Source organism: Azospirillum sp. P4_B5, from assembly GCF_056402275.1.
Map to the genome: position 1 here is coordinate 1 of NZ_JBFUHT010000002.1, position 54802 is coordinate 54802.

At 67.0% G+C, this 54802-nt stretch carries 60 protein-coding genes and 3 tRNA genes (1 of these 63 cut by a window edge); 50 read left to right on the forward strand and 13 right to left on the reverse strand.

Annotated elements, in window-relative coordinates; all coding sequences use genetic code 11:
- From AC1DVI_RS01545 to AC1DVI_RS01730, 38 genes are all read left to right on the forward strand, one after another.
- Positions 1-148 (forward strand): EF-Tu C-terminal domain-related protein (locus AC1DVI_RS01545; protein WP_476956651.1); only part of this gene is annotated, 148 nt, incomplete at its 5' end.
- Positions 149-301: 153 nt separating this feature from the next.
- Positions 302-377: transfer RNA gene (locus AC1DVI_RS01550), tRNA-Trp, on the forward strand.
- A gap of 69 nt (positions 378-446) precedes the next feature.
- The gene (gene secE, locus AC1DVI_RS01555) at positions 447-644 is read left to right on the forward strand and encodes a preprotein translocase subunit SecE (RefSeq protein WP_035675069.1); all 198 of its coding nucleotides are present in this window, start codon (positions 447-449) and stop codon (positions 642-644) included.
- Positions 645-649: 5 nt separating this feature from the next.
- Complete coding sequence (gene nusG / locus AC1DVI_RS01560; protein ID WP_014241052.1) at positions 650-1180, forward strand: transcription termination/antitermination protein NusG; 531 nt, start codon at positions 650-652, stop codon at positions 1178-1180.
- Positions 1181-1314: 134 nt separating this feature from the next.
- Positions 1315-1749 carry a 50S ribosomal protein L11 gene (gene rplK / locus AC1DVI_RS01565; RefSeq protein WP_014241051.1) on the forward strand — a complete coding sequence of 145 codons (435 nt, stop codon included), beginning with the start codon at positions 1315-1317 and terminating at the stop codon, positions 1747-1749.
- A 4-nt stretch (positions 1750-1753) separates the two neighbouring features.
- Positions 1754-2455 (forward strand): 50S ribosomal protein L1, encoded by a 702-nt coding sequence (rplA, locus tag AC1DVI_RS01570; protein ID WP_035675066.1) that lies wholly within the window; start codon positions 1754-1756, stop codon positions 2453-2455.
- A 267-nt stretch (positions 2456-2722) separates the two neighbouring features.
- Positions 2723-3241: a 50S ribosomal protein L10 gene (rplJ, locus tag AC1DVI_RS01575; RefSeq protein WP_109469261.1), complete on the forward strand. Its 519-nt coding sequence runs from the start codon at positions 2723-2725 to the stop codon at positions 3239-3241.
- A gap of 57 nt (positions 3242-3298) precedes the next feature.
- A complete protein-coding gene (gene rplL, locus AC1DVI_RS01580) occupies positions 3299-3673 on the forward strand; it encodes a 50S ribosomal protein L7/L12 (protein ID WP_035675064.1) in 375 nt (124 codons plus the stop codon).
- 233 nt (positions 3674-3906) lie between these two features.
- A complete protein-coding gene (gene rpoB, locus AC1DVI_RS01585; RefSeq protein ID WP_476956510.1) occupies positions 3907-8100 on the forward strand; it encodes a DNA-directed RNA polymerase subunit beta in 4194 nt (1397 codons plus the stop codon).
- A gap of 100 nt (positions 8101-8200) precedes the next feature.
- Positions 8201-12370, forward strand: a complete 4170-nt coding sequence (gene rpoC / locus AC1DVI_RS01590) for a DNA-directed RNA polymerase subunit beta' (RefSeq protein ID WP_476956511.1) — start codon at positions 8201-8203, stop codon at positions 12368-12370.
- Between the two features lie 126 nt (positions 12371-12496).
- A complete protein-coding gene (locus tag AC1DVI_RS01595; protein WP_476956512.1) occupies positions 12497-13210 on the forward strand; it encodes a DJ-1/PfpI family protein in 714 nt (237 codons plus the stop codon).
- A 319-nt stretch (positions 13211-13529) separates the two neighbouring features.
- A complete protein-coding gene (rpsL, locus tag AC1DVI_RS01600; protein ID WP_012973201.1) occupies positions 13530-13901 on the forward strand; it encodes a 30S ribosomal protein S12 in 372 nt (123 codons plus the stop codon).
- Between the two features lie 12 nt (positions 13902-13913).
- Positions 13914-14384, forward strand: a complete 471-nt coding sequence (rpsG, locus tag AC1DVI_RS01605; RefSeq protein ID WP_014241043.1) for a 30S ribosomal protein S7 — start codon at positions 13914-13916, stop codon at positions 14382-14384.
- A 26-nt stretch (positions 14385-14410) separates the two neighbouring features.
- Positions 14411-16489: an elongation factor G gene (gene fusA, locus AC1DVI_RS01610; protein ID WP_476956513.1), complete on the forward strand. Its 2079-nt coding sequence runs from the start codon at positions 14411-14413 to the stop codon at positions 16487-16489.
- Between the two features lie 37 nt (positions 16490-16526).
- Entirely contained in the window at positions 16527-17717 is a 1191-nt protein-coding gene (gene tuf / locus AC1DVI_RS01615; RefSeq protein ID WP_035675071.1) for an elongation factor Tu, read from the forward strand.
- Between the two features lie 304 nt (positions 17718-18021).
- Complete coding sequence (rpsJ, locus tag AC1DVI_RS01620; RefSeq protein ID WP_014241039.1) at positions 18022-18330, forward strand: 30S ribosomal protein S10; 309 nt, start codon at positions 18022-18024, stop codon at positions 18328-18330.
- Positions 18331-18390: 60 nt separating this feature from the next.
- On the forward strand, positions 18391-19101 hold the full coding sequence (gene rplC / locus AC1DVI_RS01625; RefSeq protein WP_145626347.1) for a 50S ribosomal protein L3: 711 nt from the start codon (positions 18391-18393) through the stop codon (positions 19099-19101).
- Between the two features lie 5 nt (positions 19102-19106).
- Positions 19107-19727, forward strand: coding sequence for a 50S ribosomal protein L4 (gene rplD / locus AC1DVI_RS01630; protein ID WP_149163194.1), 621 nt, complete (start codon positions 19107-19109; stop codon positions 19725-19727).
- Positions 19724-20041 carry a 50S ribosomal protein L23 gene (locus tag AC1DVI_RS01635; RefSeq protein ID WP_035675048.1) on the forward strand — a complete coding sequence of 106 codons (318 nt, stop codon included), beginning with the start codon at positions 19724-19726 and terminating at the stop codon, positions 20039-20041. Before rplD ends, AC1DVI_RS01635 begins: the two co-directional genes overlap by 4 nt.
- A gap of 16 nt (positions 20042-20057) precedes the next feature.
- Positions 20058-20885, forward strand: coding sequence for a 50S ribosomal protein L2 (rplB, locus tag AC1DVI_RS01640; RefSeq protein WP_145626349.1), 828 nt, complete (start codon positions 20058-20060; stop codon positions 20883-20885).
- A gap of 12 nt (positions 20886-20897) precedes the next feature.
- The gene (gene rpsS, locus AC1DVI_RS01645; protein WP_014241034.1) at positions 20898-21176 is read left to right on the forward strand and encodes a 30S ribosomal protein S19; all 279 of its coding nucleotides are present in this window, start codon (positions 20898-20900) and stop codon (positions 21174-21176) included.
- Between the two features lie 3 nt (positions 21177-21179).
- Positions 21180-21575, forward strand: a complete 396-nt coding sequence (rplV, locus tag AC1DVI_RS01650) for a 50S ribosomal protein L22 (protein WP_014241033.1) — start codon at positions 21180-21182, stop codon at positions 21573-21575.
- A 1-nt stretch (position 21576) separates the two neighbouring features.
- Complete coding sequence (rpsC, locus tag AC1DVI_RS01655; RefSeq protein WP_014241032.1) at positions 21577-22353, forward strand: 30S ribosomal protein S3; 777 nt, start codon at positions 21577-21579, stop codon at positions 22351-22353.
- A 15-nt stretch (positions 22354-22368) separates the two neighbouring features.
- Positions 22369-22800 carry a 50S ribosomal protein L16 gene (gene rplP, locus AC1DVI_RS01660; RefSeq protein WP_014241031.1) on the forward strand — a complete coding sequence of 144 codons (432 nt, stop codon included), beginning with the start codon at positions 22369-22371 and terminating at the stop codon, positions 22798-22800.
- Complete coding sequence (rpmC, locus tag AC1DVI_RS01665; protein ID WP_476956514.1) at positions 22797-23003, forward strand: 50S ribosomal protein L29; 207 nt, start codon at positions 22797-22799, stop codon at positions 23001-23003. The genes rplP and rpmC overlap by 4 nt, the downstream gene beginning before the upstream one ends.
- 12 nt (positions 23004-23015) lie before the next feature.
- Complete coding sequence (rpsQ, locus tag AC1DVI_RS01670) at positions 23016-23270, forward strand: 30S ribosomal protein S17 (RefSeq protein ID WP_014241029.1); 255 nt, start codon at positions 23016-23018, stop codon at positions 23268-23270.
- 17 nt (positions 23271-23287) lie between these two features.
- A complete protein-coding gene (rplN, locus tag AC1DVI_RS01675; protein ID WP_012973215.1) occupies positions 23288-23656 on the forward strand; it encodes a 50S ribosomal protein L14 in 369 nt (122 codons plus the stop codon).
- The gene (gene rplX, locus AC1DVI_RS01680; protein WP_109070628.1) at positions 23653-23973 is read left to right on the forward strand and encodes a 50S ribosomal protein L24; all 321 of its coding nucleotides are present in this window, start codon (positions 23653-23655) and stop codon (positions 23971-23973) included. The genes rplN and rplX overlap by 4 nt, the downstream gene beginning before the upstream one ends.
- Before the next feature lie 11 nt (positions 23974-23984).
- Positions 23985-24527, forward strand: a complete 543-nt coding sequence (gene rplE / locus AC1DVI_RS01685; RefSeq protein WP_035675042.1) for a 50S ribosomal protein L5 — start codon at positions 23985-23987, stop codon at positions 24525-24527.
- 19 nt (positions 24528-24546) lie between these two features.
- Complete coding sequence (gene rpsN / locus AC1DVI_RS01690; RefSeq protein WP_476956515.1) at positions 24547-24852, forward strand: 30S ribosomal protein S14; 306 nt, start codon at positions 24547-24549, stop codon at positions 24850-24852.
- Positions 24853-24865: 13 nt separating this feature from the next.
- On the forward strand, positions 24866-25264 hold the full coding sequence (rpsH, locus tag AC1DVI_RS01695) for a 30S ribosomal protein S8 (protein WP_035675041.1): 399 nt from the start codon (positions 24866-24868) through the stop codon (positions 25262-25264).
- 13 nt (positions 25265-25277) lie between these two features.
- Complete coding sequence (rplF, locus tag AC1DVI_RS01700; protein ID WP_014241025.1) at positions 25278-25811, forward strand: 50S ribosomal protein L6; 534 nt, start codon at positions 25278-25280, stop codon at positions 25809-25811.
- Between the two features lie 8 nt (positions 25812-25819).
- Entirely contained in the window at positions 25820-26182 is a 363-nt protein-coding gene (gene rplR / locus AC1DVI_RS01705) for a 50S ribosomal protein L18 (RefSeq protein WP_014241024.1), read from the forward strand.
- A 12-nt stretch (positions 26183-26194) separates the two neighbouring features.
- Complete coding sequence (gene rpsE, locus AC1DVI_RS01710; protein WP_035675037.1) at positions 26195-26776, forward strand: 30S ribosomal protein S5; 582 nt, start codon at positions 26195-26197, stop codon at positions 26774-26776.
- 2 nt (positions 26777-26778) lie between these two features.
- Positions 26779-26970: a 50S ribosomal protein L30 gene (gene rpmD, locus AC1DVI_RS01715; RefSeq protein WP_014241022.1), complete on the forward strand. Its 192-nt coding sequence runs from the start codon at positions 26779-26781 to the stop codon at positions 26968-26970.
- A 4-nt stretch (positions 26971-26974) separates the two neighbouring features.
- Complete coding sequence (gene rplO, locus AC1DVI_RS01720; RefSeq protein ID WP_149467682.1) at positions 26975-27460, forward strand: 50S ribosomal protein L15; 486 nt, start codon at positions 26975-26977, stop codon at positions 27458-27460.
- Positions 27461-27578: 118 nt separating this feature from the next.
- Entirely contained in the window at positions 27579-28919 is a 1341-nt protein-coding gene (secY, locus tag AC1DVI_RS01725) for a preprotein translocase subunit SecY (protein ID WP_014241020.1), read from the forward strand.
- The gene (locus AC1DVI_RS01730; RefSeq protein ID WP_014241019.1) at positions 28919-29566 is read left to right on the forward strand and encodes an adenylate kinase; all 648 of its coding nucleotides are present in this window, start codon (positions 28919-28921) and stop codon (positions 29564-29566) included. The genes secY and AC1DVI_RS01730 overlap by 1 nt, the downstream gene beginning before the upstream one ends.
- Positions 29567-29687: 121 nt before the next feature.
- Here AC1DVI_RS01730 and AC1DVI_RS01735 read toward each other — a convergent pair whose 3' ends face one another.
- Together AC1DVI_RS01735 and AC1DVI_RS01740 are read right to left on the reverse strand one after the other, a co-directional pair.
- Positions 29688-30446, reverse strand: coding sequence for a FadR/GntR family transcriptional regulator (locus tag AC1DVI_RS01735; protein WP_103041394.1), 759 nt, complete (start codon positions 30444-30446; stop codon positions 29688-29690).
- A 109-nt stretch (positions 30447-30555) separates the two neighbouring features.
- Positions 30556-31470 carry a DMT family transporter gene (locus AC1DVI_RS01740; RefSeq protein WP_476956516.1) on the reverse strand — a complete coding sequence of 305 codons (915 nt, stop codon included), beginning with the start codon at positions 31468-31470 and terminating at the stop codon, positions 30556-30558.
- A 186-nt stretch (positions 31471-31656) separates the two neighbouring features.
- Here AC1DVI_RS01740 and AC1DVI_RS01745 point away from each other — a divergent pair, with 186 nt between their 5' ends.
- The 5 genes from AC1DVI_RS01745 (at position 31657) to AC1DVI_RS01765 (ending at position 37949) form a co-directional block, all read left to right on the forward strand.
- Positions 31657-32529, forward strand: coding sequence for an N-formylglutamate amidohydrolase (locus tag AC1DVI_RS01745; RefSeq protein WP_476956517.1), 873 nt, complete (start codon positions 31657-31659; stop codon positions 32527-32529).
- A 6-nt stretch (positions 32530-32535) separates the two neighbouring features.
- Positions 32536-33666: a carboxylate-amine ligase gene (locus tag AC1DVI_RS01750; RefSeq protein ID WP_476956518.1), complete on the forward strand. Its 1131-nt coding sequence runs from the start codon at positions 32536-32538 to the stop codon at positions 33664-33666.
- A gap of 173 nt (positions 33667-33839) precedes the next feature.
- A complete protein-coding gene (locus tag AC1DVI_RS01755; RefSeq protein WP_476956519.1) occupies positions 33840-35150 on the forward strand; it encodes an O-acetylhomoserine aminocarboxypropyltransferase in 1311 nt (436 codons plus the stop codon).
- 10 nt (positions 35151-35160) lie between these two features.
- On the forward strand, positions 35161-35958 hold the full coding sequence (locus AC1DVI_RS01760) for an alpha/beta fold hydrolase (RefSeq protein WP_476956520.1): 798 nt from the start codon (positions 35161-35163) through the stop codon (positions 35956-35958).
- A gap of 98 nt (positions 35959-36056) precedes the next feature.
- Complete coding sequence (locus AC1DVI_RS01765; RefSeq protein WP_476956521.1) at positions 36057-37949, forward strand: sensor histidine kinase; 1893 nt, start codon at positions 36057-36059, stop codon at positions 37947-37949.
- 83 nt (positions 37950-38032) lie between these two features.
- Here the strand turns inward: AC1DVI_RS01765 and AC1DVI_RS01770 are convergent, their stop codons facing one another.
- Entirely contained in the window at positions 38033-38494 is a 462-nt protein-coding gene (locus AC1DVI_RS01770; protein ID WP_038526830.1) for an Hsp20 family protein, read from the reverse strand.
- Positions 38495-38773: 279 nt separating this feature from the next.
- Here AC1DVI_RS01770 and AC1DVI_RS01775 point away from each other — a divergent pair, with 279 nt between their 5' ends.
- Positions 38774-39181 (forward strand): DUF1465 family protein, encoded by a 408-nt coding sequence (locus AC1DVI_RS01775; RefSeq protein ID WP_145626361.1) that lies wholly within the window; start codon positions 38774-38776, stop codon positions 39179-39181.
- A gap of 96 nt (positions 39182-39277) precedes the next feature.
- Here AC1DVI_RS01775 and rpmE read toward each other — a convergent pair whose 3' ends face one another.
- Entirely contained in the window at positions 39278-39502 is a 225-nt protein-coding gene (rpmE, locus tag AC1DVI_RS01780) for a 50S ribosomal protein L31 (RefSeq protein WP_014241009.1), read from the reverse strand.
- A gap of 265 nt (positions 39503-39767) precedes the next feature.
- Between rpmE and AC1DVI_RS01785 the strand changes: the two genes are divergently transcribed.
- Complete coding sequence (locus AC1DVI_RS01785) at positions 39768-41657, forward strand: ABC transporter transmembrane domain-containing protein (RefSeq protein ID WP_476956522.1); 1890 nt, start codon at positions 39768-39770, stop codon at positions 41655-41657.
- A 64-nt stretch (positions 41658-41721) separates the two neighbouring features.
- Positions 41722-42519: a DUF2243 domain-containing protein gene (locus tag AC1DVI_RS01790; protein ID WP_476956523.1), complete on the forward strand. Its 798-nt coding sequence runs from the start codon at positions 41722-41724 to the stop codon at positions 42517-42519.
- Positions 42520-42534: 15 nt separating this feature from the next.
- Here the strand turns inward: AC1DVI_RS01790 and AC1DVI_RS01795 are convergent, their stop codons facing one another.
- Entirely contained in the window at positions 42535-44061 is a 1527-nt protein-coding gene (locus AC1DVI_RS01795) for a class I SAM-dependent methyltransferase (RefSeq protein WP_476956524.1), read from the reverse strand.
- A 293-nt stretch (positions 44062-44354) separates the two neighbouring features.
- On the opposite strand from AC1DVI_RS01795, the gene AC1DVI_RS01800 reads away from it, so the two are divergent.
- A tRNA-Lys gene (locus tag AC1DVI_RS01800) sits at positions 44355-44430 on the forward strand.
- Positions 44431-44503: 73 nt separating this feature from the next.
- Positions 44504-44579: transfer RNA gene (locus AC1DVI_RS01805), tRNA-Lys, on the forward strand.
- Between the two features lie 85 nt (positions 44580-44664).
- Here the strand turns inward: AC1DVI_RS01805 and AC1DVI_RS01810 are convergent.
- The 7 genes from AC1DVI_RS01810 to AC1DVI_RS01840 all read right to left on the reverse strand — a co-directional run bounded on the left by AC1DVI_RS01810 (position 44665) and on the right by AC1DVI_RS01840 (position 50945).
- Entirely contained in the window at positions 44665-45120 is a 456-nt protein-coding gene (locus AC1DVI_RS01810) for a MaoC family dehydratase (RefSeq protein ID WP_476956525.1), read from the reverse strand.
- 175 nt (positions 45121-45295) lie between these two features.
- Positions 45296-45658 carry a CtrA inhibitor SciP gene (gene sciP / locus AC1DVI_RS01815; protein ID WP_425599232.1) on the reverse strand — a complete coding sequence of 121 codons (363 nt, stop codon included), beginning with the start codon at positions 45656-45658 and terminating at the stop codon, positions 45296-45298.
- Between the two features lie 199 nt (positions 45659-45857).
- The gene (locus tag AC1DVI_RS01820) at positions 45858-46586 is read right to left on the reverse strand and encodes a flagellar hook assembly protein FlgD (RefSeq protein ID WP_476956526.1); all 729 of its coding nucleotides are present in this window, start codon (positions 46584-46586) and stop codon (positions 45858-45860) included.
- 40 nt (positions 46587-46626) lie between these two features.
- Positions 46627-48645, reverse strand: coding sequence for a flagellar hook-length control protein FliK (locus tag AC1DVI_RS01825; protein WP_476956527.1), 2019 nt, complete (start codon positions 48643-48645; stop codon positions 46627-46629).
- A gap of 224 nt (positions 48646-48869) precedes the next feature.
- The gene (locus tag AC1DVI_RS01830; RefSeq protein ID WP_149163212.1) at positions 48870-49385 is read right to left on the reverse strand and encodes a flagellar basal-body protein; all 516 of its coding nucleotides are present in this window, start codon (positions 49383-49385) and stop codon (positions 48870-48872) included.
- Positions 49378-49773, reverse strand: coding sequence for a rod-binding protein (locus AC1DVI_RS01835; protein WP_476956528.1), 396 nt, complete (start codon positions 49771-49773; stop codon positions 49378-49380). Before AC1DVI_RS01835 ends, AC1DVI_RS01830 begins: the two co-directional genes overlap by 8 nt.
- Complete coding sequence (locus tag AC1DVI_RS01840) at positions 49773-50945, reverse strand: flagellar basal body P-ring protein FlgI (RefSeq protein WP_476956529.1); 1173 nt, start codon at positions 50943-50945, stop codon at positions 49773-49775. The genes AC1DVI_RS01835 and AC1DVI_RS01840 overlap by 1 nt, the downstream gene beginning before the upstream one ends.
- A gap of 252 nt (positions 50946-51197) precedes the next feature.
- On the opposite strand from AC1DVI_RS01840, the gene AC1DVI_RS01845 reads away from it, so the two are divergent.
- Both AC1DVI_RS01845 and dksA read left to right on the forward strand, forming a co-directional pair.
- Positions 51198-51614, forward strand: a complete 417-nt coding sequence (locus tag AC1DVI_RS01845) for a flagellar assembly protein FliX (protein ID WP_014240995.1) — start codon at positions 51198-51200, stop codon at positions 51612-51614.
- Positions 51615-51803: 189 nt separating this feature from the next.
- A complete protein-coding gene (dksA, locus tag AC1DVI_RS01850) occupies positions 51804-52223 on the forward strand; it encodes an RNA polymerase-binding protein DksA (protein WP_035675009.1) in 420 nt (139 codons plus the stop codon).
- 72 nt (positions 52224-52295) lie between these two features.
- On the opposite strand, the gene AC1DVI_RS01855 is transcribed toward dksA, so the two are convergent.
- On the reverse strand, positions 52296-54802 hold the 3' portion of the coding sequence (locus AC1DVI_RS01855; protein WP_476956530.1) for a tetratricopeptide repeat protein. Its footprint extends 124 nt past the window's final position; only the last 2507 of its 2631 coding nucleotides appear in the window; its start codon lies beyond the right edge, outside the window; the stop codon is at positions 52296-52298.

A 54802-nucleotide genomic window follows, 5' to 3' on the forward strand; every position in this document is an offset into this window, starting at 1 on the left:
AGGCACCGAGATGGTGATGCCGGGCGACAACATCTCCATGGAAGTCGAGCTGATCGCTCCGATCGCCATGGACGAGGGTCTGCGCTTCGCCATCCGCGAGGGTGGCCGCACCGTCGGCGCCGGCGTCGTCGCCTCGATCATCAAGTAAGTTGAGGAGTCGATCCTGCCGCCGTTCCTCCGTGGTTCGGCGGCGGGATTGATCCCTGTCGATTTCGGCGTGCCGGCCGATAAAAAGGCTAGCAAGCCACGCGGCTATGCGCTATAAGCTCCGCTCCCCGCCGGGGGTAGAGCCTGCGGCGATAGGAGTGTAGCTCAATTGGTAGAGCACCGGTCTCCAAAACCGGGGGCTGGGGGTTCGAGCCCCTCCACTCCTGCCACGCCGTACCGAACAAGAACGGGTCGCTGACCGCGCCCTACACGTCGCACCGGAGCCCGCACGGTCTACGATGGCTAAAGTGAACCCCGCAGAATTCGCGCGCGACGTCCGCCGCGAGGTGGCCAAGGTCACCTGGCCGACCCGCAAGGAAACCGGCGTGACGACCGCCATGGTGTTCGTCATGGTGGTGCTGGCTTCGCTGTTCTTCCTCGTCGTGGATCAGGTGCTGGCCTTCGCCGTCCGTATGATCCTTGGGCTGGGAGCCTGATCGCCATGGCCGCGCGCTGGTACGTCGTTCACGTCTATTCGGGCTTCGAAAAGAAGGTTTCCCAGGCCATCCGCGAGAAGGCGGCTCAGAAGGGTCTGGAAGACAAGTTCGAAGAAATCCTGGTGCCGACCGAGGAAGTGGTCGAAGTGCGCCGGGGTTCCAAGATCAACACCGAGCGGAAGTTCTTCCCCGGCTACGTCCTCATCAAGATGGATTTGACGGACGAGTCCTGGCATCTCGTGAAGAACACGCCGAAGGTCACCGGCTTCCTGGGCGGTGGCGGCAAGCCGCAGCCGATCAGCCAGCGCGAAGCCGAGCGGATCATCCATCAGGTGCAGGAAGGCTTTGAGCGCCCCAAGCCCTCGATCACCTTCGAGGTGGGCGAGCAGGTTCGTGTGAGCGACGGCCCCTTCACCTCCTTCAACGGCACCGTCGAGGAAGTCGACGAGGAGAAGGCCCGCCTCAAGGTGGCGGTGTCGATCTTCGGCCGCTCCACGCCGGTCGAGCTGGAATACACCCAGGTCGAGAAGGTCTGAGGTTAACAGTTTTCCCGGGGCACGTGATGAACAGTCACGTGCTCCTTTCTGCTGCGGAAGGCCCGCCATAGCCGCACCGCAAAGCCCCGCGACGCCCGTCAGCGTACCGAGGCGTCGTATCTGGAGGTTGTGACATGGCAAAGAAAATCGTCGGCTTCATCAAGCTGCAGGTTCCGGCCGGCAAGGCGAATCCGTCGCCGCCCATCGGCCCGGCGCTCGGTCAGCGCGGCCTGAACATCATGGAGTTCTGCAAGGCGTTCAACGCCAAGACGCAGGATCTCGAAGTCGGCATGCCGATCCCGGTGGTCATCACCGCCTACGGCGACCGTACCTTCACCTTCGTCACGAAGACCCCGCCGGTCAGCTACTTCCTGAAGAAGGCCGCTGGCATCGACAAGGGCTCGCAGACCACCGGCAAGGGCGCTTTCGCCGGCAAGATCACGAAGACCCAGATTCGTGACATCGCTGAGAAGAAGATGAAGGACCTGAACGCCCACGACGTCGAGGCGGCCGCGAGCATGATCGCTGGTTCCGCCCGCTCGATGGGCCTCGAAGTGGTGGAGGGCTGATCCCATGGCGAAGCTCGGCAAGCGACTGACCGATTCCTACAAGAAGGTCGACCGCGAGGCGCTCTACTCGCTGGAGGGCGCCGTCTCCCTGATCAAGGGCCTGCCCAAGGCGAAGTTCGATGAGACCATCGAAATCGCCATGAACCTGGGCATCGATCCGCGTCACGCCGACCAGATGGTCCGCGGCGTGGTTAACCTGCCGAACGGCACCGGCAAGACCGTGCGCGTCGCCGTGTTCGCCAAGGGCACCAAGGCGGACGACGCCCTGGCCGCCGGGGCGGACATCGTCGGCGCCGACGATCTGGCCGAGAAGATCCTGGCCGGCAACATCGACTTCGACCGCTGCATCGCGTCCCCGGACATGATGGGCGTCGTCGGCAAGCTCGGTAAGGTTCTCGGCCCGCGCGGCCTGATGCCGAACCCGAAGCTGGGCACCGTTACCCCCGACGTGGCTGGCGCCGTCAAGGCCGCCAAGGCCGGCGCCGTGGAGTTCCGCGCCGAGAAGACCGGCATCGTGCATGCCGGCGTCGGCAAGGCCAGCTTCTCGGAAGAGGCTCTGGTGCAGAACATCCGCGCCTTCGTGGATGCCATCACCCGCGCCAAGCCGACCGGTGCCAAGGGCCAGTACCTGCTGAAGGTCTCGCTGTCCTCGACGATGGGCCCGGGCCTGAAGCTCGATCTGTCCACTCTGGCCGCCACGGCCTGAGTGACCTGAGTTTCGCCGCCGGTTCCCTCGGGGCCGGCGGCGATCGGGTGTCCCTGCGGGGATGCCCACCCTGTCCAAGACCGCTGGTGCCTGCGCCTCCCCCGGAGGCAAGGGCTTAAACCCGCCAGAGCAGACAGGAGTTGAACCGTTAACCACGCGGGCTTGCCCGCGGTTCAGGAACGGCTCGAACTTCTGGGACAGGTTCGCCGGGGCTCCCGACCGCAAGGGAAGGGGTCCCTCGTAAACCTCTGTGCAAGGAGGCGATCCGTGGATCGTACACAAAAAGAAGCGACGATCGCGGACCTGCAGTCGAAGCTCCAGGACACGGGCCTGGTGGTGGTCACCCACCATCTGGGCCTGACGGTGGCGGAAGTCACCGACCTGCGTGGCAAGATTCGGGCCGCGGGCGCGAGCTTCAAGGTGACGAAGAACCGGCTCGCCCGCCGCGCCCTTCAGGGCACGCAGTTCGAAGGTCTGGACGGTCTCTTCAAGGGACCGACCGCGATCGCTTACTCGAAGGATCCCGTCGCGGCCGCCAAGGTGGTGGCCGACTACGCGAAGACCAACGAGAAGCTGAAGATCGTCGGTGCCGCTCTCGGCGACCAGATCCTCGACGTGGAGGGAGTGAAGGCTCTGGCCACGCTCCCGTCGCTGGACGAACTGCGCGCCAAGCTCGTGGGCATGATCCAGACCCCGGCGACCCGCATCGCCGGTGTTCTCCAGGCTCCGGGCGGCCAGGTCGCCCGAGTGCTGGCGGCCTACGCGAAGAAGGACGAGGCGGCCTGAGCCGCACCCGTCTAGCTGTCTACCCATCCCAGAACATCGAGTTGTTGGAGCATTAAAATGGCTGATCTGCAGAAGCTGGTCGACGATCTCTCGGCCCTGACCGTCATCGAGGCCGCCGAGCTGTCGAAGCTGCTGGAAGAGAAGTGGGGCGTCTCCGCCGCCGCTCCGGTGGCCGTTGCCGCCGCCGGTCCGGCCGCCGCCGCCGCCCCGGTCGAAGAGCAGACCGAGTTCAACGTGATCCTCGCCGACGCCGGCGACAAGAAGATCAACGTGATCAAGGAAGTCCGCGCCATCACCGGCCTGGGCCTGAAGGAAGCCAAGGACCTGGTCGAAGGCGCCCCGAAGCCCGTCAAGGAGGCCGTGTCGAAGGACGAGGCCGCCAAGATCAAGAAGCAGCTTGAAGAGGCCGGCGCCAAGGTCGATATTAAGTAAGACCGTCTTGCTGCGACGGATAAGACATATCCACGCCGGACGGCGGCTGGTCCCCGAGGGGGCCTGCCGCCGCACGGCGTTTTCTGCCTTCCACCGGACCGGGTTTCCCGGTCCGGCTCTTTCCGTCCCTGCATAAGGGGCGGGCCGCGCGATCATCGCCGCGTCGCGGCGAGCACCCTGGTTCGCGTGCTTCTGGTCGAGCGTACTCACGATTCTGACGTTTGGGGACATCCATGGCCAAATCCTTTACGGGTCGAAAGCGTGTTCGGAAGAGCTTCGGGCGCATCCCGGAAGTCACCCAGATGCCCAACCTCATCGAGGTGCAGCGCAGCTCCTACGACCACTTCCTGCAAATGGACGTCCCGCCGGAGAAGCGGGCCAACCTGGGTCTGCAGGAGGTGTTCCGGTCGGTGTTCCCGATCAAGGACTTCTCCGACCGCGCCGTCCTCGACTTCGTGAAGTACGAGCTTGAGCAGCCCAAGTATGACGTCGAGGAGTGCCAGCAGCGCGGCATGACCTTCGCCGCCCCGCTGAAGGTGACCCTGCGCCTCTCCGTCTTCGACGTCGAAGAGGACACGGGCCTGCGCTCGATCCGCGACATCAAGGAGCAGGACGTCTACATGGGCGACATGCCCCTGATGACGGCCAACGGCACCTTCATCATCAACGGCACCGAGCGCGTCATCGTCTCGCAGATGCACCGCAGCCCGGGCGTCTTCTTCGACCATGACAAGGGCAAGACCCACTCGTCGGGCAAGTATCTCTTCGCCGCCCGCGTGATCCCGTACCGCGGCTCTTGGCTGGACTTCGAGTTCGACGCCAAGGACCTCGTCTACGTGCGCATCGACCGCCGCCGCAAGCTGCCGGCCACCACGCTGCTGTTCGCTCTGGACGGCGCGGAAACCGAGGCGCTGCGCGCCGAGCGGAAGGCTCAGAAGAAGGACCTGCTGCCCTACGAGGCGCAGGGCATGGCGAAGGAAGAAATCCTCAATTTCTTCTACGACACCATCACCTACACCCGCGCGTCGGGCGGCTGGAAGACCCCCTTCAACGCCGACCGCATGAAGGGCGTGAAGGTCGCCTCCGACCTCGTGGACGCGGCCTCCGGCCAGGTCGTCGCCGAGGCCGGCACCAAGATGACGCCGCGCCTGATCAAGAAGCTGGTCGAGGGCGGCCTCGCCGAGCAGCTCGTCTCCACCGAGGAGCTGACCGGCCGCTACCTCGCCGTCGACATCATCAACGAGCGGACCGGCGAAGTCCTGTTCGAAGCCGGTGACGAATTGTCGGCGAGCGACCTCGACAAGCTCGAGAAGGCCGGCGTCGACGAGCTGCCGGTGCTGGCGATCGACCACCTCAACGTCGGCGCCTACATCCGCAACACGATGGCGGCCGACCGCAACGCGTCCCGCGAGGACGCGCTGATCGACATCTACCGCGTCATGCGTCCGGGCGAGCCGCCGACCCTGGAGTCGGCCGAGGCGCTGTTCGCCGGCCTGTTCTTCGACAGCGAGCGCTACGACCTGTCGGCCGTTGGCCGCGTCAAGATGAACGCGCGCCTGAACTTCCAGACCGAGGACAGCGTCCGCGTCCTGCGCAAGCAGGACATCATGTCGATCCTCAAGGTTCTGGTGAACCTGAAGGACGGGCGCGGCGAGATCGACGACATCGACCATCTCGGCAACCGCCGCGTCCGCTCGGTCGGCGAGCTGATGGAGAACCAGTATCGCGTCGGCCTGCTGCGCATGGAGCGTGCGATCCGCGAGCGCATGAGTTCGGTCGAGATCGACACGGTCATGCCGCACGACCTGATCAATGCCAAGCCGGCCGCCGCCGCCGTGCGCGAGTTCTTCGGCTCGTCGCAGCTCTCGCAGTTCATGGACCAGACCAACCCGCTGTCCGAGATCACGCACAAGCGTCGTCTCTCGGCCCTCGGCCCGGGCGGTCTGACCCGCGAGCGCGCCGGCTTCGAGGTGCGCGACGTGCACCCGACGCACTACGGCCGCATCTGCCCGATTGAGACGCCCGAAGGCCCGAACATCGGTCTGATCAACTCGCTGGCGACCTACGCCCGCGTGAACCAGTACGGCTTCATCGAGAGCCCGTACCGCAAGGTGCGCGACAGCATCGTCACCGACGAGGTGGTCTACCTCTCCGCCATGGAGGAGGGCCGCTACGTCGTCGCCCAGGCGAACGCCGAACTGGACGCGAACAACCGCTTCGCCGCCGACCTCGTGTCGTGCCGGCAGGGCGGCGAATACCTGATGTTCCGCCCGGAGGCCATCGACCTGATCGACGTGTCGCCGAAGCAGCTCGTCTCCGTCGCCGCGGCGCTGATCCCGTTCCTCGAGAACGACGACGCGAACCGCGCGCTGATGGGCTCGAACATGCAGCGCCAGGCGGTGCCGCTGGTCAAGGCCGACGCGCCGCTGGTCGGCACGGGCATGGAGGCCACGGTGGCCCGCGATAGCGGCGTGACCATCGTCGCCAAGCGCAAGGGCATCGTCGACCAGATCGACGCGACCCGCATCGTGGTCCGGGCGACCGACTCGTCCGACGCCACGGCGCCGGGCGTGGACATCTACAACCTGCTGAAGTTCCAGCGTTCCAACCAAAACACCTGCATCACCCAGCGTCCGCTGGTGAAGGTGGGCGACCGCGTGGCGGCCGGCGACATCATCGCCGACGGCCCCTCGACGGAGCTGGGCGAGCTGGCGCTGGGCCGCAACGTGCTCGTCGCCTTCATGCCGTGGAACGGCTACAACTTCGAGGACTCGATCCTCATCAACGAGCGCATCGTCAAGGACGACGTCTTCACCTCGATCCACATCGAGGAGTTCGAGGTCATGGCCCGCGACACCAAGCTGGGCCAGGAGGAAATCACCCGCGACATTCCGAACGTCGGTGAGGAAGCCCTCAAGAACCTCGACGAGGCCGGCATCGTCTACATCGGCGCCGAGGTCCGTCCGGGCGACATCCTGGTCGGCAAGGTGACGCCGAAGGGCGAGAGCCCGATGACGCCGGAAGAGAAGCTGCTGCGCGCCATCTTCGGCGAGAAGGCGTCCGACGTCCGCGACACCTCGCTGCGTCTGCCGCCGGGCGTCGCCGGGACGATCGTCGAGGTCCGCGTCTTCAGCCGCCGCGGCGTCGACAAGGACGAGCGCGCCCTGGCGATCGAGCGCGCCGAGATCGAGAAGCTGGCCAAGGACCGCGACGATGAGCGCGCGATCCTGGAGCGCAGCTTCTACACCCGCCTGAAGGAGGTCATCCTCGGCCAGACCGCCCAGTCCGGGCCGAAGGGCATGCGGGCCGGCACGGTGCTCACCGATGCCGAACTGGCGAACCTGACCAAGGGCCAGTGGCGCCAGATCTCCATCGCCGACGAGCAGGTGATGGAGACGGTGGAGAGCCTGGGCAAGGTCTTCGACGACTCGATCCAGGCGCTGCAGAACCGCTTCGAGAACAAGGTCGAGAAGCTGCAGCGCGGCGACGAGCTGCCGCCGGGCGTGATGAAGATGGTCAAGGTCTTCGTCGCGGTGAAGCGCAAGCTGCAGCCGGGCGACAAGATGGCCGGCCGCCACGGCAACAAGGGTGTGGTCTCCCGCATCCTGCCGCAGGAGGACATGCCCTATCTGGAGGACGGCCAGCCGGTCGATCTGGTTCTGAACCCGCTGGGCGTGCCGTCGCGCATGAACATCGGTCAGATCCTCGAGACCCATCTGGGCTGGGCGTCGGCCGGCCTCGGCAAGCAGATCGGCCGCGCCATCGACCAGTACCGTCTCGCCATGAAGGGCCGCGGCGACGCCGCCCAGACCATGGACGGGCTGCGCATCACGCTGAAGGAAGCCTACGGCCAGAAGGTCTACGACGACCAGATCGCCGACATGACCGAGGGCGAGCTGCTGGAGTTGGGCGGCAACCTGCGCAAGGGCGTCCCCTTCGCCACGCCGGTCTTCGACGGCGCGCGCGAGGAAGACATCTGCCAGCAGCTCGAGAAGGCGGGTCTGGACCGCTCCGGTCAGGTCACCCTGATCGACGGCCGCACCGGCGAGGCCTTCGACCGCAAGGTGACCGTCGGCTACATCTACATGCTGAAGCTGCACCACCTGGTGGACGACAAGATCCACGCGCGCTCGATCGGTCCCTACTCGCTGGTCACCCAGCAGCCGCTCGGCGGTAAGGCCCAGTTCGGCGGGCAGCGGTTCGGTGAGATGGAAGTGTGGGCGCTCGAAGCCTACGGCGCCGCCTACACGCTGCAGGAAATGCTCACGGTCAAGTCGGACGACGTGTCCGGCCGCACCAAGGTCTACGAGGCGATCGTCCGCGGCGACGACAACTTCGAGGCGGGCATCCCTGAGTCCTTCAACGTTCTGGTCAAGGAGCTGCGCTCCCTGGGCCTGAACGTCGAGCTGAACCAGCGGTCGTACTGAGCCCAAGAGACTTGAACCCGCCGGAGGAGGGGCCATCTTGGCCCCTTCCGGCGGGAACTGCCCTTAACCGACAACGCGGCGCTGCCAGCGGGAGACGGTCATGAACGAGTTGATGAACATTTTCGGCCAGGTCCAGGGTCCCCAGAGCTTCGATCAGATCCGCATCCAGATCGCGAGCCCCGAGCGCATCCGGTCCTGGTCGTTCGGCGAGATCAAGAAGCCGGAAACCATCAACTATCGCACTTTCAAGCCTGAGCGCGACGGCCTGTTCTGCGCCCGCATCTTCGGCCCGATCAAGGACTACGAGTGCTTGTGCGGCAAGTACAAGCGCATGAAGTACCGCGGCATCATCTGCGAGAAGTGCGGCGTCGAGGTGACGCTGTCGAAGGTCCGGCGCGAGCGCATGGGCCACATCGAGCTGGCCTCGCCGGTCGCTCACATCTGGTTCCTGAAGTCCCTGCCGAGCCGCATCGGCCTGCTGCTCGACATGACCCTGAAGGATCTGGAGCGCATCCTCTATTTCGAAAACTACGTCGTCATCGAGCCGGGCCTGACCCCGCTGAAGCTGCACCAGCTTCTCAGCGAGGAGGAGTTCGTCTCCGCCCAGGACGAGTACGGCGAGGACGCCTTCACCGCCTCCATCGGTGCCGAGGCGCTGCGCATCATGCTGTCGGCGCTCGACATGGAGGAGGAGAAGAAGACCTGCCGCGAGGAACTGCGGGACACCTCGTCCGAGGCCAAGCGCAAGAAGCTCGTGAAGCGCCTGAAGCTGATCGACGCCTTCCTGTCGTCGCAGTCGCGTCCGGAATGGATGATCCTGGAAGTCATTCCGGTGATCCCGCCGGAGCTGCGCCCGCTCGTCCCGCTGGACGGCGGCCGCTTCGCGACCTCCGACCTGAACGACCTGTACCGCCGCGTCATCAACCGCAACAACCGCCTGAAGCGGCTGATCGAGCTGAAGGCGCCGGACATCATCGTCCGCAACGAGAAGCGCATGCTGCAGGAGGCCGTCGACGCGCTGTTCGACAACGGCCGCCGCGGCCGCGTCATCACCGGCGCCAACAAGCGTCCGCTGAAGTCGCTGTCCGACATGCTGAAGGGCAAGCAGGGCCGCTTCCGTCAGAACCTGCTCGGCAAGCGCGTCGACTACTCGGGCCGTTCGGTCATCGTGGTCGGTCCGGAGCTGAAGCTGCACCAGTGCGGCCTGCCGAAGAAGATGGCGCTTGAGCTGTTCAAGCCCTTCATCTACGCGAAGCTGGAGCTGTACGGCCTCGCCTCGACCATCAAGGCCGCCAAGCGGATGGTCGAGAAGGAGCGTCCCGAGGTGTGGGACATCCTCGAGGAGGTCATCCGCGAGCATCCGGTGATGCTGAACCGCGCCCCGACGCTGCACCGCCTGGGCATCCAGGCCTTCGAGCCGACGCTGATCGAAGGCAAGGCGATCCAGCTCCACCCGCTGGTCTGCACCGCCTTCAACGCGGACTTCGACGGTGACCAGATGGCCGTGCACGTCCCGCTGAGCCTCGAGGCCCAGCTGGAAGCGCGCGTTCTGATGATGTCGACCAACAACATCCTGTCGCCCGCCAACGGCAAGCCGATCATCGTGCCGTCGCAGGACATCGTGCTGGGTCTCTACTACATCACGATGGACCGGCCGGGCGAGAAGGGCGAGGGCATGACCTTCGCCAACGTCGGCGAGATCGAGCAGGCGCTGGACGCCAAGGTCGTGACGCTGCACGCCAAGGTGAAGGCGCGCTACAAGGGCGTGGACGAGAACGGCGACGAGAAGATCTCCATCGTTGAGACGACCCCGGGCCGCATGCTGCTGTCCGAGATCCTGCCGCGCAACCCGGCGGTGCCCTTCTCGCTGATCAACCGCCTGCTGACCAAGAAGGACGTCGGCAACGTCATCGACGCCGTCTACCGCCATTGCGGTCAGAAGGAGACGGTGATCTTCGCCGACCGCCTGATGAAGCTCGGCTTCGGCCACGCCTGCCGCGCCGGCATCTCCTTCGGCAAGGATGACATGGTCATCCCCGAGGCGAAGAAGAAGCTGGTCAACGACAGCAAGGAGCGGGTGAAGGAGTTCGAGCAGCAGTATCTCGACGGTCTGATCACCCAGGGCGAGAAGTACAACAAGGTCGTCGACGTCTGGTCGGAATGCACCGAGAAGGTTGCGACGGAGATGATGAAGGTCATCTCCGACACCGCCCCCGGCAAGCCGGTGAACTCGGTCTACATGATGGCCCATTCCGGTGCGCGTGGCTCGGCCGCCCAGATCCGCCAGCTGGCGGGCATGCGCGGCCTGATGGCCAAGCCGTCGGGCGAGATCATCGAGACGCCGATCATCTCGAACTTCAAGGAAGGCCTGACCGTGCTGGAGTACTTCAACTCCACCCACGGCGCCCGCAAGGGTCTGGCCGACACCGCCTTGAAGACGGCGAACTCCGGTTACCTGACCCGTCGTCTCGTCGACGTGGCCCAGGACGCCATCATCGTCGAGGTCGATTGCGGCACCGACAAGGGCATCACCGTCAAGGCCGTCATCGACGGCGGCGAGGTCATCTCCCCGCTGGGCGACCGCATCCTCGGCCGCACGGTGGTCGGTGACCTGATCGACCCGCTGAACGGCGAGCTGATCGTGCCGAACGCCGGCCTGATCGACGAGCCCACGGTGGACCGCATCGAGCGGTCGGGCATCGACAGCGTCATGATCCGTTCGGTCCTGACCTGCGAGACCAAGGACGGCGTCTGCGCCAAGTGCTACGGCCGTGATCTGGCCCGCGGCACGCTGGTCAACGTCGGCGAGGCCGTCGGCGTCATCGCCGCCCAGTCGATCGGCGAGCCGGGCACGCAGCTCACCATGCGCACGTTCCACATCGGTGGCGCGGCGCAGCGCGGTGCGGAGCAGAGCCAGGTGGAGGCGGCGTTCGATGCCACGGTGCGGATCCACAACCGCAACGTCGTCATCAACTCGTCCAACATCCCGGTGGTCATGGGCCGCAGCACCGAGGTGATCCTGCTCGACGAGCAGGGCCGCGAGCGGGCGCGTCACCGCGTTCCGTACGGTGCGAAGCTGTTGGCGGACGAGGGCGTGAAGGTCGAGCGCGGCCAGAAGCTGGCCGAGTGGGACCCCTACACCCTGCCGATCATCACCGAGCGCGAGGGTACCGCCCACTATGTGGACCTCGTGGAAGGCATCTCCATGCGCGAGGTGATGGACGAGGCGACCGGCATCTCGTCCAAGGTCGTGGTGGACTGGCGTCAGCAGCCGCGCGGTGCGGATCTGAAGCCGCGCATCACGCTGCGCGACGAGCGGGGCGAGATCATCACGCTCGCCAACGGTCTGGAAGCCCGCTACTTCATGTCGGTGGATGCCATTCTCTCGGTCGAGAACGGCGCCCATGTCCGGGCCGGCGACGTGCTGGCGCGTATCCCGCGCGAGTCGTCCAAGACCCGCGACATCACGGGCGGTCTGCCGCGCGTGGCCGAGCTGTTCGAGGCGCGCCGTCCGAAGGACTTCGCGATCATTTCGGACCTCGACGGCCGCGTCGAGTTCGGCAAGGACTACAAGACCAAGCGCCGCATCGTCGTCCGCAACGACGAGTCGGGGGACGAGCGCGAGTATCTGATCCCGAAGGGCAAGCACATCTCCGTGCAGGAGGGTGACTATGTCCAGCGCGGCGACCTGCTGATGGACGGCAACCCGGTGCCGCACGACATCCTGTCGGTGATGGGCGTGGAGGCTCTGGCCAACTACCTCATCAACGAGATCCAGGACGTCTATCGACTGCAGGGCGTGAAGATCAACGACAAGCACATCGAGGTGATCGTCCGCCAGATGCTGCAGAAGGTCGAGATCACCGACGCCGGCGAGACCACCTTCCTGGTGGGCGAGCAGGTCGACCGTCAGGAGTTCGACGAGGAGAACGAGAAGACCGTCGGCGAGGGGCTGAAGCCGGCCGCCGGCCACCCGGTCCTGCAGGGCATCACCAAGGCGTCGCTGCAGACCCGGTCCTTCATCTCCGCCGCGTCGTTCCAGGAAACCACCCGCGTCCTCACCGAGGCGGCGGTGTCGGGCAAGACCGACAACCTGGAAGGCCTGAAGGAGAACGTGATCGTCGGCCGCCTGATCCCGGCGGGCACGGGCTCGGTCGTCAACCGCCTGAAGCAGATCGCCGCCGAGCGCGACCGCGCCCTGGCGGAGGGCGAGACCGGCGACGGCGAGGCTCCGGCCCTGCCGCACCCGGGCGAGAGCACCGCGGCCTGAGGGTTCGGGGTCCGACGCTTCGGCGTGTAGGGTAGGGCAGGGGGCGCGTTCCGCAGGGGACGCGCCCCTTTCTCGTTTGTGCCGCCGGGTCTAAGATCGTCCTCTCCACGCATCGGAGCGTCCACGATGACCGAGAACGCACCCAGCTTCGGCCTGCTGCTGTTTCCCAACGTCACGCAGCTCGACCTCACCGGTCCCTACGAAGTGCTGGCCCGCGTGCCCGGCGCCCAGGTCCATCTGCTGTGGAAAACGCTCGATCCGGTGCGCTCCGACACCGGCCTGACCATCCTTCCCACGGGGACCCTGGCCGGGGCTCCGCCGCTCGACCTCCTTCTGGTGCCCGGCGGTGGCGGCATCAACGCGCTGCTGACCGACGAGGAAGTCCTGACCTTCCTGGCGGAGCGGGCGTCCGCCGCCCGCTATCTCTCCGGAATCTGCACCGGCTCCCTGGTGCTCGGCGCCGCCGGGCTGCTGGAGGGCAAGCGGGCGGGCACGCACTGGGCCTCCCGCCACTTCCTCGCCGCCTTCGGCGCCACGCCGGTGGCGGAGCGCGTGGTCGTGGACGGCACGTTGTTCACCGGCGGCGGCGTGACCGCGGGAATCGACGTGGCGCTGCGCATCGTCGCCGAGCTGTTCGGTGAACCGGCCGCGAAGCTCATCCAGCTCTCCATTGAATACGATCCGAAGCCGCCCTTCGACGCAGGTACGCCGGAAGCGGCGGGGGAGGGAGTGACGGCCGATCTTCTCGCCCGGATGCGCCCGATGCTCGACGCGCGGGCTGCCGCGGTGGAGGCGGGCGCCGAGGCGTTGCGCCGCCGCCGGTCGGCCCCCTCCGGATGACGCAGAAACGTCGTCGAAACGCACGACAAACGGTCATCTGCGCGCTTGACGGGTTCCCGCCGGACCCATATAGTCCGCGAACTTCAAAAGGAGCCCCGGGAAGGTCTTCCGTCCATCCCACCCGGCATCCGGCTGAACCCAAGCGACATAGCCAAACGACAGGTCCTCTTCGGACCGATCCGGCGGCGTTCGATCATTGGGCCCGCTCGAAGCCCTTCAGGCTTCGCAGGCGGGCTTTTGCATCGTCCGGCATCGCCGGGCGATTTTCCAATCGGTCCGGCTCCGCCGGCCGAGTGACCTGAAGGGATGAAAGGCAGATATGCCGACGATCAACCAGTTGATCCGTAAGCCGCGCGAGCCCTTGGCCGCGCGCAATAAGGTTCCCGCGATGGAGGCGTGCCCGCAGAAGCGTGGCGTCTGCACCCGCGTCTACACGACCACGCCGAAGAAGCCGAACTCGGCTCTGCGTAAGGTCGCCCGCGTTCGCCTGACGAACGGCTTCGAAGTGACCTCCTACATCCCCGGTGAAGGCCATAACCTCCAGGAACACTCGGTGGTTATGATCCGCGGCGGCCGTGTGAAGGATCTTCCCGGCGTTCGCTACCACATCATCCGCGGCACGCTCGATACCCAGGGCGTGAAGGACCGTAAGCAGCGTCGTTCGAAGTACGGCGCGAAGCGTCCGAAGTAAGGAGTATTCACGATGTCCCGTCGTCGTCGCGCCGAGAAGCGTGAGGTCCTGCCGGACGCCAAGTATGGCGACCGCGTCCTGACCAAGTTCATGAACTGCCTGATGCTGGACGGCAAGAAGTCCGCCGCCGAGCGCATCGTCTACGGCGCGCTCAGCCGCATCGAGGCCAAGACCAAGAACGAGCCCGTTCAGGTCTTCCACGACGCCCTGCTGAACGTGAAGCCGCACCTCGAAGTGCGTTCGCGTCGCGTCGGTGGCGCCACCTATCAGGTTCCGGTCGAGGTCCGCACGGACCGCGCCCAGGCCCTGGCCATCCGCTGGCTCATCGGCGCCGCCCGCGCCCGCTCGGAAAACACCATGACCGAGCGTCTGTCGGGTGAGCTGCTGGATGCCGCCAACCAGCGTGGCACCGCCGTGAAGAAGCGCGAAGACACCCATCGTATGGCGGAAGCCAACAAGGCCTTCTCGCACTACCGCTGGTAAGGCACCCACCGGCCCAGGTGCTTGTCATGCCCCGTTCCCATCCTCTGAACCGTTATCGCAACATTGGCATCATGGCTCACATCGATGCCGGGAAGACCACGACCACCGAACGGATTTTGTACTACACTGGAAAGTCGTACAAAATCGGCGAGGTGCACGAGGGCACCGCGGTGATGGATTGGATGGAGCAGGAACAGGAACGGGGCATCACCATCACCTCCGCGGCCACGACCTGCTTCTGGCGCGATCACCGTATCAACATCATCGACACGCCCGGCCACGTCGACTTCACCATTGAAGTCGAACGCAGCTTGCGCGTGCTCGACGGTGCGGTTGCGGTGTTCGACTCCGTTGCGGGGGTGGAGCCTCAGTCCGAGACCGTGTGGCGGCAGGCCGACAAGTACGGCGTGCCCCGCATGTGTTTCGTCAACAAGCTCGACCGCACCGGCGCGGACTTCTTCCGCTGCGTCGCCATGATGAAGGAACGGCTGGGAGCCTTCCCACTCGTTCTCCAGATTCCGATCGGGTCCGAGGCCAGTTTCGTCGGCGTCGTCGATCTGGTCGCCATGCGCGCCATCGTCTGGAAAGAAGAGACGCTGGGTGCCGAGTTCTATTACACCGACATTCCCGACGCCCTGAGGGACGCCGCCGCGCGCCATCGCCAGGCGTTGCTCGACGCCGTCCTGGAACTCGACGACGCGGCCATGGAGGCCTATCTCGAGTCCGGTCAGGAGCCGTCCGAGGACACGCTCAAGGCCTGCATCCGTAGGGGCACCATCGGCCTGCGCTTCGTGCCGGTCCTCTGCGGTTCCGCTTTCAAGAACAAGGGCATCCAGCCGATGCTGGACGCCGTGGTTGACTATCTGCCGGCCCCGGTGGATGTCGGGGCGGTCAGAGGACACCGCGTCGGCGGCCCCGAGACGGACGAGCGGGCACCGGACGACGCCGCTCCCTTCTCCGCGCTCGCCTTCAAGATCATGAACGACCCTTTCGTCGGGTCGCTGACCTTCGTGCGCGTCTATTCCGGCACCGTCGCCTCCGGCACCGCCGTGCTCAATCCCGGCAAGGACGAGAAGGAGCGCGTCGGCCGTATGCTGCTGATGCACGCCAACAGCCGGGAGGAGATCGACGAGGCCTACGCCGGCGACATCGTCGCCTTCACCGCGCTGAAGAGCACGACGACCGGCGATACGTTGTGCGATCCCGCCAAGCCCATCGTCCTGGAACGGATGGAGTTTCCGGAACCGGTCATCGAGGTGGCCGTCGAGCCGAAGTCCAAGGCCGACCAGGAGAAGATGAGCATGGCGCTGTCCCGCCTCGCCCAGGAGGACCCGTCCTTCCGCGTGGCCGTCGACCATGAGAGCGGTCAGACGATCATCAAGGGCATGGGCGAACTGCATCTGGAAATCATCGTCGACCGCATGAAGCGGGAGTTCAAGGTGGATGCGAACGTCGGCGCGCCGCAGGTGGCGTACCGCGAGACCATCACCAGGACCGCCGAGATCGACTACACCCACAAGAAGCAGACCGGAGGCACCGGCCAGTTCGCCCGCGTCAAGCTGGTCTTCGAGCCGCAGCCCGCCAGCAGCGGCTTTGTCTTCCAGAACAAGGTCGTCGGCGGTGCGGTGCCCAAGGAGTTCATACCGGGCGTGCAGAAGGGGCTGGACGCCTCGCTGCATGCCGGTGTGGTGGCCGGCTTCCCAGTGATCGACCTCAAGGTCGCGCTGGTCGACGGCGCCTTCCACGACGTCGACTCCTCGGTGCTAGCCTTCGAAATCGCGACCCGCGCGGCCTTCCGCGAGGGCATGCAGAAGGCCGGCCCGATGCTTCTGGAGCCGATCATGAGGGTTGAGGTGGTGACGCCCGAAGACTACATGGGCGACATCATCGGGGACCTGAACAGCCGCCGCGGCCAGATCACCGCCATGGACCAGCGCGGCAACGCCCGCTCGATCCTGGCGATGGTTCCGCTGGCATCGATGTTCGGTTATGTGAACACCCTGCGCTCGATGAGTCAGGGGCGCGCGCAGTACACGATGCAGTTCGACCACCACGAGCCGGTGCCGCAGACGATTGCGGAGACCATCCGCGCCAGGATGGCCTGAAACCGCTGGAACGACAAAGAGACGGAGAGCACACACCATGGCGAAGGCAAAGTTCGAGCGGAACAAGCCGCACTGCAACATCGGCACGATCGGCCACGTCGACCACGGCAAGACGTCGCTGACGGCGGCGATCACGAAGGTGCTGGCCGAGAGCGGCGGCGCGACCTTCACCGCCTATGACCAGATCGACAAGGCGCCGGAAGAGAAGGCCCGTGGCATCACGATCTCGACGGCGCACGTCGAGTACGAGACGACCAACCGCCACTACGCCCACGTCGATTGCCCGGGYCACGCCGACTACGTGAAGAACATGATCACGGGCGCCGCGCAGATGGACGGCGCGATCCTGGTCGTGTCGGCCGCCGACGGCCCGATGCCGCAGACGCGCGAGCACATCCTGCTGGCCCGCCAGGTCGGCGTGCCGGCGCTGGTGGTGTTCATGAACAAGGTCGACATGGTCGACGATCCGGAGCTGCTCGAGCTGGTCGAGATGGAGGTGCGCGAGCTGCTGTCCTCCTACCAGTTCCCGGGCGACGACATTCCGATCGTCAAGGGCTCGGCGCTGTGCGCTCTGGAGGACCGTTCGCCGGAGATCGGCCGTGACGCCATCCTCAAGCTGATGGCCGAGGTCGACCAGTACATCCCGCAGCCGGAGCGTCCGAAGGACCGTCCGTTCCTGATGCCGATCGAGGACGTGTTCTCGATCTCGGGCCGCGGCACCGTGGTGACCGGCCGCGTCGAGCGCGGCATCGTCAAGGTCGGCGAGGAAGTYGAGATCGTCGGCCTGAAGGCGACGGTCAAGACCACCGTGACCGGCGTCGAGATGTTCCGCAAGCTGCTCGACTCGGGTGAGGCCGGCGACAACATCGGCGCGCTGCTGCGCGGCACCAAGCGTGAGGACGTCGAGCGCGGCCAGGTTCTGGCCAAGCCGGGCAGCATCACGCCGCACACCACCTTCAAGGCCGAGGCCTACATCCTGACGAAGGAAGAGGGTGGCCGTCACACGCCGTTCTTCACCAACTACCGTCCGCAGTTCTACTTCCGCACGACCGACGTGACGGGCATGGTGAAGCTGCCGGAAGGCACCGAGATGGTGATGCCGGGCGACAACATCTCCATGGAAGTCGAGCTGATCGCTCCGATCGCCATGGACGAGGGTCTGCGCTTCGCCATCCGCGAGGGTGGCCGCACCGTCGGCGCCGGCGTCGTCGCCTCGATCATCAAGTAAGGCATACACGTTACGCCCTCTGGAATTTGGGTTGGTAGTAGGCACGTCCGGCCTAGACGCAGCCCGATCACGAACGGCACCGCAAGCTCCACTTGCACCGGTTGCTGCCAGGAACATCCATCCGCATTGCGATGCGGGGGATGTTCTTTTTCGTATCGGCCGTCAGATCGGACAGACGAACCGCCGCCCACCGCTTCGGTGAGCCGGCGCAGGTTCGCCTGCCGCCGCGGGTCCCCGGGGGACAGTTTTTGGGTGCCGGTGGCGCAGTCGCGCCACCGAAACGAGGTGCAAGGGACGTTTGGACATGGACAGCCAGAACATCCGCATCCGCTTGAAGGCGTTCGATCATCGCGTGCTCGACCAGTCGACCAGCGAGATCGTCAACACCGCCAAGCGGACCGGTGCTCGGGTGCGGGGCCCGATCCCGCTGCCGACGCAGATCGAGAAGTTTACGGTGAACCGCTCGCCGCACGTCGACAAGAAGTCGCGCGAGCAGTTCGAAATCCGCACCCACAAGCGTCTGCTCGACATCGTCGATCCGACGCCGCAGACGGTGGACGCGCTGATGAAGCTCGACCTCGCTGCCGGTGTGGACGTCGAGATCAAGCTCTAATTCGTTGCTGTTGAGGGACCTCTCCCTCTGAGGATGTCCCTGGTCAGGAGATAAAGAACAATGCGATCCGGTTTGATCGCGCAGAAAGTCGGCATGACCCGCGTCTTCACGGACGACGGGCAGCACGTGCCGGTGACTGTGCTGAAAGTCGACAGCTGCCAGGTCGTCGCCGTCCGCACCGAGGACAAGGATGGCTACACCGCCGTCCAGCTCGGCGCAGGCGCCATCAAGGTGAAGAACGTCACGAAGCCGCAGCGCGGGCATTTCGCCAAGGCGCGCGTCGAGCCCAAGCGCAAGCTGGTCGAGTTCCGCGTCGATGCAGACGCGCTGATCGAGGTCGGCGCCGAGCTCTCGGCTGCGCATTTCCTCCCGGGCCAGTTCGTCGACGTCACCGGCACTTCCATCGGTAAGGGCTTCGCCGGTGCGATGAAGCGCTGGAACTTCGGTGGTCTGCGCGCGACGCACGGCGTGTCGGTGTCGCACCGCTCGCACGGTTCGACGGGTAACCGCCAGGACCCCGGCAAGGTCTTCAAGAACAAGAAGATGGCCGGTCATCTCGGCGACGAGAAGGTCACGGTTCTGAACCTGAAGGTCGTGTCGGTCGATGAGGACCGCGGTCTGATCTTCCTCAAGGGTGCCGTTCCGGGCGCCGAGGGGGCTTGGCTCCGCATCCGCGACGCGGTGAAGAAGAAGGCTCCGGAAGGTCTGCCGTTCCCCGCCGGGATCAAGGCTGCGCCGGCCGCTGAAGCCGCCGCCGAGCCGCAGGAGTGATGGCCATGAAGGCGACCATTAAGAACCTGAACAACGAGACCGTCGGCGAGATCGAGCTGGCTGACGAGATCTTCGGCCTTCCGTCCCGCACGGACATCCTGGCCCGCATGGTCAACTGGCAGCTGGCCAAGCGCCGCGCCGGTAACCACAAGACCAAGACGGTCAGCGAGATTTCCGGCACCGGCAAGAAGCCGTACCGCCAGAAGGGCACCGGCCGCGCCCGTCAGGGCTCCCTGCGCTCCGCCCAGTTCCGTGGCGGCGCGACCATCTTCGGCCCGGTCGTCCGTTCGCACGAGCACGACCTGACCAAGAAGGTCCGCAAGCTGGCCCTGAAGACCGCGCTGTCCACCAAGGCCGCGGAAGGCAAGCTCCTGGTCCTCGACGCCGCTTCGGCTGAGAGCCACAAGACCAAGGAACTGGCTGTCCGTCTCGCTTCGCTCGGCCTGACCTCGGCTCTGATCATCGATGGCGCCAACCTGAACGAGAACTTCGCTCGGGCCTCGCGCAACATCCCGCTGATCGACGTGCTGCCGGAGCAGGGCGCCAACGTCTACGACATTCTTCGCCGCGATACGCTGGTCCTGACCCGCAACGCGGTCGAGCAGCTGGAGGCTCGCCTGAAATGAGCAAGCAGTCGAAACCTGCGGTGAGCCAGGAGCGGATGTACGACCTCATCCTGGCTCCGGTGATCACCGAGAAGTCGACGATGGCGTCGGAGCACAATCAGGTGACGTTCCGCGTGCCGCTGTCGGCGACCAAGCCGGAGATCAAGTCGGCTGTCGAGGGGCTGTTCAACGTGAAGGTGACGGCGGTCAACACCCTGGTTACCAAGGGCAAGACCAAGCGCTTCCGCGGGACCATCGGCCGTCGCTCGGACTTCAAGAAGGCCGTCGTGACCCTCGCCGAGGGGAACAAGATCGACGTGACCACGGGCATCTGAGCGGGAGTGTGATCCGATGGCTCTGAAGCAATATCGCCCAATTACGCCGTCGCTCCGCCAGCTGGTCATCGTCGACCGCTCGGAGCTGTGGAAGGGCAAGCCGGTCAAGACCCTCACCGAGGGCCTGACCAAGTCCGGCGGCCGCAACAACACCGGCCGCATCACCGCGCGCCGGATGGGTGGCGGTCACAAGCGCGTCTACCGTCTGGTGGACTTCAAGCGCCGCAAGTTCAACGTTCCGGCGGTCGTCGAGCGCCTGGAGTACGATCCGAACCGCACGGCCTTCATCGCCCTCATCAAGTATGAGGACGGCACCCTCTCCTACATCCTGGCGCCGCAGCGCCTGAAGGTGGGCGACACGGTGGTGGCCGGCGAGAAGGTGGATGTGAAGCCCGGCAACGCCATGCCGCTGAAGAACATCCCGGTCGGTTCCGTGCTGCACAACGTCGAGCTGAAGCCCGGCAAGGGTGGTCAGCTGGCCCGTTCGGCCGGCACCTACCTGCAGCTGGTCGGCCGCGACGGCGGGTACGCCCAGCTGAAGCTGCCCTCGGGCGAGCTTCGCGTGGTCCGCGGCGACTGCATGGCCACCCTGGGTGCCGTGTCGAACCCGGACAACATGAACACCAACAAGGGCAAGGCCGGTCGCAGCCGTTGGCTGGGCATCCGTCCGTCCGTCCGTGGTGTCGCCATGAACCCGATCGACCACCCGCACGGTGGTGGTGAAGGCCGCACCTCGGGGGGCCGTCATCCGGTCACGCCGTGGGGCAAGCCGACCAAGGGCAAGAAGACTCGTCACAACAAGAAGACGGATGGCCTGATCCTGCGCCGCCGTCATTCGAAGTAAGGAGGGCGGACGATGGCACGCTCCGTTTGGAAGGGCCCGTTCGTCGACGGCTACCTGCTCAAGAAGGCGGACAAGTCGCGGGCTTCGGGCCGCAACGAGATCATCAAGATCTGGTCGCGTCGTTCGACGATCCTGCCGCAGTTCGTGGGTCTCACGTTCGGCGTGTACAATGGCCACAAGTTCCTGCCGGTTCTGGTGACCGAGAACATGATCGGCCACAAGTTCGGTGAGTTCGCTCCGACGCGCACCTTCTACGGGCACGCGGCGGACAAGAAGGCGAAGAGGAAGTAAGCCATGGGCAAGCCCTCCAACCCCAGCCGTATCGCGGAGAACGAGGCGATCGCCTCCAATCCGATGATCCGCACCAGCCCGCGCAAGCTGAACCTCGTCGCCCAGCTCATCCGGAACAAGGATGCCAGCAGCGCCGTGGCCGAGCTGACCTTCTCCAAGCGCCGCATCGCCGGCGAGGTGAAGAAGGTCCTCCAGGCCGCGATCGCCAACGCCGAGAACAACCATCAGCTCGATGTGGACCGCCTCTACGTCTCCTCGGCGACGGTCGGCCGCGCCCTGGTGATGAAGCGCTTCCACGCCCGCGCCCGTGGGCGCGGCGCGCGGGTCGAGAAGCTGTTCTCCAACCTGACGATCATCGTGCGTGAGCGCGACGCCGCCGCTGCCGAAGGGGCCGAGTAAGATGGGTCAGAAAGTCAATCCGATCGGGCTGCGCCTCGGCATCAACCGGACCTGGGACAGCCGTTGGTTCGCCAAGCGCGACTACGCCAACCTGCTGCACCAGGACCTGAAGCTGCGCGGCTATCTGCAGGGCCGCCTGCAGCAGGCCGGCTGTTCGCGCGTCATCATCGAGCGTCCGGCCAAGAAGGCCCGCGTCACCATCCACTCGGCCCGTCCGGGCGTGGTGATCGGCAAGAAGGGCGCGGACATCGAGAAGCTGCGCACCGAGCTGTCGAAGATGGCCGGCGGCGAGGTGAGCCTGAACATCATCGAGATCCGCAAGCCGGAGATCGATGCCAAGCTCATCGCCGAGAACATCTCCAACCAGCTCGAGCGCCGTGTCGCCTTCCGCCGCGCCATGAAGCGCGCGGTCCAGTCGGCCATGCGTCTGGGCGCCCAGGGCATCCGGATCAACTGCTCCGGTCGTCTCGGCGGTGCCGAGATCGCCCGCCTGGAGTGGTACCGCGAGGGCCGCGTTCCGCTGCACACCCTGCGTGCGGACATCGACTACGGCACCGCGACCGCTAAGACCACCTATGGCACCTGCGGTGTCAAGGTGTGGGTCTTCAAGGGCGAGATCATGGCGCACGACCCGATGGCCCAGGACAAGCGCATGGGCACCGAGCCGGTGTCGACCGATGGCGAGCCGCGCCGCGAGCGTCGCGAGCGTGGTGACCGTGAGGAGCGTGGGGGCCGCGGTCGCGGCGACCGTGACCGCTCCGAGCGGGCCGACCGCTAGTAAGGGGCACGAGCGATGCTTTCTCCGAAGCGTACCAAGTACCGCAAGGCCCACAAGGGCCGCATCCACGGCAACGCGAAGGGCGGCACCCAGCTGAACTTCGGCTCCTTCGGCCTCAAGGCCCTGGAGCCGGAGCGCATCACGGCCCGTCAGATCGAGGCGGCCCGCCGCGCGATCACCCGCGCCATGAAGCGTCAGGGCCGCGTGTGGATCCGCGTGTTCCCGGACCTGCCGGTCTCCACCAAGCCCGCCGAAGTCCGCATGGGTTCCGGCAAGGGCACGCCCGAGTACTGGGCGGCCCGCGTTCATCCCGGCCGCATCCTGTTTGAGCTGGACGGCGTGCCCGCGGATGTGGCAAAGCAGGCGTTCGCCCTGGCGGCCGCCAAGCTGCCGATCAAGACCAAGCTGGTGACCCGCCTCGGCGGCGGTGAGGAGGTGGCGGCATGAAGCCCGTCGACGTTCGTGCGAAGAGCAACGAGGAGCTGAACGATCAGCTCCTCCAGCTCAAGAAGGAACAGTTCAACCTGCGTTTCCAGCGGGCCTCCGGCCAGCTGGAGAACACCGCGCGGGTGCAGGTGGTGCGTCGCGACATCGCGCGCATCAAGACGATCCTCGGCGAGCGTTCGCGCTCGTCCGAAGCCGGCAAGTAAGGAGGGCTACCTATGCCTCGCCGCGTTCTGCAGGGCACGGTGGTCAGCGACAAGGGCGACAAGACGGTTATCGTCCTGGTCGAGCGCCGCGTCATGCACCCCGTGTACAAGAAGTTCATTCGTCAGTCGAAGAAGTACGCCGCCCACGACGAGGGCAACCAGTTCAAGGTCGGCGATACCGTTTCGATCATCGAATGCCGCCCGATCTCCAAGCGCAAGCGCTGGACGGTCGTGCTTGAGTCCGCCGCCGTTAGCGGCGCCGCGTAAACGGAAGGGTACAAACCATGATCCAGATGCAAACCAACCTGGAAGTCGCCGACAATAGCGGGGCGCGCCGGGTGCAGTGCATCAAGGTGCTTGGCGGGTCCAAGCGGAAGGTGGCCACCGTCGGCGACGTCATCGTCGTCTCGGTCAAGGAGGCCATTCCGAAGGGTCGCGTCAAGAAGGGCGACGTGCATCGCGCCGTCATCGTCCGCACCGCGAAGGAACTGCGCCGGGAGGACGGGTCCGCGATCCGTTTCGACCGCAATGCCGCCGTGCTGATCAACAAGCAGGGCGAGCCGATCGGCACGCGTATCTTCGGGCCGGTCACTCGTGAGCTTCGCGGCAAGAAGTTCATGAAGATCATCTCGCTGGCGCCGGAGGTGCTGTGATGGCCGCGAAGATCAAGACCAAGGACAAAGTCGTCATCCTTGCCGGCAAGGACAAGGGCAAGACCGGCGAAGTCCTCAAGGTCATCCCGGCGGAAAACCGTGTCGTCGTGCAGGGCGTGAACGTGGTGAAGAAGCACCAGCGTCCGAGCGCCACCTCGCAGGGCGGCATCGTTGAGTTCGAGGCGCCCATCAACGTCTCGAACGTTGCTCATGTCGACCCCAAGGACGGCAAGCCGACTCGCGTCGGTTTCAAGATCCTTGAGGATGGCCGCAAGGTGCGTGTCGCCAAGCGGTCCGGCGAAGTCATCGACGTGTGAGGACCGGACCAATGGCTGCACGTTTGAAGGAAGTGTACGACTCCAAGATCCGCGCCGCGCTCAAGGCTGAGTTCGGCTACGCGAACGACATGGAAGTTCCGCGGATCGAGAAGATCGTCATCAACATGGGTGTCGGCGAGGCTGTCGGCGACTCCAAGAAGATCCAGAATGCGGTGAGCGAACTGACGGCGATCAGCGGCCAGAAGCCGATCGTCACGAAGTCTCGCAAGTCGATCGCGCAGTTCAAGCTGCGTGAGGGCATGGCGATCGGGTGCAAGGTCACGCTCCGTCGTGAGCGGATGTACGAGTTCCTGGATCGCCTGGTCACGATCGCGTTGCCGCGTGTCCGCGACTTCCGCGGCATCCCCGGCAACAGCTTCGACGGCCGTGGCAACTATGCCATGGGCGTGAAGGAGCAGATCATTTTCCCGGAGATCGACTACGACAAGATCGATCAGATCCGCGGCATGGACATCATTTTCGTCACCTCGGCGAAGACCGACAAGGAGGCCAAGGCCCTCCTGAAGGCCTTCGACATGCCGTTTGTGGCCTGATTGGCTGGAGCACGACCCCATGGCTAAGACCAGTGCCATCGAGAAGAACAAGCGTCGCACCAAGCTGGTGAAGCAGTTCGCCAACAAGCGTGCCCGCCTGAAGGCCATCGCCTCCGATCGCTCCCTCCCGCCGGAAGAGCAGTTCGCCGCCCGCCTCAAGCTGGCCGAAATGCCGCGCAACTCGTCGAAGGTGCGCATCCGCAACCGCTGCGAAATGACCGGCCGTCCGCGGGCGTTCTATCGCAAGTTCAAGCTGTCGCGCGTCGCGCTCCGCGATCTGGCCTCGACTGGTCAGATTCCGGGCATGACGAAGTCGAGCTGGTAAGGAGGGTCGGAGAATGTCTTTGAGCGATCCGCTCGGCGATATGCTGACCCGTATTCGCAACGGTCAGCACGCCCGTATGTCTGTTGTGCAGAGCCCGGCGTCGAAGCTGCGCAGCAACGTGCTTGAGGTTCTCAAGCGCGAGGGTTACATCCGCGGTTACTCCGAGGAGGAGCTGCGCCCCGGCATCAAGAACCTGAAGATCGAGCTGAAGTATCACGAAGGCGAGCCTGTGATTAAGCAGATCGCCCGTGTGTCGAAGCCCGGCCGCCGCGTCTATTCGAAGATCACCGATCTGCCCCGCGTCTTCAACGGCCTCGGCATCGCGATCCTCTCCACGCCGCGCGGCGTGATGTCGGACAATGAGGCCCGCGCCGCCAACGTCGGCGGTGAAGTCCTCTGCCGCGTGTTCTAAGGGGGACCCTTCGATGTCGCGCATTGGAAAGCATCCCGTGCCGGTTCCGGCTGGTGTTGACGTCTCCGTCAACGGCCAGCAGGTGTCGGCCAAGGGCAAGCTGGGTTCGCTCAGCCTGACCCTCATCGACGACATCACGGCCAAGCTGGAAGACGGCAAGGTCGTGGTGGCCCCGGCGAACGACAGCAAGCGCGCCCGCGTTATGTGGGCAACCTCGCGCACCCTGATCAACAACATGGTCACGGGCGTCAACCAGGGCTTCACCATCAACCTCGAGATCAACGGCGTCGGTTACCGTGCCGCCGTGCAGGGCAAGGAGCTGGTCATGCAGCTCGGCTACTCGCACGACGTCAAGTACCCGATCCCGGAGGGCATCACCATCAAGTGTGACAAGCCCACCGCGATCTCGGTGTCGGGCTTCGACAAGCAAAAGGTCGGTCAAGTCGCCGCGGAGATCCGCGGTTGGAAGAAGCCGGAGCCCTACAAGGGCAAGGGCATCAAGTACGAGACCGAGACGCTCATCCGCAAGGAAGGCAAGAAGAAGTAAGGTCCGCCATGCTCAAGCCAAAGCAACTCCACGAGCGCCGCAAGCAGCGCGTGCGCGCGCAGATTGCCAAGAAGGCCGGCGGGCGGGCTCGCCTCTCGGTTTTCCGGTCCAATCTGCACATCTACGCCCAGATCATCGACGACGAGAACGGCCGCACGGTCGCCTCGGCCTCGTCCGTGGAAAAAGAGCTGCGCGAGCAGCTCAAGCACGGTGGGAACGTCGAAGCCGCCCAGAAGATCGGTGCGCTCATCGCTGAGCGCGCCAAGGCGGCTGGCGTCACCGAGGTCGTGTTCGACCGTGGTGGCTACATTTACCACGGCCGGGTCAAGGCCCTGGCTGACGCCGCCCGCGAGGGCGGGCTGTCGTTCTAAGGAGGCTCCGAAATGGCACGTGAAAGAGGCGAGCGGAGCGACCGTGATCGGCAGCCGCGCGATCGCGACCGGGAAGAGAGCGAGCTGATCGAAAAGCTCGTCGGCATCAACCGCGTCGCCAAGGTTGTGAAGGGTGGCCGTCGCTTCGGCTTCGCCGCCCTGGTGGTGGTCGGTGACGGCAAGGGCCGCGTCGGCGTCGGATCGGGCAAGGCCCGTGAGGTGCCGGAGGCGATCCGCAAGGCGACCGACCAGGCGAAGCGCGGCATGATCCGCGTTCCGCTCCGCGAAGGCCGCACGCTGCACCACGACTCCAACGGTCACTTCGGTGCCGGCAAGGTCGTGTTGCGCACTGCCCCGGCCGGTACCGGCATCATCGCCGGCGGTCCGATGCGCGCGATCTTCGAGGCCCTGGGTGTGCAGGATGTGGTGACGAAGTCCATCGGCACCTCCAACCCGCACAACATGATCAAGGCGACCTTCGACGCGCTGTCGCAGGTTTCCAGCCCGCGCAGCGTCGCCGCCCGCCGCGGCCGTCGCGTGAGCGACATCCTCGGCAAGCGTGAAACCGGCGCCGCCGGTGCGCAGGAGGCTTGATCATGGCCGAGAAGAAGACCGTCATCGTCACCCAGACCGGCAGCCCGATCGGTCGTAAGCACGACCAGCGCGAGACGCTGGTCGGTCTGGGTCTCAACAAGCTGCACCGGACCCGCGAGCTGGAGGACACTCCGGCCGTGCGGGGCATGATCGCCAAGGTCGCGCACCTGGTCCGCGTCGAGAACGAGGGCTGAACCCATGACGAAGCTGAACGATCTCCGGGACAACCCCGGTGCCCGTAAGGAGCGCATGCGCGTCGGCCGCGGTATCGGTTCGGGCAAGGGCAAGACCGGCGGCCGTGGCGTCAAGGGTCAGACCTCGCGCACCGGCGTGGCCATCAACGGCTTTGAAGGCGGCCAGATGCCCCTTCACCGCCGCCTTCCGAAGCGCGGTTTCCGCAACATCTTCGCGAAGGAATACTCGGTCGTGAACCTGGGCCTGGTCCAGAAGTTCATCGACGCCGGCAAGCTCGACGCCAGCCAGACCATCGATGCGGTGGCCCTGGAAGCGGCGGGCGTCACCGGCAAGGTGAAGAAGGACGGCGTCCGTCTGCTGGGCAAGGGCGCCCTGACGACGAAGGCCAGCTTCACCGTGGCCGGCGCCTCCAAGTCGGCTGTGGAAGCGGTCGAGAAGGCGGGTGGCAGCGTCACGCTGACCGCGTCCGCCGCCGAAGCCGCCGAGTGATCGGAAGCCCGCGCTTGCGCGCGGGCCTCTTCCGGCACTAAATGAAGCGAAGTTGCGAGGGGCGGCCTGCATCCTGCAGGACCGCCCCGTTCGTGCATTAGGGACAGGGATACGACCCATGGCATCAGCGGCCGAGCAGCTTGCCGCGAATATTAATTTCGGGGCCTTCTCCAAGGCGACCGAGCTGAAGAAGCGGATCTGGTTCACCCTTGGTGCCTTGATCATCTACCGCCTGGGCACCTACATCCCGATTCCGGGCGTCAACCCGCAGATCCTGGCCGATATTTTTCGGCAGCAGGGCGGGGGCATCCTCGGCATGTTCGACATGCTGGCCGGCGGCGCGCTGCACCGCATGACGATCTTCGCGCTCAACATCATGCCGTACATTTCGGCCTCCATCATCGTGCAGCTCCTGACCGCGGTGTCGCCGCAGATGGAAGCGCTGAAGAAGGAGGGCGAATCGGGCCGCAAGAAGCTGAACCAGTACACCCGCTACGGCACGGTTCTGCTGGCGACCGTGCAGGCCTGGGGCTTGGCGGTGGGGCTCGAGGCGATGACCGGCGCATCCGGCGCCGCGGTTCCCGAACCGGGGCTGTTCTTCAAGATCGCCACGGTCATCACCCTGGTCGGCGGCACGATGTTCCTGATGTGGCTGGGCGAGCAGATCACCGCCCGCGGCATCGGCAACGGCATCTCCCTCATCATCTTCGCCGGCATCGTCGCCGAGCTGCCGCGCGCTCTGGTCAGCACGCTGGAGCTGGGCCGCACCGGCGCGCTGTCCACGCTGTTCATCGTCTTCCTGCTGCTGATGGCGGTGGGCGTCGTGTTCTTCATCGTGTTCATGGAGCGCGCGCAGCGCCGTCTGTTGATCCAGTATCCGAAGCGGCAGATGGGCAATCGCGTGTTCGGCGGCGAAGCGTCGCACCTGCCGCTTAAGCTGAACACCTCGGGCGTCATCCCGCCGATCTTCGCGTCGTCGCTGCTGCTGCTGCCGCTGACCGCGGTCGGCTTCGCCGGCGGCGAGGGTCCGGAGTGGCTGCAGACCGTCACGCGCTATCTGGCGCACGGCACGCCGCTCTACATGATCCTGTATTCCGCGCTGATCATCTTCTTCTGCTTCTTCTACACGGCCATCGTCTTCAACCCCGCTGACACGGCCGAGAACCTGCGCAAGTATGGCGGCTTCATTCCCGGCATCCGTCCGGGCAAGAACACCGCGGACTACATCGACTACGTGCTGACCCGGTTGACGGTGATCGGTTCGGCCTACCTTGTGGCGGTTTGTCTCCTCCCCGAAATCCTGATTTCCCAGCATTCGGTTCCGTTCTATTTTGGCGGCACCAGCCTGCTGATCGTGGTCACGGTGACGATGGACACGGTCGCGCAGATTCATTCCCATCTGCTGGCCCACCAGTATGAGGGGCTGATTAAAAAAGCGAAGCTTCGGGGGAGAAAGTAATGAATCTCATTCTGCTCGGACCGCCGGGCGCCGGGAAGGGGACCCAGGCGCGGCGTCTCGAAGACACGCGCGGACTCGTCCAGCTTTCCACGGGCGATATGCTCCGCGCGATGGTCGCCGAGGGTGGTCCGCTTGGGCAGCAGGCGAAGGACATCATGTCCGCCGGCAAATTGATGCCGGACGAGCTGATGGTCAAAATCATCGCTGAGCGCATTTCCAAGCCGGATGTCGCCAACGGCTTCATCCTCGATGGTTTCCCGCGCACGGTCGCTCAGGCCGAGGCGCTTGACACCATGCTGTCGGACAAGGGCCTGAAGCTCGATCACGTGATCGAGATGAAGGTCGTGGACGACATCCTGGTGGAGCGCATCACCGGTCGTTACACCTGCGCCAAGTGCGGCAAGGGCTATCACGACGTCTTCGAGAAGCCGAAGGTCGAGGGCGTCTGCGATGTCTGCGGCAGCACGGAGTTCAAGCGCCGGGCCGACGACAACGCCGACACGGTGAAGACCCGCCTCGCCCAGTATCACGAGCAGACCGCGCCGATCCTGCCGTATTATCAGAGCCGTGGCGTTCTGAAGACGGTGGACGGCATGGCCGAGATCGACGACGTGACGAAACAGATCGAGGGCATCCTGGCCGCCTGACCGGGATTGTCCTGATCGACTGCATAGAAAAAGCCGCGAGGATCTTCGGACCTTTGCGGCTTTTTCTATGCCGTGACGATGAGGCGGGGAGGGCGGTCCTCCCCGGAGGTGCCGCCGCTCTTTACGGAGCGGCGTCGGTGTCGGGGCGCGAGAGGTCTTCCGCCTTCCGGCTCAGATCGTTGTAACGGTCGAGCACCCAGCCGAGGTGATCGGTGGCCGCGACGGCGGCGGCATCGGCGTCGCGGCGCCGGATGGCGTCGTAGATGGCGCGGTGATGGTCGATCATCAGCGCCTCTCGGCCCAGCGCGAAGGGCTCGGTGTGGTGATACTCCATCATTTGGCCGAGGATGTCGCGGATGGTCGCCAGCAGGTGCAGATAGACTGGGCTCCCGGCCGCCTGGGCGACGGCGAGGTGAAAGTCCATATCGTCGGCGGCCTGCTTGCCGTCGCGGCCCGTCTCGCCCATCGCGGCGAGGACCCGCCCGATGTGGTCGATCTGCTCCTGGGTCGCGCGTTCGGTGGCGCGCCGGGCCGCCCAACTTTCCAGGGCCTGCCGGATCTCCACGAGGTCGCAGAGATTGGCGTGCTTCACGCGGACCATCTCGGTCAGGGCGCCGTCCATGGCGCCCGCGGAGGACACCACGCGCGTGCCGCCGCCCTGGACGGCGGTCAGGAAGCCCTGCGTCTTCAACTTTTGCAGGGCCGCGCGCACCGACACCCGGCTGACGTGGAGCTGCTCCGCAAGCTGGCGCTCGCCGGGCAGGCGCTCTCCCGGAACGAGTTCGCCGCGGGCGATCCGTTCGAGAATCCGCTCCGCCACCCATTCGGAAATGCGCTGGGAGGAGGCCGGTACGTGGTGGGGTTCTTCGGTGTCGGACACGGTGGCATGCCCTTTCATCAGCAATCGGTCATAGGTCGTACCCGAGTCGGGTAAATCACGTCAACTCGCATCCGGACGGCGGCGTATGGCCGGCGTCACCGGCGGCGTTTCATCGACTCCCGCGGCGGGCCATCAGGATGCCGGCCAACACCACGGCGCCGCCCGTTGCCTGGAGAATGCCGAGCGGCTCGGCGAGCAGCGCCCAGGCGAGCACCGCCGCCGCCGCCGGCTGAAGCAGCAGGCTGACGGAGGAAAAGGCGGCGGGCAGATGGGCCAGCGCATAGGCGATCAGGCTCTGGCCGCCGGCGTGGCTGACCAGGGCGAGCCCCAGCAGCACGGCCCATCCACCGAGAGATCCGGCGATCAGGCTCTCCCCCGACAGCAGGGCGATGGGCAGCAGGGCGAGGCCGGTGACGACTCCGCTCCAGGTCATGATGGTGGCGGTGGAGAACTCCGCCCGCAGCCGCCCCACCGCCAGGATGTAGCCGCCGTAGAAGACCGCGGTCAGCAGCCCGAGGGCATCGCCGAACACATGGTCCGGGCTCAGCTTCAGGCTCTGCCCCATCAGCACGACGGCCCCGCACAGCGCCAGCCCGAGCCCCGTCAGGAAGGTCCGGCTGAACCGCTCCTTGAACACCAGCCAGGACACCAGCGTCACGAAGATCGGCGCGAAGTTCGCGAGCAGCGTGGAGTTGGCGACGGAGGTGTAGCGGATCGACCAGTGCCAGATGGCGAGGTCGCCAGCGAAGAACAGGCCGGCCGCGGTCAGCCGGGCGTAGTCGGACAGCGACGAAGGCTTGCGCGACCGCGCGCCCCCCTTCGGCTCAACCGCCATCCAGACCCACAGAGCGGGGATGGCGAAGGCGAGCCGCCAGAAGGCGGTGGCGCTCGGCCCCAGTTCGGAGAGGCGCACGAAGATCGGTGCGAAGGCAATTCCCAGCGCCCCGGTCAGAAGGGCGATCAGCGCGATCCGCTGCGCCGAGTCGGCGCGCGCGGTGGGGGCGAGGGTGCTGGCGTCCGGCATGGCGTCCGTTATAACGGACGCACCCACCAGGCGCCACGGGCGCCTGCCGCATGGCTCATCTGCGGAAGGCCCGAACTGTGGGACATTGCCGCTCCGTTGGGATCATCCGCGCCGCCGGGCCGTTGCCTTGGGAACCAGCCGGCGGGAACTTCCGCTGCGACCGAGACCCTGCAATACTGTGCCATCATGACGCAGCGATCCCCCTGCAAGCCCGCCGAACACCCCCGACCGGTGACCCTGCCGTCGCCGCCCCGTGCGGCGCCCGCTGCGCCGTTGCTGGGTCCCGACGACCCGCCGCCGGTCACCGTGCTGCGCCCGGAGTCGGACAGCCCGGTCCTGCTGCTGTGCGACCACGCCGCGCGGGCCATTCCGAAGGCGCTGGGGTCGCTGGGGTTGGACGAGGCGAACCTGTGCCGGCACATCGCCTACGACATCGGCGCGGCGGAGGTGACGCGTCGGCTGTCGGAGCGGTTCGGCGCGACGGCGGTGCTGTCCGGCTATTCCCGGCTGGTGATCGACCCGAACCGCGCGCTGGACGATCCCACGGCGATTCCGGTGGTCAGCGACGACGTGGTGATCCCCGGAAACCGTGCCCTGGACCGCGTCGAGGAGGAGCGCCGGATCGACGCCATCTTCCGGCCCTATCACGAGGCCGTCGCCGCCGAGGTCGCCCGGCGGCGGGAGCGCGGGCAGGTGCCGGTGCTGCTATCGATCCACAGCTTCACGCCCGCCATGCGCGGCGTCGCCCGGCCCTGGCATGTCGGCATCCTGTGGGACCACGACCCGCGCATCCCGATCCCGATGATCGCACGGCTGCGCGCCGACGGGCGCTGGTGCGTCGGCGACAACGAGCCCTACTCGGGCCGGACCACCCTGGGCGGCACGGTGGAAAGCCACGCGACCCCCGCCGGGCTGCCCAACGTCCTGGTCGAGGTGCGCCAGGACCTGATCGCCACGCCGGAGGGGGCGGCGCTGTGGGCGACGGTGCTGGGCGACGCGCTGGAGCCGATCCTGGCCGATCCCAGCCTTTACGAAATCAAACTGTTCCCGCGGGAGTGAGCGTTCATGGAGCCGGCCTTCACGCTGGGGCTTGAGGAAGAGTATCTGCTGGTCGACCGCAACTCGCGAGACATTGCGCGCAACCCGCCGGACGAGATGCTGGAGGCCTGCCAGGAGCAGGCGCCGGGCCAGATCCATCCGGAATTCCTGCGCTGCCAGATCGAGGTCGGCACGCCGGTCTGTACCACCCTGACGGAGGCGCGGGCCGAACTGGCGCGGCTGCGCGCGACGGTGGCCGGGGTGGCCCGCGCCCACAATCTGGCGCCCATCGCAGCCTCCACCCATCCCTTCGCCGCGTGGGAGCCGCAGAAGCACACCAACCGCGACCGTTACAACATGCTGGCCCGCGACCTGGGCGCGCCGGCGCGGCGTCTGATGATCTGCGGCATGCACGTCCATGTCGGGATCGAGGACGACGACCTGCGCATCGACCTGATGAATCAGGTCCGCTATTTCCTGCCGCATCTGCTGGCGCTGTCCACCTCCTCGCCCTTCTGGCGGGGGCAGGACATGCAGCGGAAATCCTACCGGCTGGCGGTGTGGAACGAATTGCCGCGCACCGGCATGCCCGACAGTTTCCAGAGCTTCGGCGAGTACCAGCAGCAGGTGAACGTCCTGGTCAACGCCGGGATCATCGAGGACGCGAGCAAGCTGTGGTGGGACATCCGTCCGTCCCAGCGCTTCCCGACGCTGGAGATGCGGATCACCGACGTCTGCACCCGTCTGGACGACGCGGTGACGGTGGCGGCGCTGTTCCGCTGCCTGCTGCGCATGCTGTGGCGGCTGCGGCTGCGGAACGTGACGTGGCGGCCCTACAAGAACCTGCTGATCGGCGAGAACCGCTGGCGTGCCCAGCGCTACGGCCTCGACGAGGGGCTGGTCGATTTCGGGCGCGGCACCATCGTGCCCTACGCCGACCTGATGGAGGAGCTGATCGAACTGACCCGCGAGGACGCGGAGCGCTTCGATTGCGTGGCCGAGGTCGCCAACGCCCGCGACATCATCCGCCGCGGCACCAGCGCCCACCGGCAGGTCGCCATCTACCGCGAGGCGCTGGAGCAGGGCGCCACCGGCTGGGAAGCCCTGGCCCAGGTGGTCGATTGGCTGGCCGAGGAGACGATGGTTGGGGTGGAGTGATTTGCTTCGAAATTGGGGGCAACTTTCGGAAAGCCACTACTTGACCTTTGCGTCATCCAGCCATACCCTCGCCGCAAATCAGCTCACCGGGTTGAGCAGGGCAGGCAAAAAAACGAAGCAGCAGAGGGCCGCTCGCACCACGGGCGGCCCTTACCTTTTTCAGGGGGAAGGGAATGGCCGACGCCAAGTTCCTCAAGTTCGACACGCTGAGCCTGCACGCCGGCCAGCGGCCCGACCCGGCCACCGGGGCGCGGGCGGTGCCGATCTACCAATCCACGTCCTACGTCTTCGACGACACCGACCACGCCGCCTCGCTGTTCAATCTGGAACGGCCGGGGCACATCTATTCCCGCATCTCCAACCCCACAGTGGCGGTGCTGGAGGAGCGACTGGCGGCTCTGGACGGCGGTGTCGGCGCGGTCTGCACGGCCAGTGGTCAGGCGGCGCTAACGCTCGCCATCATGACGCTGATGGACGCGGGCGGGCACATCGTCGCCTCCTCGTCGATCTACGGCGGCAGCCGCAACCTGCTGGCCTACACGCTGCCGCGATTCGGCATCACCACGACCTTCGTGAATCCGCGCGACCTCGACGGCTTCCGTGCGGCCATCCGGCCGGAGACTCGGCTGCTGTTCGGCGAGGTGCTGGGCAATCCGGGGCTGGAGGTGCTCGACATCCCCCGCCTGTCCGCCATCGCGCATGACGCCGGCTTGCCGCTGATGGTCGATGCGACCTTCGTCACGCCCTACCTGTGCAAGCCGTTGAGTTTCGGCGCCGATCTGGTCATGCATTCCTGCACCAAGTGGCTGGCCGGGCACGGCGTCGCCATCGGTGGGGCGGTGATCGACGGCGGCACCTTCGACTGGGAGGCGTCCGGCAAGTTCCCGACCCTGACCGAGCCCTACGCCGGCTATCACGGCATCGACTTCGCGGAGGAGTACGGGCCGGCGGCCTTCATCATGCGCGCCCGCGCCGAGGGCCTGCGCGACTTCGGCGCCTGTATGAGCCCGATGAACGCCTTCCAGATCCTTCAGGGCGTGGAAACCCTGCCGCTGCGCATGAAGGGCCACATCCACAACACCCGCAAGGTGCTGGGCTTCCTCGAATCGGAGGCCTACGCGGAGAACGGCAGCGTCGCCTGGGTCACCCATCCGGAGCTGCCCGATCATCCCGACCACCGGCTGCGCGCCCAGCTCCTGCCGCATGGTGCGGGCTCCATCATCTCCTTCGGCATCAAAGGCGGGCGGGAGGCCGGGCGGCGCTTCATCGAGAAGCTGGCGCTGTTCTCCCACCTCGCCAACGTCGGCGACGCCAAGTCGCTGGTCATCCACCCCGCCAGCACCACCCACGCCCAGCTCGACGCCGAGGCGCTCGCCGCCGCCGGGGTGGGGGAGGACATGATCCGCCTGTCCATCGGGCTGGAGGATTGCGACGACCTGATCGACGATCTGCGCCAGGCGCTGCGCGCCGCGACGAAGGCGTGAGGAGGCTGCCATGGACCTGACCGTCAACGGCCAAACCGTCTACGCCCACACCGGCGGGCGGTCCTTCGACCCGGCGCTCCCGGTGATCGTGCTGATCCACGGCGCCGGCATGGACCACACGGCGTGGAGCCTGCAAAGCCGCTACCTCGCCCATCACGGGCGGTCGGTCCTGGCGGTGGATCTGCCGGGTCATGGCCGGTCCGGCGGGGCGCCGCTGCCCTCCATCGAGGAATTGGCGGACTGGATCGTGGCTCTGCTGGACGCAGTGGGTGTGGCGAAGGCGGCGCTCGCCGGCCATTCCATGGGTGCCCTGGTGGCCTTGGAAGCCGCGGCGCGGCACGAAAACCGAGTCGAGTCGCTGGCCCTGCTGGGCGTGGCGGAGACGATGCCGGTTCATCCGGATCTTCTGGCCGCCGCGGCGCTGAACGACCCGTCCGCCATCGAACTGGTCATCGGCTGGGGGCATGGGCCGCGCGGGCATGTCGGCGGCGCGGCGGCGCCGGGACTGTCGCTGCTCCCCGGCGGGCGGCGGTTGATGCAGCGGGCCCGCCCCGGCGTGCTGGGCGTCGATTTGGGCGCTTGCAACGCCTACGTCCGCGGCGCTGAGGCGGCGGCGGCGGTGTCCTGCCCGGCGCTGTTTCTGCTGGGCGGAGCCGACCGTATGACTCCGGCAAAATCCGGCAAGGCTCTCTCCGCTAAGGTTAGGCATTCCGAAGTTATCATGCTGTCCGGTATAGGCCATATGGTTATGACGGAAGCGCCAGACGCAACCACAGATGCCATTTCAGCGCAATTCTCTGCGCGCTGAGCCTGTTGTTTCTTCGTTGATTGGAATGGCGTCATGAATCGTTAACGGATTGACGTCTTACTGTTCTGTGTTGGAGCGGCGATGCGGAATGGTGTTCTGTGCGGAGTCTTGAGCGGTATGTTCATGCGCTGATGGCGAACGCCGGCGATGTCGTCGCCGTGCTGTCGTCGGACGGTCGGTTCGCCGATGTGGGAGCCGCGTCGCCTCGCGTGCTGGGATCGCCGCCGGAGGCGCTGCTGGGGACGCTCGTCCTGGATTGCGTCCATCCGGACGACCGGGACGACGTCGCCCGGCGTCTCGCCTTGTGCGGCCGTGGGGCATGCACCGAAGCCGGTCGCCCGTTCCCCTGCCGGCTGCGCCACGCGGCCGGTGGCTGGCGTCACATGGAGGTGACGGCGCAAAACGGGCTGGACGACCCCGACGTCCAGGGTATCGTCATCCACGCCCGTGACGTGGCCGACCGGGTGGAGGCCGAACAACGACTGCGGGCGAGCGAAACGCTCTACCAGACGCTGGCCCGCTCGGCCCCGGTCGGCATCTTCCAGACGGACCGCGACGGCGGTATCGTCTTCGCCAACCCGCGCTTCGCCGCCATCGCCGGGCTGTCTCCCGATGCGCTGTCCGGCCATGCCTGGCGCACGTCGCTGCATCCGGACGACCGATCCCGGTTGGAGGCGGATTGGGCGCAGGCCGTGGCGTCGGGTCGGCCGGTTCTGCTGAATCTTCGGTTTTGCGGGGCCGATGGCACGGTCACCTTCGCCCTGTGCCAGGGCTCGCCGCTGAGCGACATGGATGGGCGGGTGATGGGCTGTGTCGGCACGCTGACCGACATGACCGAATATGTGCGGACCGCCGACGCTCTGCTGATGGCGGAGGCCCGGACCAACGCCATCGTGGATGCCGCCGCCGACGCCATCGTCACCATGGATGGGGAGGGCATTGTCCACAGCTTCAACCCGGCGGCGGAGGCGATGTTCGGCATTACGGCGGCCGACATGCTGTGGAGCCGGATCGACCGGCTGATCCCGGACATCGGCGCGCTGCTTCAGGATGGCGGGTTGGCCGTTTACCAGCCCGGCGGCGAAACTCATGGGGCCGGGGCCGTGCGGGAGGCCGTCGCGGTGCGGGGCGGCGACGGCAACCGCTTTCCCATCGAGGTTTCGGTTAGCGCGGTCGAGACGGGCGGGCGGCGCGTCTTCACCGGCATCATCCGCGACATCACCGCGCGCAAGCGGACCGAAAGCGACCTGATCGCCGCCAAGGAAGCGGCCGAGTCGGCGGACCGCACCAAGTCGACCTTCCTCCAGATCATGAGCCATGAGTTGCGCACCCCGCTGAACGCGGTCATCGGATTCGCCCAGGTGATCGAGATGCGACTGCTGGGCGCGGGGGAGGTGGACCGCTACATCGACTACGCCGGCTCGATCCGCCAGTCGGGCGAACATCTGCTGGCGATCATCGACGACATCCTGGACATCACGACCATCGAGGCCGGAGGGCTGCGGCTGAACGAAAATCCCGTCGATCCGTCCGCACTGGTGGGGGAGGCGCTGAATCTCGTCGCCATCCAATCGGGCAAACGCGGCGTGCCGATTCGCATCGACCTGGAGGATGGCCTGCCGACGCTGTTCGGCGACGCGCTGCGCCTGCGGCAGGTGCTGGTGAATCTGTTGTCGAACGCCGTGAAATTCTCCAATCCCGGTGAACCCGCCGCCATCCGCGTCCGGCGGGCGGGCGACGGTGGGCTGGAACTGTCGGTGACGGACACCGGAATCGGCATTGCGGCGGAGGATCTGCCGAAGGCGATGACCCCCTTCGTCCAGGTCGATCAGTCCATGGCGCGGCGCTACGAGGGAATGGGGCTCGGCCTGTCCATCTCGAAGCGGCTGGTCGAGGCGCATGGCGGGACATTGCGCATCGATAGTGCGCCGGGGAAGGGGACCGCCGTGACCGTGGCCTTACCGCCGAGCCGGATCAAGGGCGAGGCCTGACGAGGGCGGCAGTGACTTCCGGAGAACGCAAAAACGGCGCCCCGGTTTCCCGGGACGCCGTGTGGATGTGCAGTGCCTTGCGGTTACGCGGCCTGCTGGGTCAGCGCGGGCTTCGCCGTGCCGTTGGTGCCGATCTGAATGGTCCGCGGCTTCATCGTTTCCGGCACCTCGCGCACCAGATCGATGTGGAGCAGCCCGTTCAGCAGATTGGCGTTGCCCACCTTGATGAAGTCGGCAAGCTGAAAGCGGCGCTCGAAAGCGCGGCCGGCAATACCCCGGTAGAGGAATTGGCCGGTCTCCTGTTCCTTCTTAGCTTTCCCTGTGACCACCAGAGAGTTCTGCTGAGCGGTGATCTCCAGGTCCTCCGGGCCAAAGCCGGCGACGGCCATGGTGATCCGGTAAGCGTCGTCGCCCGTCTTCTCGATGTTGTAGGGCGGGTAGGACGCGGCGGCCTCGTCGCCGGTCATCGCGTTCTCCAGGAGACGCGAGAGGCGGTCGAACCCGACGGTCGAACGGAACAGGGGCGAAAGGTCGTAGGAGCGCATGACATATCCTCCGAAAGAGCGATACAGCGATCGGGGACCACGATCATCGTCGGTCCCCCGGCTTGCGGTTCCGGCGAACCCCAACTGGGCGTCCGCCGACACCGCGACAGATAAGCGAGTGCCCTCAGCGTTCAAGAGGGCGCTTTTTGAAAATCGCCGGGCCGTGCCGCCGCCGTCCATAGGGCGGATGGCGGGGGTCCATATCCACTCATCGATTGTTAATCAGTTGCGCCGAGGCTCGGATTCGGGCCATCCGGCCGCGGGAGGGGTACGGCCGTGATGGAAACACCGACCTTCTTCAACGGGACTTATGATGAGACGATGGCGCTGCTGATCGAGGCGCGCAATTACATCGCCTATCATGACGCCGCCAGCCACCGGGCGCTGCCGCCCCATGTCCGGCTTCAGATCTCGTACGAATCGATGCGGGTGACCAGCCGGCTGACCCAGGTCATGGCCTGGCTGCTGGCGCAGAAGGCCGTCCATGCTGGGGAAATGACCCGCGAGCAAGCGGCGAGCGACGATTTCGCCCTGTCGGGCGGGGACATCTGCACCGATCCCTCCGGCCCGGACAACGAGCAGCTTCCGGACGGTCTGCGCAGCCTTCTGGAGCGCAGCCACCGGCTCTACATGCGCGTCGCCCGGCTGGACGAGCGCGCCCGCGACGCGGTGGCGATGGCCGGCTGACGGCCGGCTTCCCGACAAACCGCAAACAGAAGCCGCAAACGCGAAAAGGGCGCCCGGCGAACCGGACGCCCCTTTTCGTTTTGCGGACGAAGAAGGTTACTTCTTCAGGCCGAAGCTCGCGAAGCGCTTGTTGAACTTGGCGATCTGGCCGCCCGTGTCCAGCAGCTTCTGCACGCCGGTCCAAGCCGGGTGCGACTTCGGGTCGATGTCGAGGCGCAGCGTATCGCCCGGCTTGCCCATCGTGGAGCGGGTCTTGAACGTGCTGCCGTCGGTCATCACCACGTTGATCTCGTGGTAGTCGGGATGGATATCAGTCTTCATGGCCGGGGTTCCTGCAAAGCGAGCGCGGTCTATAGCAAAGCATGCGGCATGATGCAACCGCGTTCCTGCGCCGGAATGGCGGGTGTTCCCGAACCACCGCCGCTTCGCTGTGCCGCCCCATCATTCACCACGAGAACACGGATGCACAGAGAATTGGAGCGCTTCCGGAGCGTGATGGCGCCAGCCGGATCACTGTGTCTTCGTGCCGCCGCGGTTTGATCCGGCGGCCACACCATACCTTGTTCATAGGCCTCCCCCTTGCTATATGCCGAGCTTGCCCCCGTGCACCGTCTGCACATCGTCCTGCCGCTGGGGAGCCTCGGTGTCCCGTCATTCGTCGAAATCCGATCCGGTGTCCGAAGGGGCGTCCTCTGCCGCATCGCGCCGCCGCAACCTGTCGCCGCTGCGCCGGCTGTTTCCCTTTCTGTGGCCGTACCGGCTGCAGATCCTGGGTGCCATGCTGGCCCTGACCGTGGCCGCCGGGACCGTTCTGGGGCTGGGGCAGGGGATGCGCGTCCTGGTGGACCAGGGCTTCGTCGCGGGTGACTCGGCGCTGCTCGACCGGGCGCTCCTCGTCCTGCTGGTGGTCATCGTGCTGATGGCCGCCTCGACCTTTGGGCGCTTCTATCTGGTGAGTTGGATCGGCGAGCGGGTGGTGGCCGACATCCGCCGCGCCGTCTACAACCACGTGGTGAAGCTCTCTCCCGGCTTCTTCGAGACCACCAAGACCGGCGAGATCCTGACGCGCCTGACCACCGACACCGAGGTGCTTCAGGTCGTGGTCGGCTCCTCCGTCTCGATCGCGCTGCGCAACACGCTGATGTTCGTCGGCGGCACGGCGATGCTGCTGGTGACCTCGCCGAAGCTGGCCGGGCTGGTGTTCCTGGGCGTGCCGGTGGTCATCCTGCCGATCATCATCCTGGGGCGGCGGGTGCGCGCCCTGTCGCGGGCCAGCCAGGACAAGATCGCCGACCTCGGCTCCTTCGTCGAGGAGACGCTGGGCGCCATCCGCACCATGCAGGCCTACACGCACGAAACCATCGACCGCAGCCTGTTCGGTGGGCGGGTCGAGGACGCCTTCGCCACCGCCCGGCGGCGGGTGACGGTGCGCGCCATCATGACGATGATCGTCATCGTGCTGGTGTTCGGTTCGGTCGGCCTGATCCTGTGGATTGGCGGGCACGATGTGCTCGCCGGGCGGCTGACGGTGGGTCAGCTCTCGGCCTTCGTCATCTACTCGGTGGTTGTCGCCGGTTCGGTCGGGGCGATCAGCGAGGTGGCCGGCGACCTCCAGCGCGCCGCCGGCGCCACGGAACGGCTGTTCGACCTGCTGGACACCGAGCCGGAGATCCGCGCCCCGGCCAACCCGCGCGCCCTGCCGGACCCGGCCCAGGGCGCGCTGTCCTTCCGCGACGTGCGGTTCCACTACCCGTCGCGCCCGGACTGGGCGGCGCTGAAGGATTTCTCGCTGGAGATCGAGCCAGGGGAAACGGTGGCCCTGGTCGGCCCGTCGGGCTCCGGCAAATCCACGGTGTTCCAGCTTCTGCTGCGCTTCTACGACCCGCAGGCCGGGGCGGTCACCCTGGACGGGGTGGACGTCCGCGACGCCGACCCGGTGGAGGTGCGGCGGCGGCTCGGCCTCGTGGCGCAGGACCCGGTGGTCTTCTCCGCCAACGCCTGGGAGAACATCCGCTACGGGCGCCCGGACGCCACCGACGCCGAGGTGCTCGCCGCCGCCGAGGCTGCCCACGCGCTTGAGTTCCTGCAAGCATTGCCCGAGGGGCTGGACACCTTCCTGGGCGAGAAGGGCGTGCGCCTGTCCGGTGGGCAGCGTCAGCGCCTGTCCATCGCGCGGGCCATCCTGCGCGACCCGCCGGTGCTGCTGCTCGACGAGGCGACCAGCGCGCTCGACGCGGAAAGCGAGCGCATGGTGCAGGACGCGCTGGACAAGCTGATGACCCGGCGCACCACGATCATCATCGCCCACCGGCTGGCGACCGTCCTGAACGCCGACCGGATCGTGGTGATGGAGCAGGGGCGCGTCGTCGCCACCGGGCGCCACGCCGACCTCGTCCGTGAGGGCGGCCTCTACGCCCGCCTCGCCGCGCTCCAGTTCGACCGTGCGGCGGACGAGGCCGGGCTGGTCGGCGGCTAGAAAGCCCTCCGCCCTTCGGACGCCGTGGCCGGAACCCGTCCGCGCTTGCGGCGGTTGTCGAGCCATGTCCACAGGCGCGGCGCATCTTCCTTCACCGGCACGGGCGGCAGCGGGGCTTCCCTGGGCGGGATACCTGCTGGGTTTCGCGCTCGGCGGCTTTTTCGACGGAATCCTGCTGCATCAGGTTCTGCAATGGCATCACCTGCTGTCGGCGGTCGAGTCCTCCGCCGTTCAGGACATCCGCGTCCAGATCCTGGCGGACGGCCTGTTCCACGCGGCGATGTACCTCGTCGCGGCGGGCGGCCTGTGGCTGCTGTGGCGGAGCCGGCGCCGCTTCGCCGAGCCGGGGGCGGATCGTCTCCTCTTCGCCAACGCCCTGATCGGCTTCGGCGTCTGGCACATCCTCGACGGTGTCCTGTCCCATTGGATTCTCGGCATCCACCGCATCCGCATGGACTCGGCGAACCCGCTGCTCTGGGACCTGCTGTGGTTCGTCGTCTTCGGCGTCGCCGTTGTCGCGGCGGGCTGGCGGCTGCGGAGCGGCGGGGGAGCGGATGGCGGTGGCCGCGCCGCGCCGGTCGCCCTGACGCTGGCGGTTCTGATCGCCGGGCCGGTCGCCGCTCTGCCGCCGCCGGGCGTGAGCACGGTGATGGTGCTGTTCAAGCCCGGCACGACGGCGCCGGACGTGTTCGCTGCCGTAGCGGCGGTGGACGGGCGGACGGTCTGGCAGGACCCCTCCGGCCAGCTCTGGGCCATCGACCTGGGTGAGAAGGGCAATCCGGCGACACTCTACCGGTACGGGGCCCTGCTGGTCAGCAACACACTGCTGCCGACCGGTTGTCTCGACTGGTTCCGGACCTGACGCGGCGGCGCCCGGTCACGCCACGCCGAGGCGGCGCAGCGTTGGCAGGCGCAGGCGGGTGAAGCGGTCGAACCGGGCGCGCAGCTCCGCCATGTTCGCCTCTTCCCCGTCGAGCCGGGCGCCGTTGCGCGACAGGGCGAGCCCATCGGCCGACAGTGCTTCCCAGGCGGTCGCCGCGGGGTCGGTGCCGTTGCGCCGCGCCACCAGGAACAAGCCCTCCAGCCGCGACACCGCGACGCCGGAGCCGAGGACGGGCGACGCAAGCGTGTCCAGCGTGTCGTCGCGGCGGTTGCGTTCCAGGATGGCGGCGTTGAAGCGGTCGGCCTGAAGCGCACGCGCCGCCTGACCGGCCTCGGGCAGTGCGGGCGACACCAGCGCCAGGCTGGTCAGGATCATCAGCGCACGCAGCACCGCCTCCTCGCCGTGGCGAGCCAGGGCGGGGAGGGTGGACAACTCGGCCAGTGTGGGCGTGCCGGCGGCCAGCGCCTCGGCCAGCGGGCCGTGCAGGTCTAGCGGCAGGGGAACGCGCCCGACCGGGGCCAGCACGACTTCCGGCAAATCGTCGGGCGGCACCAGAAGGGCGAAGCCGGTGGCGCGCAGCCGCTCCCGCCGCTCCGCCGCGGTCAACCGCTCGGCGCCTTTCACGAACAGGTCGCGGCGGAAGGCGCGGTTGGTCAGCAGGTCGCGCAGCGTCTCGCGGTAGGCCGGGTCGCGCGCCTCGGCCAGCAGGGGCAGGGCGTCCGGCGGCAGGGACAGCTCGTCCATTTGCTCCATCGGGACGGCGGGGCCGGCGAAGTCCAGCTTGGCCGCCGCCAGCTCCCGCGCCACGTCGGCGTGGTAGAAGGCCGTCCAATCGCGGTTCAGATATTCATGGGCGATGTAGTTGGCCGACTTGCGCTTCAGCGAGTCCAGCCGCGCCGGCAGCGCGTCGGCCTGGGCGAACCAGCCGGCGTTCAGGGCGGTCAGGCGGCTGGCGAAAGCCACGGCCTCCTCGATCCGCTCCGGCAGCGGGCCGGTGCGGTCGGCGCAATGCTCGACCAGGACGCGGCGCAGCGGCATGTAGGCGAGCGTGCCGGGCAGGGCGTTGTAGCTGACGAAGACCAGCCCGCCGGGCTTCAGCCGCCGCTTCAGCGTTTCCACCAGGATCGCCCGGTTCTCCGCGCTGATCCAGGACCAGACGCCGTGCAGCGTCACGATGTCCAGATCCTTGGACCCGCCTTGCGCGTACTCGGCGAAGCTCTCCTCCAGGAAGGCGACGTTGCCCAGTCCGGCCTCGGCGGCGAGGCGCTGGGCGCCGGCGATGTGGCCGGGATTGAAGTCCACCGCCTCGAACCGGGCGTGGGGATGGCAGCCCGCCAGGACGGCGCTGCTCACCCCATGGCCGCAGCCGATCTCCGCGCAGGCGAAGGATCCGGCGAGGTCCATCGGGGGGCGCCAGCCGCGCAGGGTCAGCGCAAAGGACAGCAGCGCCGGCGACAGTTCCCGGTAGAAGGCGTGGATGTAGCCGATCCCACCCACGTAGCCCTCGGTCCAGCCCTGCATCGTCTCCACTCCCTCCGTCCGCTGGGGAAGGGTGATAGCGCCGGGCTTGGCCGGCTGTCAAAGAAGGCGGCTGAAGAGGGCGGTTTTGAGGGGTGTGTGCGGAGCCGGAACGAGACCCGCAAAAAAATGCGACCCTATCCATTTTGGTATCGACAAGCCCCGGACCCTTCGTTATAAACCGCGCCACACCGGCCGGGACGACGGCTTGGCCGGACAGGAACCCTAGTCGATACGGTCAGGCACCCCCTGACGCAGAGACGAAGGCTCCGGTGCCGGTGTGAACGAGACGTGATGGGCGCATAGCTCAGTTGGTAGAGCAGCTGACTCTTAATCAGCGGGTCCAAGGTTCGAGTCCTTGTGCGCCCACCATCACTTCCGGATCGAAAGGGATCGCTCCCAGGACCCCTTTCACGCCGCCGGGCGTTTTCGCCTGGATGGGAATGGGCGCATAGCTCAGTTGGTAGAGCAGCTGACTCTTAATCAGCGGGTCCAAGGTTCGAGTCCTTGTGCGCCCACCATTCCCTAATATCGGAACGACAGCGACGCACACAAAAGGGCTGCCCGCGGGCGGCCCTTTGTGCGTTTGGGGATTTGCTTACGCCGTCATTCCGGATCGGCGCCGGGGCGGCGGGGGACGAGCAGGTTCGCCGTCATCTGCTGCACGGTTTCGCCGTCCTGGTTGATGGTGGTGGTGCGCACGCGGGCGATGCCGCGGTCGGGGCGCTTGGCCGACACACGGACCTCCAGAATCTCACTTTCGATGCGCAGGACGTCGCCGGGGCGGGTGGGCTTTGGCCATCGGATGTCCTCCACCCCCATCCCGACGAAGCCGCCGGCGAGCGCGCCGTCGCCCGTGACGATCATCCGCATCGTCAGCCCGGCGGTGTGCCAGCCGCTCGCCGCCAGCCCGCCGAAGACGCTGTCCCGCGCCGCCGCGGGATCGAGATGGAAGGGTTGCGGGTCGAACTGGCGCGCGAAAGCGACGATGTCCTCCTCCGTCACGGTCATGGGGCCGCCGGTGAAGCGGTCACCGGGAGTCAGGTCGTCGAGATAGCGCATCGGTCGGTGGACTCCCGTGGCCGGTTGCCTCGTCGCTTAGCGTTAATCTCTGCGGAGCGGGAACGAAAGCGATACCTGCCACGTAAAAATTGCAAAGCAGCCAGGACACAAAACAACGACGCCGCAGGGTGGGCCTGCGGCGGTCTGTTCCGGTCTGACGGCGAGCGGGAGCCGCTTATTCGGCGGCGGTGCTGGCCATGCGGCTGCGCACGGACGGCGGCGGCTGGTTCCCGCGATAGTCCTGCAGCCGCGTGGCGCGCAGACCCCGCATGCCGTGGCTGTCGATCAGCCGTTGCCAGGACAGGAATTCCTCCACGGACAGGGTGTAGCGGCGGCACGCTTCCTCGAGGCTGATCAGCCCCGAACGCACGCCGGCCACAACCTCCGCCTTGCGCCGCATGACCCAGCGCTTGGTGTCCGGAGGGGGAAGATCATTTTCTGTCATCGGCCGCCCTTCCGGACCGATGACCGACGCTCCACTGGAGCCATCGTCGCTCATTTCAAGCTCGCGAGATGACATGCGCGGACGCTCCACCATCAGCAATGTATTCCACGATTTGGTGGTAACCTACCCCTTCTCCGCTTAACAAAAGCCTAAACGATAGGGTTAATGTTTTAAGCATAAAAGGCATGGTCGAAGGCATGGCGTATGGGCCCGTCCGGACCCACGCCCATGCCTTCGACCATGCCTTTGACCACGCCTTCGGAAGACGCTTAGGCGGGTACGGAGGCTGCCCTCAGTACACTTTGGAGAGCTTGGACAGCGGAACCTCGACGCTGCCCACGGACATCACGGTTTCGCCGTCCTTGTTGGACCCGATGCCGCTGACCGTGCCGAAGGTGAAGGGGGTCGCCTTGATGATGTCGTCCTTCTTCTCGGACACCGGGGCGATGTTCAGGCGGTACTGGCCCGGCTGGACGGCGTTGCCGCCGTCGTCCTTGAAGTCCCAGTTCACGACATGCTTGGTGCCGGCGGTGGTCTCGCCCGTCATCGACCGGACGACGCGGTTCTTGCTGTCCAGGATGTCCACGCGAACCGATTTGGCGGACTTCTCCAGTTCATAGGCCAGCGGGGCCGCGGTCATGCCCTGGGTGTAGTCGAAGCTGTCGCCCTCGAAGGTGACGGTGCGGCCCAGATAGGCGAGATTGGTCGAGTTCGTCGAGGCGTTCTGCAGCTTCAGCAGCTTGTCCAAGCGGCTGTTGGTCCCGATGTTCTGCTCCACGTTCGCGAAATCGACCAGCTGCTTGGTCATGTCATTCGTGTCCATGGGCTTCAGCGGGTCCTGGTTCTGCATTTGTGTGGTCAGCAGCTTCAGGAAATGTTCGAAATTGTCGCCCAGCCCTTTCACCGCGGTGTCGAGCTTCTGCTCGTCGGCGGTCTTGGTGGTCTTGGTGGAGGTGTCCGTCTTCGTCTTGGTCTGGTTCAGGTTCCAGCTGCTGCCGTAGTCGGTGTTGGTGGTGGCCATGGTCGTGGTCCTTCGCTGGAATGGCTGCGGCTGGTCTGAATCAGGCCTGGATGTCGACGCGGCCCGGGGCCAGAGTCAGGGTGTAGGCGGCCTGCGCATCCTCCACCTCGCCCGTGCCGCCGCCGAAGCCGCGGCCCCGCCGGCCGGAGCCGCCCTGCCGTCCCGAGTCCTGGAACGATTGGCCGCCGTCACCGCGCAGGCTGAAGTTGAGGCTGTTGCTGTCCGCCTTCAGTCCGGCGTCTTGCAAGGCGCGTTCCAGATTGCGGCTGTCACGCTGCAGCAGTTCCAGGGTTTGGGCCCTTTCCACCGCGACCGACGCGGTGACCCGCCCGTCCTGGCCGATCTCCAGCTTGATGTCGATGCGGCCCAGCTCGGCGGGGCGCAGGTTGATGGTGAACTGGTCGTTGCCGTCCGACACGTTCTTGCTGATGTGGACCGCCACCTGATCCTGCACGCCCATCGGCAGGCCGGCGGAGCCGCGGGACGGGCGAAGCTGGGCGGTCGTCAGACCCGCCTCAACGCCGCTCGTCGTGTGTACGCCCTCGACCCCGGCGAAGACCGGGTGCGTGGGGGTGGTGGCATGCGGCGCGGCGTCCGCCGGAGGGGCGGCGTCCGTGGCGGCCGCAGCGGCGGCAGCGGTCAGGAACGCGCTTTGCCCGGCAGGCTTTGCCGGGTCGGCAACCGGTGCCTGGGGCGCCGGCGGCTGCGTCAGGGCGGCGTTGCCGTTCGGGTCCTGGGTGCCGCGGTTGCCGGCGTTGGCTCCCGCATCGCCGTCCGCCCCGGTCCGGGTCGCGCCCTTGGCCTTGGCCGCGGCGAGATCGGTCAGGGTCTGCGGCAGGGGCGCGCTGTCGTCGTTCGGCAGGTCGGCGAGGGGGAGGGCGCCGGAGGGCGGCGCGTCGCCGGCCGTCGCCGGCTTGTCCTTGGCGGCGGCGTCCTTGGCCTCGGCGTGGGGTACGGGGATCTCGGTCTGCGGACTACCCGCCGGGACGACCGGCGGCGGCATGGCGTCCGCCGACGCCTGAGGTGCTTCCACGACCGGCTTGGCCGCAGCGGCGGCCTTCATGGATTCGTCGGAGGCGGTCTTGGTCTTGCCATCCTGATGTGGGGCAGCGGCGGTTCCCAGGGCAGCGGCCAAAGCCGCTTCGGCGGTTTCGGCGTCAGCCGCCAAAGGAGCTTCCGCACCGTCCGGAGTCGCGGCCGTCGCCTCGGTCGCGCCGACCGCGGCGACGTCATCGCTCTTGTCGGCTTCGTCATCCGGCGTGCCGATGGCCACCGGGGCGACGGCCAGCGACAGGGCGGCCTCCATATCGGTCAGGGTGGCGGATTGGTCGGCGGTGACCAGTTCCACGGTGGTTTCGGTCACGGTGACGGTCAGGTCGAGGATCACGGCCTCGCCGGTGCCGTCCTGCGCGGCCTGATCGCCGGCACCGTCCTGCGCGGCGCCATCGCCCATCGCGCCATCGGTCCGGTCCGGCGGAAGCTCCTCCGTGGTGTCGGTCAGGGCGGCGGCATCGGTGGGCGCCGGCTTGGCGGCGGAGTCGTCCTGCGCCGTCTTGGCGCTGGCGGCCTTCGCGTCCTTGGCCGCGGCGTGGTTCGCCGCAGCGGCCTCACGCCGTTCGGTGCGCGTCGCGTGGGCGGAATTGCCGGCCTTGGCTGCGTCGGATGTGCGGGCGTCCCTCCGTTCGGCGGCGCGCTGGGCCTCGTCCTGGCGAGCGGTGCGGGCCTCGGCCTGGGTGGCCGCTTCGGAGGCTTGGCGTGGCTTTGCGGGCTCCGCGCGGATGGGGGCGGGGCGGGACGGCGGGCTGCGCTCCGCCGCCTTGCGGTCGGCGGCCCGATTGGCCGCGGCGTGATCGGCGGCGCTCGCCGCGGCGTTGCGCCGATCTTGGGCTGCGCTCTCCGCTTGGGCCTGATCGCGCTTGCGGGTGGAGGCCTCGCTGATCAGCCGGTCCATCATCGAGGCGAACTTGTCGCTTCGCGGAGCCGTGTTCTGGCTGGAGGAGGTCTGGCCCCTGACCAGGCTTTCGAACGCGGAGGGCGCGGTGTTCGTTTGGATGGCCATGGAAGGGGTTCCCCGAAGCGGACAGGTGCACCCCATCCAGAAGCAACTAACGGGCCAGTTTCAGGCCGGCGCCGGCGCGTCCAACCGCCATTCCACGCCCGGCACTTCCGTCCGCAAGCCGGCAATTTCCGCCGGGTGCCCGGCGCTTCTTGCCGGACCCGGCAACGCCAAAGGGCCGCCCGGTCGGACGGCCCCTGGTGCGGATGGCGGCTCTGGCGGAGGCGTCAGAGCCGGGTGTTCAAGGTAGCGGACGTGGACGGCCCATGGCTCGGCGTGACGTAGGTCGCGCGGGGCGGAACCGGGGCGGTGCCGTAGGCGGGGGTGGTGGTCTGCCGGGCGCGGTTGATGGCGCCGACCACGGTGTCCACCAGGATCTTCTGCGCCGTGCTGTTCCGGCGAAGCGCGTCGGCGTTGGCGGCGGACGCCTCGTACAGGCCGCGCGTGGCCTCGCGCAGCTGGGCCTTGGCCTCGTCGGGCAGGGCCGCCATGCCCTCGCGGTCCACGCGCAGCAGACGCGACACCTCCTCGTAGACCAGCATCATCGGCTGCTTCTCGCGCCCCAACCGGGCCAGTTCCGCGCTGGTGCAGTGGCGCATCACGGCCTCGGTCTCTCGCGCCAGATGCGCGCTCAGCCGGTTCATCAGCTCGACCAGCGCGACGGCGCGCTCCTCGGCGTTCTTGGGGAGATTGGCGGCGGGAGCCTTGGACGGCTGCGGGAAACGGACGTCGACCTTATCCATGGTTGCCCTCCTGTGCGCGCAGAAGCTCGCGGTAAACCTGATCGGCGATGCCGAACCCGCCGCTGCGGGACACCTGCTTGCCGTATTCGTTGGTCAGCATGGAGCGGAACATCTCCTCGCCATGGCCGCCGCCGAAGGTCTCGTCCACCTCGATCCCGTCGAGCATGTGACCCAGCATCTGGGAGACGAAGACGTTCTCGAACTCGTTCGCGGACTGGCGGAGCTTGGCGCGGATCGCCGGGTCCACCTTGCTTTCCGCGCTTTTGGGGTCAACCAGATCGGTCCGCACCGCCGTCCGGAAGCCGGCCTGCGCACTGGTCTGGGCGCGCTCGGCGGCCGCGGGCAGGCGCGGAGGCGGAAGGCCGGGAAGGGAAAGCGTCGTATCCATCAGATCACCTCGATCTCCGCCTGCAGGGCTCCGGCGGCCTTGATCGACTGAAGGATGGCGATCATGTCCCGGGGACCCACGCCAAGCGCATTCAAGGATTGTACCAACTCCTGGAGCGTCACCCCGGAATTCATCACGGCGAGGCGGTTGTTGGACTGGTCGTCCACCTGGATGTCGGTGCGCGGCACCACGGCGGTCTCGCCCTGGCTGAAGGGGCCGGGCTGGCTGACCTGCGGCGTCTCGGTGACGCGGATCGTCAGGTTGCCCTGGGCGATGGCGACGGTGGAGATCCGGACGTTCTCGCCCATCACGATCACGCCGGATTTCTCGTCCACCACCACGCGGGCGATCTGATCGGGGGTGACACGGAGCTGCTCGATCTCCGTGATCAGACCGACGATGTCACCGCGCCGCGCCTCCGGCACGCTCAGCAGGACCGAGGAAGGGTCGGTGGCCTGCGCGCGGTTGCCGCGGAGCTGGATGTTGATGGCGGTGGCCACGCGCTGGGCCGTCGTGAAGTCCGGGTTGCGCAGCGACAGGCGCAGCACCGGCAGCTCGGCCAGCGAGAACTGGATCTCGCGCTCGACGATGGCGCCCGAGGAAATGCGGCCCGAGGTGGGGACGCCGCGAGTCACGCTGGCCCCCTGGCCCTGGGCGGAGAAGCCGGAGACGGCGATCGGCCCTTGGGCCACGGCGTAGACCTCGCCGTCGGCGCCCAGCAGCGGGGTGACGAGCAGCGTGCCGCCGAGCAGGCTTTTCGAATCGCCCATCGCCGACACGGTGGCGTCGATGCGCGTGCCCTGGGCGGAGTAGGGCGGCAGGGTCGCCGTCACCATCACCGCCGCCACGTTCTTGGTGCGCAGGTTGGTGCCGCGGGTGTTGACGCCCATCCGTTCGAGCATGCCGACCAAGCTCTGCTCGGTGAAGGGCGAGTTGTTGAGGCTGTCGCCCGTGCCGTTCAGGCCGACCACCAGGCCGTAGCCGATCAGCATGTTGTCGCGCACGCCCTCGACGTCCACCACGTCCTTGATCCGCGCCGACGAGGCCGAGGCCGGCGCCGACAGCGCGAGCAGCGCCGCGGCCAGCGCGGCCAGCATCGCGACCGCGCGCAGCAGGACGGCGGCGCGGGGCGCATGGCGCAGGGCGGCACGAGGCAGGACGGTGGCGGTCATGGCGGGGACACTCCTCAACGGCTGTCCCTTCCTATACAAACGGCGTGCCAGAACCGCGGATGGCAGGCAAAGCGCGGGATCGCCAAGGGGAAGCGGCGGCGCCGGATGAAAAGGCCGGAAATTGGCACCCTGTCCGACCGCTTTATGTCACGGAAGCGGGGCAATTTTTGCCCGATTGCGGCAAACCTTGACCGGATGTTAAGGTGCTTCCATCTAGAGTATCGCGCTTTTCCGAAACCGGTTGCACGGAACATGAAAGTCGAAGGCCCCGGAAAACTTCGCGGCAGCAGCTCGGTCCGGCGCACGGGGAAGGCCGAAGGCTCGTCCGGTGCGTCCTTTTCCAAGCAGCTCGTCGGCGAGACCAACACCGCGCAGGGCGTCCATGCCGCGGCACCGCTGGCCGGCATCGCCAGCGTGCTGGCGTTGCAGGAGGTGGACGACGCCACGGCCCGCGCGTCGCGCGGCAAGATGCGCGCCGAGGAGATGCTCGACAAGCTGGAGGAGATCCAGCACGGGCTTCTGGCCGGCACGCTTCCGGCGCAGAAGCTGATGGACCTCGTGAAGGTGGTGCAGTCGCGCCGCGTCCATGTGGACGATCCGCGGCTGGCCGACATTCTTGACCAGATCGACCTGCGCGCCCAGGTCGAGCTTGCGAAGCTCACCCCCTGAGCGCCGTTTCCGGCCCTAGGACCGGCTTTTCGGCATCGGCCGTACGGCCATCGCCGAACCTTTCACAAAACTTTGCTTCTCCAAGGGCTTGTTCGCGCTTCGATAGGCGAAGCGCAGGGTTGCGGTTGCCGATGCGCCTACCTATACTCCGCGCCGCCCGGATCACCCTTTTGCGTTGGATGCTCTCGGATGTCGTCTCCGCTTCTGCCTAAGAACTACACCCCGTCGGAAGACGAGGAGTTCATGAATCCCGTGATGCGGGAATATTTCCGCCAGAAGCTGCTGCGCTGGCGCGCGGAGCTGCTGGCCGAATCCAGCGAGACCCTGAGCAGCCTTCAGGAAGGCGGCATCCAGGAACCGGACATCGCCGACCGCGCGTCGGCGGAGACCGACCGGGCGCTGGAACTCCGCACCCGCGACCGCGAGCGCAAGCTGATCTCCAAGATCGACGCGGCGCTGGAACGGTTGCAGGATGGGTCCTACGGCTACTGCGAGGAAACGGGGGAGCCCATCTCCGTCCGCCGCCTCGACGCCCGCCCCATCGCGACGCTGAGCCTGGAAGCCCAGGAGCGGCACGAGCGCATGGAGCGTACCCAGCGCGACGACTGACGCGGCGCTTGTTCGCGTCTCCGGCCGCGCCTCGGACAAGCCTCCACCGATCCCGGCGGGGGCTTTCGTCCGTCAGGAGCTGCCGTCGCGGCGGTGGATCACCGCCAGACCGGCCATGCGTTCCGCCCCGACCAGTTCGCTGAGACTGTCGTACAGCTCCACGCGGCCCATCGCCGATTCGAGGGCGCGGCATTCCGCCGCCGCAATGTGCGGGCTGTCGATCCGGCCGTTCTCCATGAATCCGCGCAGGACGTCGAGCGTGAGACGGTCCTCCGGATGTTCGACGTCCGGGGGCTGCCAGTTCAGATCCTCGATGACGTAAACCCCGCCGGGGCGCAGCCGGCCGAAGAGGGCGGCCAGCGTCATCTGCTGATGGCGCGAGGCGTGGGAGCCGTCATCGATGACGATGTCGAAGGGGCCGTCCTCATCGGCGAGACGCCGCAGACCGTCGGCATCGCCCTGGTCGACGCGCCGGGTCGTCACCCGCCCGCCATCGAAGGCCGAGAAATCCTCGATGTCCGCCCCGACGAGGGTGGCGTTCGGGAAATAGCGCTCCCACATGCGCAGACTCGGCACGTCATCCTGCTTCCACCCCTCGACCCGGCCGCGGCACAGGCCGATTTCCAGGATGCGCAGCGCCTCGAACCGCCGTGGGGCGAACAGCGCGTCGTAGACCCGCGTGTAGTGATGCCCCAGCCGCTCGCTGCCCAGACGGGGGCCCTTGTCGGAGTGGAAACGGACGGCGAGGGCCGACAGGGTGCCGTCCGCATCGTGCAGATCGGCCAGCCGGCCCAGCACCGACTCCGCGTCGGCGTCCTCAACCGGCGGGCCGCCGGGACCCCACATGCCGTTCCACAAATGCACACCGGCGACCCGCTCGTCCGCCAGCAGGGCCAGTGCCCGCCCATTGTTCTCGGCCAGCCAGGAATGCTCCGTCCAGTCGACGGCGTTGAAGACCGTCGGGGGCAGCACGCGGTCCAGCAACTCCCGTCCCGGCCCGGTCAGCACGTAGCGGCTGAGCAGCAGCGGGCCGACCGCGCCGAAGCGGCGGTCGCTGCCGCTCATCAGAATGCGCATCGACTCCTCGAACAGCCGGCGCATGTGGACGGATCCCCGCGGCGCGCGGATGGCGTCGCCGACCAGGGCGTGGCCGGCCTCCAGGCCATGCCATTGCGAGCAGAACAGGTGGCCGGGGCCGAAGCTCAGCGGCTTCAGCAGGACGACGTCGGTGTCCAGCCACCAGCCGCCGAAGGCGTGCAGCGCGGCGTAGCGGAAGATGTCGCTGAAATAGCGGATCTCGGCGCTGCGGACGCAGAGGTCGTAGACATGGTGCGGCACCACCGCTCCGGCGTCCTCTACCCGCACGCCGTCCGGCACCCGGCCCAGCAGGGCGGGATCCCCGTAGCTGAAAAGATGCACCGGATGACCCTGCGCCACCATGGAGCGCAGCGCCAACCGTGCCCCGGCGTTCAGCGGCGCGCCCGACCAGAAGGCGGTGATGCGGTCACGGATCTCGGTGTCGTGGTGGCGGACGCGCAGATGCGGGTTGAAGCCCCGCGCCGCGGCGTTCCGGTGCTCGGGATGGGAGGCTTCGGCCAGGAAGGGCATGGCCGCGGCGGTCGCCCGGATCAGCGCGTCCAGATCGTCGTCGCCGGCCGGCGCGGAGCCGTTCGCCAGGCGGCGCATCCGGCGGTGCAGAAGGCCGGCGGCGAACGGGTCGCCCTGCCGGCTCCGCAGGACCGACAGGGTGGCCAGCGCCCCCTCCGCCGCCGGGTCGAGCGCGAGTGCCCACCGCCCGTCGGCTTCGGCCTCGTCCGCTTCGCCGGCTTCCATCCGGCAGACCGCCCGCGCGCTCCAGCCCGTGGAGTCGGTGGGAGTCCGCTCCAGATGGGCCGTGTAGAGCGCGTCGGCCTCCGCGAAGCGGCCTTGCCGCAAGCGGGTGGCGGCGAGGTTGCACAGCGGCTCGGGCCGCTGCGGTTCCAGCGTCCGTGCCCAGCCGAGCCGCCGGGCCGCCGCGTCTGGATCGTCGCCGCTGTCCGGCGCACGGGCCAGAATGCCGAAGAAATCCGGCGCCAGCGCCAGGGCGCGTCGCCGCGCGGCTTCGGCTCCGGTGGCGTTGCCGGACCGTGCGCAGGCGTCCATCAGATGATACCAGGCTTCCAGCACGGTCGGGTCGGCGCGGACCGCGCGTTCCAGGATGACTTCCGCCTCCGCCGCATCGCCGTCGGCCAGCAGCAGCCGGCCAATATGGGTGGCGGCGCGGGCATGTCCACCGTTGGATTCGCCGTCGGATTCGCCGTTGGATTTCAGGGCGGCCCTGTAGGCGTCCAGCGCCTCTCCGTGGCGTCCAAGCCGCTCCAGCAGGATTCCGGCGTTGAGCGAGGCGTCGGTCATCGCCGGGGTCAGCCGGGCGGCTTCCCGGTAGTCGGCGACCGCGCCTTCCAGATCGCCGGCCTCCTGCCGGGCCATGGCGCGGTGCCGGTGCAGGTCGGGCCCCGGCGCGCGGGCAAGCGCCTCGCCGAGCAGGGTCTCGGCCTCGGCGAAGAGGCCTGCCTGCGCGTGAATGATGCCCAGAAGAT

Coding starts and splice junctions, on each gene's coding strand:
- AC1DVI_RS01825 (WP_476956527.1), bottom strand. CDS start 48,645: ATGGCCATCCAAACGAACACCGCGCCCTCCGCGTTCGAAAGCCTGGTC.
- AC1DVI_RS01740 (WP_476956516.1), bottom strand. CDS start 31,470: ATGCCGGACGCCAGCACCCTCGCCCCCACCGCGCGCGCCGACTCGGCG.
- rplN (WP_012973215.1), top strand. CDS start 23,288: ATGATCCAGATGCAAACCAACCTGGAAGTCGCCGACAATAGCGGGGCG.
- AC1DVI_RS01770 (WP_038526830.1), bottom strand. CDS start 38,494: ATGCGCTCCTACGACCTTTCGCCCCTGTTCCGTTCGACCGTCGGGTTC.
- rpsH (WP_035675041.1), top strand. CDS start 24,866: ATGTCTTTGAGCGATCCGCTCGGCGATATGCTGACCCGTATTCGCAAC.
- fusA (WP_476956513.1), top strand. CDS start 14,411: ATGCCCCGTTCCCATCCTCTGAACCGTTATCGCAACATTGGCATCATG.
- AC1DVI_RS01730 (WP_014241019.1), top strand. CDS start 28,919: ATGAATCTCATTCTGCTCGGACCGCCGGGCGCCGGGAAGGGGACCCAG.
- rplP (WP_014241031.1), top strand. CDS start 22,369: ATGCTTTCTCCGAAGCGTACCAAGTACCGCAAGGCCCACAAGGGCCGC.
- AC1DVI_RS01840 (WP_476956529.1), bottom strand. CDS start 50,945: ATGACCGCCACCGTCCTGCCTCGTGCCGCCCTGCGCCATGCGCCCCGC.
- rpsL (WP_012973201.1), top strand. CDS start 13,530: ATGCCGACGATCAACCAGTTGATCCGTAAGCCGCGCGAGCCCTTGGCC.
- AC1DVI_RS01835 (WP_476956528.1), bottom strand. CDS start 49,773: ATGGATACGACGCTTTCCCTTCCCGGCCTTCCGCCTCCGCGCCTGCCC.
- sciP (WP_425599232.1), bottom strand. CDS start 45,658: ATGGTGGAGCGTCCGCGCATGTCATCTCGCGAGCTTGAAATGAGCGAC.
- AC1DVI_RS01595 (WP_476956512.1), top strand. CDS start 12,497: ATGACCGAGAACGCACCCAGCTTCGGCCTGCTGCTGTTTCCCAACGTC.
- AC1DVI_RS01775 (WP_145626361.1), top strand. CDS start 38,774: ATGGAAACACCGACCTTCTTCAACGGGACTTATGATGAGACGATGGCG.
- rplB (WP_145626349.1), top strand. CDS start 20,058: ATGGCTCTGAAGCAATATCGCCCAATTACGCCGTCGCTCCGCCAGCTG.
- rplA (WP_035675066.1), top strand. CDS start 1,754: ATGGCGAAGCTCGGCAAGCGACTGACCGATTCCTACAAGAAGGTCGAC.
- secY (WP_014241020.1), top strand. CDS start 27,579: ATGGCATCAGCGGCCGAGCAGCTTGCCGCGAATATTAATTTCGGGGCC.
- rpsS (WP_014241034.1), top strand. CDS start 20,898: ATGGCACGCTCCGTTTGGAAGGGCCCGTTCGTCGACGGCTACCTGCTC.
- AC1DVI_RS01750 (WP_476956518.1), top strand. CDS start 32,536: ATGGAGCCGGCCTTCACGCTGGGGCTTGAGGAAGAGTATCTGCTGGTC.
- AC1DVI_RS01810 (WP_476956525.1), bottom strand. CDS start 45,120: ATGCGCTATCTCGACGACCTGACTCCCGGTGACCGCTTCACCGGCGGC.
- AC1DVI_RS01790 (WP_476956523.1), top strand. CDS start 41,722: ATGTCCACAGGCGCGGCGCATCTTCCTTCACCGGCACGGGCGGCAGCG.
- rplO (WP_149467682.1), top strand. CDS start 26,975: ATGACGAAGCTGAACGATCTCCGGGACAACCCCGGTGCCCGTAAGGAG.
- rpsQ (WP_014241029.1), top strand. CDS start 23,016: ATGCCTCGCCGCGTTCTGCAGGGCACGGTGGTCAGCGACAAGGGCGAC.
- rpsE (WP_035675037.1), top strand. CDS start 26,195: ATGGCACGTGAAAGAGGCGAGCGGAGCGACCGTGATCGGCAGCCGCGC.
- AC1DVI_RS01745 (WP_476956517.1), top strand. CDS start 31,657: ATGACGCAGCGATCCCCCTGCAAGCCCGCCGAACACCCCCGACCGGTG.
- AC1DVI_RS01830 (WP_149163212.1), bottom strand. CDS start 49,385: ATGGATAAGGTCGACGTCCGTTTCCCGCAGCCGTCCAAGGCTCCCGCC.
- AC1DVI_RS01760 (WP_476956520.1), top strand. CDS start 35,161: ATGGACCTGACCGTCAACGGCCAAACCGTCTACGCCCACACCGGCGGG.
- rpsN (WP_476956515.1), top strand. CDS start 24,547: ATGGCTAAGACCAGTGCCATCGAGAAGAACAAGCGTCGCACCAAGCTG.
- rplV (WP_014241033.1), top strand. CDS start 21,180: ATGGGCAAGCCCTCCAACCCCAGCCGTATCGCGGAGAACGAGGCGATC.
- rplF (WP_014241025.1), top strand. CDS start 25,278: ATGTCGCGCATTGGAAAGCATCCCGTGCCGGTTCCGGCTGGTGTTGAC.
- rplE (WP_035675042.1), top strand. CDS start 23,985: ATGGCTGCACGTTTGAAGGAAGTGTACGACTCCAAGATCCGCGCCGCG.
- rpoC (WP_476956511.1), top strand. CDS start 8,201: ATGAACGAGTTGATGAACATTTTCGGCCAGGTCCAGGGTCCCCAGAGC.
- rplL (WP_035675064.1), top strand. CDS start 3,299: ATGGCTGATCTGCAGAAGCTGGTCGACGATCTCTCGGCCCTGACCGTC.
- rpmD (WP_014241022.1), top strand. CDS start 26,779: ATGGCCGAGAAGAAGACCGTCATCGTCACCCAGACCGGCAGCCCGATC.
- rpmE (WP_014241009.1), bottom strand. CDS start 39,502: ATGAAGACTGATATCCATCCCGACTACCACGAGATCAACGTGGTGATG.
- AC1DVI_RS01845 (WP_014240995.1), top strand. CDS start 51,198: ATGAAAGTCGAAGGCCCCGGAAAACTTCGCGGCAGCAGCTCGGTCCGG.
- rplC (WP_145626347.1), top strand. CDS start 18,391: ATGCGATCCGGTTTGATCGCGCAGAAAGTCGGCATGACCCGCGTCTTC.
- rpsG (WP_014241043.1), top strand. CDS start 13,914: ATGTCCCGTCGTCGTCGCGCCGAGAAGCGTGAGGTCCTGCCGGACGCC.
- AC1DVI_RS01785 (WP_476956522.1), top strand. CDS start 39,768: ATGCCGAGCTTGCCCCCGTGCACCGTCTGCACATCGTCCTGCCGCTGG.
- rpmC (WP_476956514.1), top strand. CDS start 22,797: ATGAAGCCCGTCGACGTTCGTGCGAAGAGCAACGAGGAGCTGAACGAT.
- rpoB (WP_476956510.1), top strand. CDS start 3,907: ATGGCCAAATCCTTTACGGGTCGAAAGCGTGTTCGGAAGAGCTTCGGG.
- rplD (WP_149163194.1), top strand. CDS start 19,107: ATGAAGGCGACCATTAAGAACCTGAACAACGAGACCGTCGGCGAGATC.
- rplK (WP_014241051.1), top strand. CDS start 1,315: ATGGCAAAGAAAATCGTCGGCTTCATCAAGCTGCAGGTTCCGGCCGGC.
- AC1DVI_RS01635 (WP_035675048.1), top strand. CDS start 19,724: ATGAGCAAGCAGTCGAAACCTGCGGTGAGCCAGGAGCGGATGTACGAC.
- rplR (WP_014241024.1), top strand. CDS start 25,820: ATGCTCAAGCCAAAGCAACTCCACGAGCGCCGCAAGCAGCGCGTGCGC.
- dksA (WP_035675009.1), top strand. CDS start 51,804: ATGTCGTCTCCGCTTCTGCCTAAGAACTACACCCCGTCGGAAGACGAG.
- rpsJ (WP_014241039.1), top strand. CDS start 18,022: ATGGACAGCCAGAACATCCGCATCCGCTTGAAGGCGTTCGATCATCGC.
- AC1DVI_RS01820 (WP_476956526.1), bottom strand. CDS start 46,586: ATGGCCACCACCAACACCGACTACGGCAGCAGCTGGAACCTGAACCAG.
- AC1DVI_RS01755 (WP_476956519.1), top strand. CDS start 33,840: ATGGCCGACGCCAAGTTCCTCAAGTTCGACACGCTGAGCCTGCACGCC.
- nusG (WP_014241052.1), top strand. CDS start 650: ATGGCCGCGCGCTGGTACGTCGTTCACGTCTATTCGGGCTTCGAAAAG.
- secE (WP_035675069.1), top strand. CDS start 447: ATGGCTAAAGTGAACCCCGCAGAATTCGCGCGCGACGTCCGCCGCGAG.
- AC1DVI_RS01795 (WP_476956524.1), bottom strand. CDS start 44,061: ATGCAGGGCTGGACCGAGGGCTACGTGGGTGGGATCGGCTACATCCAC.
- rpsC (WP_014241032.1), top strand. CDS start 21,577: ATGGGTCAGAAAGTCAATCCGATCGGGCTGCGCCTCGGCATCAACCGG.